The organism is Pseudomonas sp. NBRC 111130, from assembly GCF_001320485.1.
In the GTDB taxonomy this organism is placed as follows: Bacteria; Pseudomonadota; Gammaproteobacteria; order Pseudomonadales; family Pseudomonadaceae; genus Aquipseudomonas; species Aquipseudomonas vlassakiae.
Window position 1 is genome coordinate 1 of sequence record NZ_BCBG01000034.1, and the last position, 55,717, is coordinate 55,717.

The window sequence follows — 55,717 nt, forward strand, 5'->3', positions numbered from 1 at the left end:
CTGGATCATTTCCGGGCGCGCGCCAGGCATTAGTCGTCTCCCACATTTCGAGCTAGGAACACTAGAATAGAGCCGACGTACCTACTCAGAATCTCGAGATGCCCGATCCCGTCCAAACCCAAGCCCTAGAGCAGTTGCCATTGGATCAACTGGTCGCCTGTCACGAGTGCGACCTACTGATGCGCAAGCCGGTGCTGCAGCATGGCGAAAAAGCCCAATGCCCGCGTTGTGGCTACGAGCTGTACGCCCATAGGCACAATGTGGTCAACCGCAGCCTGGCCTTGGTGTTGACGGCCTTGCTGTTGTTCATACCGGCCAACTTCCTGCCAATCATGCAGTTGCACCTGCTCGGCCAGACTTCGGACGATACCGTCTGGAGTGGTGTGCTGGGCCTTTACAACTCAGAGATGCGCGGCGTTGCCGTGGTGGTGTTCCTTTGTAGCATGGCTATTCCGCTGCTCAAGCTGCTGTGCCAGCTGGCCGTGTTGTTGAGCATTCGCCTCAATGTGGGGCGTGATTACGGGCTGGTGTTCTACCGCTTTTATCACCACCTGCGTGACTGGGGCATGCTTGAGGTCTATTTCATGGGCGTGCTGGTGGCAATCGTCAAACTCGTGGATCTGGCCGAACTGACCATTGGCCTTGGTCTGTTCTGCTTCATCAGTCTGTTGCTGGTCCAGGTCTGGCTCGAAGTGGTGATGTCGCCACACCAGATCTGGAGTGCGTTGTCAGGGGAGGACCTCCATGCGGGCGATTGATGCAGGCATCCTGGTCTGCAATGAATGTCATGAGCTTAACCGTCGGGATGCCGAGAGCGATTCGCAAACCTGTACACGCTGCGGTGCTGTCGTGCACGCGCGGCGCCCCAACAGCATCATCCGTACCTGGGCCCTGCTGATCACTGCCTCGATTCTATATATCCCGGCCAACTTGTTGCCGATCATGACGGTCAGCACCTTGGGGCAGGGTAGCGGCGACACCATCATGTCTGGCGTCATCACCTTGCTCAAGCACGGCATGTTGCCAATCGCCGCCGTCGTGTTCATTGCCAGCATTCTGGTGCCTACCTTCAAGCTGGTGGGCATCGGCCTGTTGTTGTATTCGGTCCAGCGCCGCCAGCCGCTGTCGGCAAGGCAACGGATCCTCATGTACCGCTTCATCGAATTCATAGGGCGCTGGTCAATGCTGGACATCTTCGTCATTGCCATTCTGGTGGCAGTGGTGAATTTCGGTCGTATTGCCAGTGTCGAAGCCAACCTGGGCGCTGTCGCCTTCGCAACTGTGGTGATCCTCACGATGCTTGCTGCTTTAACTTTCGATCCCCGACTGATCTGGGATAACACGGAGTCGGATGACGACCATGAGTGACATGCCAACGGCTAAAACCCGCCCTGCCTCGAACTGGTCGGCCATCTGGATCCTGCCGCTGATCGCGCTGATGATTGGTGGCTGGCTGGCCTGGCAGGCCTACCGCGATGCTGGCGTTGAGATCGAGGTGCGTTTCGAGACTGGCGAAGGCATCGTCGCCAACAAGACCGAGGTGATCTACAAGGGCATGTCCGTCGGCAAGGTCACGAAACTTGTGCTGGATGCGAAGGGCGAGAACCAGGGGGTAATCGCCACCATCGAAATGAACAAGGCTGCCGAGCCGCACCTGACCAAGGGCACGCGGTTCTGGCTGGTCAAGCCAAGTGTCAGCCTGGCCGGTATCTCGGGCCTGGAAACGCTGGTATCCGGCAACTACATCGCTGTCAGCCCGGGGGAAGGCGAACGGACCAAGCGCTTTACCGCACTGAAGGTCGCGCCACCGCTGTCCGACAGCGAGCCAGGCCTGCACCTGACCCTCAAGGCCGAGCGCCTGGGTTCGCTCAATCGGGACAGCCCGGTGTTCTACAAGCAGATCCAGGTTGGCCGGGTGAAAAGCTACCGCCTGTCTGACGACCAGAGCACGGTCGAGGTCAAGGTCTTCATCGAGCCGGCCTATGCCAGCCTGGTGCGCAAGCACACGCGTTTCTGGAATGCCAGCGGCATCAGTATCGACGCTGATCTGTCGGGCGTGAAAGTGCGCAGTGAGTCGCTGTCGAGCATCGTTGCCGGCGGCATCGCCTTCGCCACGCCGGAATACCGCAAGGACAGCCCGCCGACTGACCCGAGCCTGCCATTCCGCTTGTATGAAGACTTCGACGCGGCCCAGGCGGGTATCCGCGTCAAGGTGAAGCTGAGCGACTATGAAGGCCTCCAGGCCGGACGTACGCCGGTCATGTACAAGGGTATCCAGGTCGGTTCGTTGAAAACCCTGAAGATGGAAGACAACCTGTCCAGCGCCACTGCCGAGCTGACGCTCGACCCGCTGACTGAGGACTATCTGGTCGAAGGTACGCAGTTCTGGGTGGTCAAGCCGTCCATTTCCCTGGCTGGCATCACCGGCCTGGAAGCGTTGGTCAAAGGTAACTACATCGCCATCCGCCCCGGCGAGAAGGGCGCCAAGCCGCAGCGCGAATTCGAGGCCAGGGCCAAGGCGCCGCCGCTGGACCTGAAGGCCCCAGGCCTGCACCTGGTGCTGTTCGCCGATACCCTGGGTTCGCTCGAGATCGGCAGCCCGGTGATGTATCGCCAAGTCAAGGTGGGCAGCGTGCAGAGCTACCAGTTTGCCCGCAACAGCAACCGTATCCTGATTGGTGTGCACATCGAGAAGGAGTACGAAAACCTGGTCAACGGCTCCTCGCGCTTCTGGAACGTCAGCGGTATCACCCTGACGGGCGGGCTGTCTGGCATCAAGATCAAGAGTGAGTCGTTGCAGACGCTCATGGCAGGTGGTATCGCCTTTGATACGCCAACCCCCAATGTTGCGCTTAAGCGCCGTATTCCGCGCTTCCGTCTGCTGGAGAGCCAGGAGGCGGTAAACCGCACCGGCACCCTGGTGACTATTCGCGTAGATCGGGCCGATGGCCTCAAGCCAGGTACGCCGATTCGCTTCCGTGGCCTGGATGTCGGCAGTGTCGAAAGCGTGGACCTGACCAAGGACTTGCAAGCTGTTGTACTGCGGGCGCGCATCACTGAAGCGGCGGATCGCATTGCCCGGGCAGGCACGCAGTTCTGGGTGGTCAAGCCGGAACTTGGGCTGGTGCGTACCGAGAACCTCGATACCTTGATTGGCGGCCAGTACATCGAAGTGCAGCCAGCGGTGAAGGACAAGGGGCCGCAGCGTGATTTCATGGCGCTGGCCGAGGCGCCTGAAGTTGCAGGGGAGGAAGTCGGCCTGCCGTTGACCTTGAGCGCGCCGCGCCGTGGTTCGATCAAGCCGGGCGTGCCGGTCACCTATCGCGAGGTGGCGGTGGGCAAGGTCACTGGTTTCGAGCTGGGCCAGACTGCGGACCGTGTGTTGATCCACATTCTGATCGAGCCGCGCTACGCCGCCCTGGTGCGCAGTGGTAGCCGGTTCTGGAACAGCAGTGGCTTCGGTTTTGACTGGGGCTTGTTCAAGGGTGCCACGGTGCGTACCGAGTCGCTGCAGACACTCATCGATGGCGGCATTGCCTTTGCCACGCCCGAGGGCGAGCAGATGGGTAACCCGGCCCGGCCGCAGCAGACCTTCGCCTTGTTCGACCAGCCAGAGGACGCCTGGCTGCAGTGGGCGCCGAAGATCCAGATCGCGAAGTAAGCTAGCGCCAGGGGAGCGGGCAAGCCCGCTCCCGCAATGGCTGGACATGGCCTGAATCGCACGCATAAAAAAACCGGCCCTGGGGCCGGTTTTTTCGACTAGAACGTCGCTTAGGCAGCTGCAGCTTCTTTCAGTGCCTTGATGTGGCCATTCAGACGGCCTTTGTGGCGAGCAGCTTTGTTCTTGTGGATGATGCCTTTATCGGCCATACGGTCGATTACAGGCACAGCCAGAACGTAAGCGGCTTGCGCTTTTTCGGCGTCTTTTGCGTCGATGGCTTTAACTACATTCTTGATGTAGGTGCGGACCATGGAACGCAGGCTGGCGTTGTGGCTGCGACGCTTCTCAGCCTGTTTTGCACGTTTCTTGGCGGAAGGTGTGTTGGCCACCGTCGAGCTCCTCGAAAGACTTTAGGTAAATAGCAAACAAAATAGGCCGCGAATCATGCCGATGAGTCGACCGGATGTCAAGGCCACCTGCAGGGTTCCGCCGAGTGGTGCAGCAACAGGCGGGAAATGTTCCTTTCTGCCGTGCTACCTGTAAACTCGGGAATTTTTGGCTCCCCTGCGAAGGCGCGGGAGTATCGCACATTCGGACGCTGTCTGGCAGCGCCCTCTGTCCCTGGCGTGAATCTTTTCGATGAATCTGCTCAAATCCCTCGCTGCAGTCAGCTCCATCACCATGATTTCGCGGGTGCTGGGCTTCGTGCGCGACACCATCCTGGCCCGTGTCTTCGGTGCCGGTATCGCCACCGACGCCTTCTTCATCGCCTTCAAGCTGCCTAACCTGCTAAGGCGGATTTTTGCCGAAGGGGCATTCTCCCAGGCGTTCGTGCCGATTCTGGCCGAATACAAGACCCAACAGGGTGAGGAGGCGACGCGGACCTTCATCGCCTACGTCAGCGGCCTGCTGACCCTGGTGCTGGCGCTGGTCACGGCGGTCGGCATCCTCGCTGCACCCTGGGTGGTCTGGGCTACGGCCCCGGGTTTCGTCGACAGCCCCGAGAAGTACGCGCTGACCACGGACCTGTTGCGGGTGACGTTCCCTTATATATTGCTGATCTCGCTGTCGTCGCTGGCAGGTGCGATCCTCAACACCTGGAACCGCTTTTCCGTTCCGGCGTTCACCCCGACCTTGCTGAACGTGGCGATGATCATCTTTGCCGTGTTGCTCACGCCTTACTTCAACCCGCCGATCATGGCCCTGGCCTGGGGCGTGCTGGCCGGAGGCCTGGCACAGTTGCTGTACCAGCTGCCGGCGCTGAAGAAGATCGGCATGCTCGTGCTGCCGCGCCTCAACCTGCGCGATGCTGGCGTGTGGCGCGTGCTCAAGCAGATGCTGCCGGCGATCCTCGGGGTCTCGGTGAGCCAGATCTCGCTGATCATCAACACGATCTTCGCTTCCTTCCTGGTGGCCGGCTCGGTGTCATGGATGTATTACGCCGACCGCCTCATGGAACTGCCTTCGGGCGTGCTGGGCGTGGCCTTGGGCACCATCCTGCTGCCGACCCTGGCCAAGACCTACGCCAACAAGGACCGCGAGGAGTATTCGCGGATCATGGACTGGGGCCTGCGCCTGTGCTTTCTTCTGGTGCTGCCGTGCACCCTGGCCCTGGCGATCCTGGCCGAACCGCTGACCGTGGCGCTGTTCCAGTATGGCAAGTTCACCGCCACCGACGCGGCCATGACCCAGCGCGCGCTGATCGCCTATTCGGTCGGCCTGTTGGCGATCATTCTGGTCAAGGTACTGGCACCGGGCTTCTATGCGCAGCAGAATATTCGTACGCCGGTGAAGATCGCCATCTTCACCCTGGTCTGCACCCAGCTGTTCAACCTGGCACTCATCGGCCCGCTGCAGCACGCCGGCCTGGCCCTGGCGATCAGCCTGGGCGCCTGCCTGAATGCGGGCCTGCTGTTCTGGAAGCTGCGCAGCCAGCAGTTGTTCCAGCCGCAACCGGGCTGGGCGCTGTTCCTGTTCAAGCTGGTGCTGGCAGTCACCCTCATGGCAGCGGTGTTGCTGCTGGGCATGCATTACCTGCCGGCCTGGGAACAGGGCAACATGCTCGAGCGGTTCCTGCGCCTGGGCGCGCTGATCGCGGCGGGTGTGCTGACCTATTTCGGTTGCCTGTACCTGTGTGGTTTCCGGCCTCGGCATTTTGCCCGCAAGGCCCTGCATTGAGGTAGATGGCGGGTCAGACGTCGGTTTTTCACATTCAACGCCACCCCTTGGCGCTGCTGCCTGTCACCAGCGCCCGGGTGTGGTTATAATCGGCCACTTTATGAGCAAGAAGCGCGTTATGCAGCTGGTTCGAGGTCTTCACAACCTGCGCCCCGAGCACCGGGGCTGTGTCGCCACCATTGGCAACTTCGACGGGGTTCACCGCGGCCACCAGGCGATCCTGGCGCGCCTGCGCGAGCGCGGCCAGGCGCTGGGCCTGCCGACTTGCGTGGTGATCTTCGAGCCGCAGCCGCGCGAGTACTTTGCCCCGGACACCGCACCCGCCCGCCTGGCGCGCCTGCGCGACAAGGTCGAGCTGCTGGCCGACGAAGGCATCGACCGGGTGCTGTGCCTGGCGTTCAACCAGCGTCTGAGCCAGCTCAGCGCCGATGCGTTCGTCAAGGCAATCCTGGTCGACGGCCTGGGTGTGCGCCACCTCGAAGTAGGCGACGACTTCCGTTTCGGCTGTGATCGTGCCGGTGATTTCGCCTTCCTGGTCGCTGCCGGCAAGCAGTACGGGTTTACCGTCGAAGCGGCCAACACAGTGATTCAGGACGGCCTCCGGGTCAGCAGCACCGAAGTGCGCAAGGCGCTTTCTGCGGGCAACTTCGAGCTGGCCGAGCACCTGCTGGGCCGACCATACCGTATCAGCGGCCGTGTGCTGCATGGCCAGAAGCTGGCTCGCCAGCTGGGCACGCCAACCGCCAACATCCAGCTCAAACGCCGCCGCGTGCCGCTGTCCGGGGTCTACCTGGCCAGTATCGAAATCGACGGCAAGGCCTGGCCAGGTGTAGGCAACATTGGCGTGCGCCCCACGGTGGCTGGTGACGGCCGCCCGCACCTCGAGATTCATCTACTGGATTATGCCGGCGATCTCTATGGCCGGCGCCTGACGGTGGAATTCCACCACAAGCTGCGCGAAGAGCAGCGATTCGCCTCCCTGGAGGCGCTGAAGTCGGCGATCGATGCGGATATCGCCGCCGCACGTGCACATTGGCACGCTCAACCGCTAACGAAGAGCCTGAAATGACCGACTACAAAGCCACGCTAAACCTTCCGGATACCGCCTTCCCCATGAAGGCCGGCCTGCCTCAGCGCGAACCGCAGATCCTGCAGCGCTGGGACAGCATTGGCCTGTACCAGAAGCTGCGCGAAATTGGCAAGGATCGTCCAAAGTTCGTCCTGCACGACGGCCCGCCCTATGCCAACGGCAAGATTCACATCGGTCATGCGCTGAACAAGATCCTCAAGGACATGATTGTCCGCTCCAAGACCCTGTCCGGCTTCGATGCGCCGTATGTGCCGGGTTGGGACTGCCATGGCCTGCCGATCGAACACAAGGTCGAGGTCACCCACGGCAAGCACCTGACTGCCGACCGTACCCGCGAGCTGTGCCGCGAGTACGCCGCCGAGCAGATCGAAGGGCAAAAGGCCGAGTTCATCCGCCTGGGCGTGCTGGGTGACTGGGACAACCCGTACAAGACCATGAACTTCGTCAACGAGGCCGGTGAAATCCGCGCCCTGGCTGAAATGGTCAAGCAAGGCTTCGTGTTCAAGGGCCTCAAGCCTGTGAACTGGTGCTTCGACTGCGGTTCGGCCCTGGCTGAAGCCGAAGTCGAATACGCCGACAAGAAGTCCCAGACCATCGACGTGGCCTTCCCGGTCGCCGACGAGGCCAAGCTGGCTGCCGCCTTCGGCCTGGCGTCGCTGGCCAAGCCAGCCGCCATCGTGATCTGGACCACCACCCCCTGGACCATCCCGGCCAACCAGGCGCTGAACATCCACCCGGAGTTCAAGTACGCCCTGGTCGACACCGGCGAGCGCCTGCTGGTGCTGGCCGAAGAGCTGGTCGAGTCGTGCCTCAAGCGCTACAACCTGGAAGGCTCGGTGATCGCCACCGCGCAGGGCTCGGCACTGGAACTGATCAACTTCCGCCACCCGTTCTATGACCGCCTGTCGCCAGTCTACCTGGCTGACTACGTCGAGCTGGGTGCCGGCACCGGCGTGGTTCACTCCTCGCCAGCCTACGGTGAAGACGACTTCGTCACTTGCAAGCGCTACGGCATGGTCAACGACGACATCCTCACTCCGGTGCAGAGCAATGGCGTGTACGTCGAATCGCTGCCGTTCTTTGGCGGCCAGTTCATCTGGAAGGCCAACCCGGCTATCGTCGACAAGCTGAGCGAAGTCGGTGCGCTGATGCACACCGAAACCATCAGCCACAGCTACATGCACTGCTGGCGCCACAAGACTCCGCTGATCTACCGCGCCACTGCGCAGTGGTTCGTCGGCATGGACAAGCAGCCGACCACTGGCGAGCCACTGCGCGAGCGTGCACTGAAAGCCATCGAAGACACCAGGTTCGTCCCGGCCTGGGGCCAGGCGCGCCTGCACTCGATGATCGCCAACCGCCCGGACTGGTGCATTTCGCGTCAGCGCAACTGGGGCGTACCGATCCCGTTCTTCCTGCACAAGCAGACCGGCGAGCTGCACCCACGCACCGTCGAGCTGATGGAAGCGGTAGCCAAGCGCGTCGAGCAAGAGGGCATCGAAGCCTGGTTCAAGCTCGATGCCGCCGAACTGCTGGGTGACGAAGCCGGCCAGTACGACAAGATCTCCGATACCCTGGACGTCTGGTTCGACTCCGGTACCACCCACTGGCACGTGCTGCGTGGTTCCCATGACATCGGCCACGCCACCGGCCCGCGCGCCGATCTGTACCTGGAAGGTTCCGACCAGCATCGCGGCTGGTTCCACTCGTCGTTGCTGACCGGTTGCGCCATCGACGGCCACGCGCCGTATCGCGAGCTGCTGACCCACGGTTTCACCGTGGACGAAAGCGGCCGCAAGATGTCCAAGTCGCTGGGCAACACCATCGAACCGGAGAAGGTCAACAACACCCTGGGTGCTGACATCCTGCGCCTGTGGGTTTCGGCGACCGACTACTCGGGCGAGATGGCGGTTTCCGAGCAGATCCTTCAGCGCAGCGCCGATGCCTACCGCCGTATCCGCAACACCGCGCGCTTCCTGCTCTCCAACCTGTCTGGCTTCGACCCGGCCCGTGACCTGCTGAAGCCGGAAGAAATGATCGCCCTGGACCGCTGGGCGGTGGACCGCACCCAGCTGCTGCAGCGCGAGCTGGAAGAGCACTACGGCGAATACCGCTTCTGGAACGTCTATTCGAAGATCCACAACTTCTGCGTACAGGAGCTGGGCGGCTTCTACCTCGACATCATCAAGGACCGCCAATACACCACCGGCGCCAACAGTGTCGCCCGCCGTTCCTGCCAGACCGCGCTGTTCCACATCAGCGAGGCACTGGTGCGCTGGATCGCGCCGATCCTGGCGTTCACCGCCGATGAAATCTGGCAGTACCTGCCGGGCGAGCGCAACGAGTCGGTGATGCTCAATGGCTGGTACCAGGGCCTGAGCGAGCTGCCGGTAGGCACCGAGCTGGACCGCGCTTACTGGGACCGAGTGATGGCTGTCAAGGCCGCGGTCAACAAGGAGCTGGAAAACCAGCGTACCGCCAAGGTCATCGGCGGCAACCTGCAGGCCGAAGTCACCCTGTTCGCCGAGGAAGGCCTGAGCGCCGACCTGAGCAAGCTGGGCGACGAACTGCGCTTCGTGCTGATCACTTCCGCCGCCAGCGTAGTGCCGTTCGCCCAGGCGCCGGCCGAAGCCGTGGCCACCGAAGTCGAAGGCCTCAAGCTGCAGGTGGTCAAGTCCGGTCACGTCAAGTGCGGCCGTTGCTGGCACTTCCGCGCCGACGTCGGCAGCCACCCGGAACACCCGGAAATCTGTGGCCGTTGCGTCGACAACCTGACCGGCTCGGGTGAGGTGCGCCACTATGCCTAACCCTGCAGCAGGGCGCTTCGGGCGCCTTGCATGGCTGTGGCTGAGCTTGCTGGTCCTGGTCCTCGACCAGGCCACAAAGCTGTACTTCAACAACGCCCTGACCATGTACCAGCAGATCGTCGTCATCCCGGACTACTTCAGCTGGACCCTGGCCTACAACACCGGTGCCGCCTTCAGCTTCCTCGCCGATGGCGCTGGCTGGCAGCGCTGGCTGTTCGCCCTGATCGCCGTGGTGGTCAGTGCGGTGCTGGTGGTATGGCTCAAGCGCCTGGGGCGCGGCGAGACCTGGCTGGCGGTGGCGCTGGCATTGGTGCTGGGCGGTGCGATCGGCAACCTGTACGACCGCATCGTGCTCGGCCATGTGGTCGACTTCATCCTGGTGCACTGGCAGAACCGCCATTACTTCCCGGCCTTCAACCTGGCCGATAGCGCCATCACCGTTGGTGCGGTGATGCTGGCGCTGGATATGTTCAAGAGCAAGAAGTCCGAGGATCCGGTCCATGACTGACACCCGTATCGGCCAGAACACCGAAGTCACCCTGCACTTCGCGCTGCACCTGGAAAACGGCGACACCGTCGACAGCACGTTCGATAAGGCGCCGGCCACCTTCAAGGTCGGCGACGGCAACCTGCTGCCGGGCTTCGAGAGCGCCCTGTTCGGCTTCAAGGCCGGCGACAAGCGCACGGTGGTGGTGGCCCCGGAGAACGCCTTCGGCCAGCCCAACCCGCAGAACGTGCAAGTCATGCAGCGGTCCCAGTTCGAGGGCATGGAGTTGTCCGAAGGGCTGCTGATCATCTTCAACGATGCCGCCAACACCGAGCTGCCGGGTGTGGTCAAAGCGTTCGATGACAATCAGGTGACCATCGACTTCAATCACCCACTGGCCGGCAAGACCTTGACCTTCGAGGTGGAGATCCTCGAGGTCAAGGCCCTGTAAGCCTGGAGCCGAGCATGCAAATCAAACTCGCCAACCCGCGCGGCTTCTGCGCGGGGGTCGACCGGGCGATCGAAATCGTCAACCGTGCGCTGGAAGTCTTCGGCCCGCCGATCTATGTGCGTCACGAAGTGGTGCATAACAAGTTCGTGGTAGAAGACCTGCGCAATCGTGGGGCCATCTTCGTTGAAGAGCTGGACCAGGTGCCGGATGACGTCATCGTCATCTTCAGCGCCCACGGCGTGTCCCAGGCCGTCCGCCAGGAAGCCGCCGGCCGTGGCCTGAAGGTGTTCGACGCGACCTGCCCGCTGGTTACCAAGGTGCACATCGAAGTGGCCAAGTACAGCCGCGATGGTCGTGAGTGCATTCTCATCGGCCACGAGGGGCACCCGGAAGTCGAAGGCACCATGGGGCAATACGATGCCAGCAACGGCGGCGCCATCTACCTCGTCGAAGACGAAGACGATGTTGCCCAGCTGCAGGTGAGAGACCCGGACCACCTGGCCTTCGTTACCCAGACCACGCTGTCGATGGACGACACCAGCCGCGTCATCGATGCCCTGCGAGCACGCTTCCCGAACATCGGCGGCCCGCGCAAGGACGACATCTGCTACGCCACGCAAAACCGCCAGGATGCCGTCAAGCAGCTGGCCAGCGAAAGTGATGTGCTGCTGGTGGTTGGCAGCCCCAACAGCTCCAACTCCAACCGCCTGCGCGAGCTGGCCGAGCGTATGGGCACCCCGGCATACCTGATTGATGGCGCTGAGGACATGCAGCGTGCCTGGTTTGAAAAGGCGCAACGGGTGGGCATCACTGCCGGTGCTTCGGCCCCCGAAGTGTTGGTGCAGGGCGTGATCGAACAGCTCAAGGCCTGGGGCGCTACCGGCGCCGAAGAGCTGGATGGGCGGCCGGAGAACATCACGTTCTCCATGCCCAAGGAGCTGCGTGTTCGCTCGCTGATCTGAGTCAGCGGCCTGCGCACAAGGGGTTTGCTACCTCGACTGTGCGCAGGTCGACTCTGCCTTCGCTGGATATCACTACCTGGTACTTGTTGCTCGCCGGGGAACTCTCACACACTTCCAGCGTGGCGCCCAATTGCCCCACTGGCATTCCCAGCGCACTGAATTTCACCTGTCCCTTGGTGTTTTCGATGATCCGCATCGAACGTGGCAGCCGGTGTTCGCGTAGCGTTTGTTGATTGTGCTCCAACTGCACAATCCAGCCTTTGCCCCAATCATTTTCCAACGATCGCACAATCACAGGCTGGCTTTGCAGCAAGGCGTGGCTGCGCGCGCTGCGCAGCGCCTGGGCCAGGTCTCGCGCTGCCGCAGCTCTGTGTAGGTCATTGCTCAGCCTGGCGTAGGCCGGCATGCCGAGTTGCGTCAGCAAGGCGGCCATGGCCAGTGCAAACATTGTTTGAATCAGTGTTACACCACGTTGCCTCACCGTGCATTCCTCCCTGGAAGTGCTTGGCTATAGCTTCACGGTCGTTGGACATGAGGTCCAGTCGAGCAAGTTCAAGGCAATTGCAGGAGAAGTCGCAGGAGGTGAAGGGATGCACAACAAACAGTGGGGAATGACGCTGATCGAGGTGTTGCTCGCGGTGCTTGTGGTGGCCGTTGGCATGTTCGCCGCGGCAGGTTTGCAACTGAAAGCATTGCAGGCTACGGACAGTGCTCGCCGTGATGCGCAGGCGGTGCTGGCGCAGTACAGCGAACAAGAGCGAAGCCCCCGATGAGGTGCCGGCAAAGCGGTTTCGGTTTGCTCGAAGTGACGCTGGCCCTGGCAATCGGGCTGATGGTGGTCGTGGCGGCCGGTCAGCTGTTGGTTTCCGCCCACCAGAGCTGGCGCCTGCAGGGGGCAGCGCTTCGCTTGCAGGATGATGCCCGCCTGGCGTTGCTGCGCATGGCTCAGGATATCCGCATGGCCGGAATGTTCGGCTGCTTGCGGCTAGAACCGGCCGATTTTCAGGACCCGGCTGCGCGGCAAGTCTTCAACCAACCCGTGGAAGTCGGCCCAGCCAGCCTTGGCTTGGTCGTCGCGGAACCCTCAGGGCATGCCGGCTTGCCGGACTGGACGATACTCACCGACTGTATCGAGAAGGTGAGCGTACACAGCAAGCGCCCCGAGAACCCATTGAAGCTCATGGCGATCCCGGTCAGTCACCATCGCTACCTGCTGGATGGCAGCACCTTGAAGCTAAAACGTCACAACAGAAATCCACAGCCCATGGTCGATCATGTGCGTGAGTGGCGGATAGAGCGAGTCGAGTCTTCGGAAGGGCAACGTATAGACATGCAACTGACGTTGTATGAGCCGACCTTGATGCTCGAGCAGCGCCATGAACTGAGCGTGGCACTGCGCAACCCGGTGCCCATGCCATGAACCGCCAACGTGGCATGGTGTTGCTGCTGGCGCTGGTGCTCAGCCTTCTTCTGGGCTTGCTCGCGGCTTCAGCCCTGCGCGATGCGCTGATCGAAACGCGCCTGACCGGTGCCATGCGCGACGGCCTGCTGGCATTCGCGCAGGCGCAAGCCATGTTGCAGGCCGGCGTTGAACAACTGCAGCAGGCGCAACCATTGTCATGCAAGGGCTGCCCGCCACCACCCCGTCCCCATGACCTGCACGGTCAGTGGCAGCGTGGCAAAGACGGCTATTTCCAGTTGCAGAACCTGGGGACAACAACCCGCGCCGCCCACATGCCCAACGGCGAACGGGTCACCTTGTACCGAGTAACAGCCGTCAGCCAGCAATTGGCAGCCCGTCAGGTGCTGGAAGCCGTCTACGCCATACCGATCGCTCAACCACAGGCCCCGCAGCGGATCCTCTGGCGGCAGAGACTGAGGCAAGACTGACATGCAGCAAGGTATGAGCCTGATCGAGTTGTTGATTGTCCTGGCCGTGACCGGCATTCTGGCAGCCATTGCCTACCCCAGTTACAGCGACCAGCTCAGGCGAGCCGCACGCAGCGAAGTGGTTGGCCTGCTGCATGACGCCGCCTTGCGCCTGGAGCGCCACCGCGTGCGCACCGGGCGGTACGCCGAGGGTGACCCGCAATTGCCCGCTGGCAACCGTCATTACCGCCTGCAGGCCCAGCGCGACAGCGACACCTTCACGCTGACCGCCCGCCGGCTGCCCGATGGCCCGATGGCCGATGATCGCTGTGGCGACTTCCAGCTCGACCAGGCCGGCGTGCAGAGCAATCCGGGTGCAGCGGTTAGCGGTGAACACTGCTGGGGAAGCTGAAGGTTGAATGGTGCCCAGGCATCGCGGAATTACTTCAGGTGTTGGATCTACAGATGAGCAAGCAAGTAGTGGTGGTCGGCGGCGGGGTGATCGGCCTGCTGACCGCGTTCAACCTGGCGGCGAAGGTAGGCCAGGTGGTGTTGTGTGATCAGGGCGAGGTGGGCCGCGAGTCGTCCTGGGCCGGCGGCGGTATCGTCTCGCCGTTGTACCCCTGGCGCTACAGCCCGGCGGTGACCGCCCTGGCGCATTGGTCGCAGGATTTCTATCCACAGTTGGGCGAACGCCTGTTCGCCAGCACCTGTCTCGACCCCGAGGTGCACACCACCGGGCTGTACTGGCTCGACCTGGACGACGAAGCCGAGGCGCTGGCATGGGCCGAGCGCGAACGGCGGCCACTTAGTGCTGTGGATATTTCCGCTGCCTATGATGCGGTGCCGGTGCTTGGCCCGGGCTTCAAGCACGCCATCTTCATGGCCGGTGTGGCCAACGTGCGCAATCCTCGTTTGGTGAAGTCGCTCAAGGCGGCATTACTGGCACTGCCTAACGTGACCCTGCGCGAGCACTGTCAGGTCAGCGGCTTCATTCATGAGAACGGACGCATGACTGGCGTACAGACCGCTGACGGTGTGCTCAGGGCAGATGAAGTGGTGCTTAGCGCAGGCGCCTGGAGCGGTGATCTTTTGGGCACGTTGGGGCTCAAGCTGCCGGTCGAGCCGGTGAAGGGCCAGATGATCCTGTTCAAGTGCGCCGAAGACTTCCTGCCGAGCATGGTGCTGGCCAAAGGGCGCTATGCGATCCCGCGTCGTGATGGGCACATCCTGGTGGGCAGTACGCTGGAACATGCCGGATACGACAAGACACCGACCGAGGACGCGCTGGCAAGCCTGAAGGCTTCGGCTATCGAACTGCTGCCAGCGCTCGAGGATGCCACGGTGGTGGGGCATTGGGCTGGACTACGGCCGGGGTCGCCGGAAGGCATTCCCTACATCGGCCCGGTGCCGGGGCATGACGGTCTGTGGCTGAACTGCGGGCATTACCGCAACGGGTTGGTGCTGGCGCCGGCTTCGTGTCAGTTGTTCACCGACCTGTTGACCGGGGCCGAGCCGATCATCGATCCGGCGCCGTATGCGCCAGAGGGGCGTTTGGGCTGAGATTGCCGGGCCCGCTTTGCGGGCCTTTCGCGACACAAGGCCGCTCCTACAGGGATTGCGGTCTCTGGTAGGAGCGGCCTTGTGTCGCGATAGGGCTGCAAAGCAGCCCCAATTTCACCAAGCTAACAGATCACCGCGATTGACCAGGCCCCTGCTGCAAGTGCGCCTGGCTGCAATACCAGTCATTCCCCTGCTGCAGCGCCCGATCGTCGGGCAGGTGCACGCCGCAGTGGGCGCAGCGCACCATCTTCAATGGTGCATCGAGCTTGGGCTCGGAGTGCGACTGCTGGCTGACTTTGAACTTGCGCCACAGCCAGAACGCGGCGGCGATCAGGGCGATCCAGAAGAGTAGGCGAACCATGGTGTCCAGCTTGTTGGTTGGAGAAGCCGACAGTCTAGGACGCGGGCATAAAAAAAGGGAGGCCTCGAGCCTCCCTTTCTCATGTCACGTGGATCAGTCGAACAGACCAAAGGTCATGTAGCTGAACCACGAGCGGTCTTTCTCGGCTTCCTTCGGGCCGGCTGGCACGATCGGGTCGCCGTTCTCGTCCTTTGGCAGCAGTTCTTGCGGCATCTCGTCGCGCGCGTCCTGGAACTGCTTGACCACGTCCTGGTTGGCGCGGGTTTCACCCGGCGGCAGCGGGGTGTCGGTCTCGATCAGGCCCAGGGTGGCCTTGGACAGCCAGCCGCGGCCGTCAGACTCGGTCTGCTTGGGCTGGAACTGGCCATCGACCAGGCTCGGATGGTCGGGGTAGTTGAGCTTGAGGGTTTCCAGGCTGGTGGCAGCCAGGTCGTCCAGGTGCATCTTCTGGTACGACTCGACCATGATCGCCAGGCCGTCGCCGACCGATGGCGTTTCCTGGAAGTTCTCGACCACGTAGCGGCCACGGTTGGCGGCGGCCACGTAAGCCTGGCGGCCCAGGTAGTAGTCGGCCACGTGGATTTCGTAGGAAGCCAGCAGGTTGCGCAGGTAGATCATGCGCTGCTTGGCGTCCGGCGAGTAGCGGCTGTTGGGGAAGCGGCTGGTCAGCTGGGCGAACTCGTTGTACGAGTCGCGGGCGGCACCCGGGTCACGCTTGGTCATGTCCAGAGGCAGGAAGCGCGCCAGCAGGCCGCGGTCCTGGTCGAACGAGGTCAGGCCCTTGAGGTAGTAGGCGTAGTCGACGTTCGGGTGCTGCGGGTGCAGGCGGATGAAGCGCTCGGCGGCCGATTTGGCAGCCTCAGGCTCGGAGTTCTTGTAGTTGGCGTAGATCAGCTCGAGCTGCGCCTGGTCGGCGTAGCGGCCGAACGGATAGCGCGACTCCAACGCCTTGAGCTTGTTCACGGCGCTGGTATAGCTGGAGTTGTCCAGGTCAGCCTGAGCCTGTTGATAGAGCTCGGCCTCACTGAGGTTCTCGTCAATGACTTCCTTATTGGAGGAACAGGCCGCGGTGAGCCCGAGGATGGCGATCAGCAGCAGGTGTTTCACTTGCATGGCGGCTTGCGTCCCTTTGACGGCCGCTGTCTTGGGCGGTGCCGTCCTGTTATGATGAGCGCCCCGGCCAACCCCGGGACAAAAGAAGCCGTATTTAACCACAAGCTCGCAGCCGAAACCAAAGGCTGTGCGCCCGCCGAATCGAGCATGTCCGAGATCATTCAACTTAGCGCAGAGGTCCCGTCCGAACTGGGCGGCCAACGCCTCGACCAGGTCGCCGCCCAATTGTTCGCCGAGTATTCGCGTTCGCGGCTTACTTCGTGGATCAAAGAAGGCCGCCTGACGGTCGATGGCGCCGTCGTGCGCCCTCGGGACCCGGTCCACGGTGGTTCGCAACTTATCCTGGAGGCCGAGCAAGAGGCCCAGGGTGAGTGGATCGCAGAAGATATCGAACTCGATATCGTCTACGAAGACGACCATATCATGGTGATCAACAAGCCTGCCGGGCTGGTCGTGCACCCGGCTGCCGGGCATGCCAGTGGTACCTTGCTCAACGCGCTGCTGCACCATGTGCCGGACATCGTCAACGTGCCGCGCGCCGGTATCGTTCACCGCCTGGATAAAGACACCACGGGTCTGATGGTGGTAGCCAAGACTTTGCAGGCGCAGACCAAGCTGGTCGAACAGATGCAAGCGCGTAAAGTCAGCCGCATCTACGAGTGCATCGTGATTGGTGTAGTGACCGCTGGCGGCAAGATCGATGCGCCCATCGGTCGCCACGGCGGCATGCGCCAGCGCATGGCGGTAACCGACGGCGGCAAGCCGGCGGTCAGCCACTATCGTGTGCTCAAGCGCTTCCGCTCGCACACCCACGTACGCGTGAAGCTGGAAACCGGCCGTACCCACCAGATTCGCGTGCACATGGCCCATGTCGGTTTTCCGCTGGTCGGTGACCAGACCTACGGCGGGCGCTTCCGCATTCCGCCAGCTGCCAGCCCAACCATGGTCGAGGCGGTGAAGACCTTCCCGCGTCAGGCCCTGCATGCGCGTTTCCTCGCGCTGGCCCACCCGATTACCGGTGAAATCATGAAGTGGGAGTCGCCGCTGCCAGACGACTTCGTCTGGTTGCTGTCGCTGCTCAACCAGGACCGCGAGAGCTTTATCGGATGAGCGGCCTGACGCAGTCGCTGTTGTTTCCCGACTGGCCAGCCCCGGCCTCGGTTCGTGCCTGCGTCACTACCCGCGAGGGCGGCATCAGCCTGCCGCCCTACGAATCCTTCAATCTCGGCGATCACGTGGGCGATGACCCGGTCGCGGTTGCCGAGAACCGTCGTCGCCTGAGTGACACTTTCGCTATCCAGCCAGCGTGGCTCAAGCAGGTGCATGGCCAAGGGGTGGCGGATGCCGATCCGGCCGTGGTGGCCGAAGCGGATGCCAGCTGGACTGACCAGCCAGGTATCGCCTGCACCGTGATGACGGCCGATTGCCTGCCGGCGCTGTTCTGTGATCGCGCCGGTACTCGCGTGGCGGCAGCCCATGCTGGCTGGCGCGGGTTGGCGGGCGGCGTGCTTGAGGCGACCCTCGATCGCCTGGCCGTGGCACCTGAAGAGGTGCTGGTGTGGCTTGGGCCGGCCATCGGCCCCAAGGCTTTCGAAGTGGGGCTGGAGGTGCGTGATGCATTTACCGCCGTGCATCCAGAAGCGGCCAGAGCCTTCGTCGATGGCGAACGGCCGGGCAAGTTGCTGGCCGACATCTATGAGCTGGCGCGCATTCGCCTGGCGGCGCGTGGGGTGACGGCTGTTTATGGCGGTGGCTACTGCACGGTCAGTGATGGGCGCTTCTTCTCCTACCGACGTACCCCGCAGGGCGGGCGCTTCGCCTCGCTGGTCTGGCTGGCTCCGCGCTAGCCTGTACTGGCCTCTTTGCGGGCAAGCCCGTTCCCACAGGGAACTCACCGGCCTTGAAAGCGGTGCTTTACTGGTGGGTGGGCGTGCCCGCGAATGCCCCAGCGCTAATCCATCAGTTTGACGCCGGTCAACCCCGCTAAGCTTGAATCCTCCAGAATCACCCTTATCTATTAAGGCATCTCAGGCAGGTTTCTTCATAAACAGGCGCTGTCCATCGCTCCGACCTGCCCTTTAAAGGAAGGTACCCCATGCGAATAGACCGTTTGACCAGCAAGCTCCAGCTTGCAATATCCGATGCCCAGTCCCTGGCCGTTGGCATGGACCACCCTGCCATCGAGCCCGTGCACCTGTTGCAGGCGCTGCTCGAGCAGCAGGGGGGCTCGATCAAGCCGCTGCTGATGCAGGTCGGCTTCGACATCAACCACCTGCGCCAGGCATTGGTGAAAGAACTCGACCAGTTGCCGAAAATCCAGAATCCTACTGGCGATGTGAACATGTCGCAGGACCTGGCGCGCCTGCTCAACCAGGCTGATCGCCTGGCCCAGCAGAAGGGCGACCAGTTCATTTCCAGCGAACTGGTACTGCTCGCCGCCATGGACGAGAACAGCAAGCTCGGCAAGCTGCTGCTCAGCCAAGGCGTGAGCAAGAAGGCTCTGGAAAACGCCATCAACAACCTTCGCGGCGGTGCGGCGGTGAATGACGCCAACGCCGAGGAGTCACGCCAGGCCCTGGACAAGTACACCGTCGACCTGACCAAGCGCGCCGAAGAAGGCAAGCTTGACCCGGTGATTGGCCGTGACGATGAAATTCGCCGCACCGTGCAGGTGCTGCAGCGGCGAACCAAGAACAACCCGGTGCTGATCGGTGAGCCTGGCGTGGGCAAGACCGCCATCGCCGAAGGCCTGGCCCAGCGCATCATCAATGGTGAAGTGCCCGATGGACTGAAAGGCAAACGCCTGCTGGCGCTGGACATGGGCGCGCTGATCGCCGGTGCCAAATACCGTGGTGAGTTCGAAGAGCGCCTCAAAGGCCTGCTCAACGAGCTGTCCAAGCAGGAAGGCCAGATCATCCTGTTCATCGACGAACTGCACACCATGGTCGGCGCCGGTAAAGGCGAGGGCGCCATGGACGCTGGCAACATGCTCAAGCCGGCCCTGGCCCGTGGCGAACTGCACTGCGTTGGCGCCACCACGCTCAACGAATATCGCCAGTTCATCGAGAAGGACGCGGCGCTGGAGCGGCGTTTCCAGAAGGTGCTGGTGGAAGAGCCGAGCGAGGAAGATACCATCGCCATCCTGCGTGGCCTGAAAGAGCGTTATGAAGTGCACCACAAGGTGGCCATCACCGATGGCGCGATCATCGCTGCGGCCAAGCTCAGCCACCGCTACATCACCGACCGCCAGCTGCCAGACAAGGCAATCGACCTGATCGACGAAGCGGCCAGCCGCATCCGTATGGAAATCGACTCCAAGCCGGAAGTGCTCGACCGCCTCGACCGTCGCCTGATCCAGCTGAAGGTGGAGTCCCAGGCGCTGAAGAAGGAAGAAGACGACGCGGCCAAGAAGCGCCTTGAGAAGCTGACCGAGGAAATCGAGCGGCTGGAGCGGGAGTATTCCGACCTGGAGGAGATCTGGGCGTCGGAGAAAGCCGAGGTTCAGGGCTCGGCGCAGATCCAGCAAAAGATCGAGCAGGCCCGTCAGGAACTGGAAACCGCCCGTCGTAAAGGCGACCTGAGCCGCATGGCCGAGCTGCAATACGGGGTGATCCCCGACCTGGAGCGCAGCCTGCAGATGGTCGACCAGCACGGCAAGACCGAGAACCAGTTGCTGCGCAACAAGGTCACCGAGGAAGAAATTGCCGAAGTGGTGTCCAAGTGGACCGGCATCCCGGTGGCGAAGATGCTCGAAGGCGAGCGCGAGAAGCTGCTGAAGATGGAAGAGCTGTTGCACCAGCGGGTGATCGGCCAGGGCGAGGCGGTGACCGCGGTTGCCAACGCCGTGCGCCGTTCGCGTGCCGGGCTGTCCGACCCGAACCGACCCAGTGGTTCGTTCATGTTCCTCGGCCCGACCGGTGTGGGCAAGACCGAACTGTGCAAGGCGCTGGCCGAGTTCCTGTTCGACACCGAAGAGGCCATGGTGCGCATCGACATGTCCGAGTTCATGGAGAAACACTCCGTGGCTCGCCTGATCGGCGCTCCGCCAGGCTATGTCGGTTATGAAGAGGGCGGTTACCTGACTGAGGCCGTGCGCCGCAAGCCGTATTCGGTGGTGCTGCTGGATGAGGTGGAAAAGGCGCACCCGGATGTGTTCAACGTGTTGCTGCAAGTGCTGGAAGACGGCCGCCTGACTGACAGCCATGGCCGCACGGTGGACTTCCGCAACACGGTGATCGTGATGACCTCCAACCTGGGCTCGGCACAGATTCAGGAGCTGGTGGGGGACCGTGAGGCGCAGCGTGCGGCGGTGATGGACGCGGTGGGTTCGCACTTCCGTCCGGAGTTCATCAACCGGATCGACGAAGTGGTGGTGTTCGAGCCACTGGGCCGCGAGCAGATCGCCGGTATCACCGAGATCCAGCTTGGCCGCCTGCGCAGCCGACTGCTCGAACGCGAGCTGTCGCTGAGCCTGAGCCCGGAGGCCCTGGACAAGCTGATCGCCGTGGGGTACGACCCAGTGTATGGCGCACGGCCGCTGAAGCGGGCAATCCAGCGCTGGATCGAAAACCCGTTGGCGCAGTTGATCCTGGCTGGCAAGTTCCTCCCGGGTACGGCGATTACCGCGAAGGTGGAAGGCGACGAAATCGTCTTTGCCTGATTGCTGTCTTGCACAAGCCCCGCTTCGGCGGGGCTTTTTTTGCCCATTTACCTGTGCCGGCCTCTTCGCGGGCTTGCCTGCACACACAGGTATTGCACAGGTCTCAGGGCTTGTGGTGACCCTGTGGGAGCGGGCGAGCCCGCGAAGGGGCCGACTCAGGCCCAGCAAATCCGGGGGTTTTCCAGTTTTCGGGGTAACCTGCTGAAATTTTTGAAATTTCTGCTTGCATCAAGAATCGAGTGCCCCTAATATACGCCGCGTTGTCAGGCACTAAGCGAATCACCAGCAACATCGGTGACCGCAAAACAACTTACAAATCAGTAAGTTGAATGAAAAAAAGTGGTTGACAAGCAAAACGAAGAATGTAGAATAGCCGACCTCAGCAGCGACAACGCGAAAGCGAAGTAGCTAAAGGGTTCGAAGCTAACACAGACTTCGAAGCTGTAAAGATGTACCGAAGTTCAGTTCCGCGATAGCTCAGTCGGTAGAGCAAATGACTGTTAATCATTGGGTCCCTGGTTCGAGTCCAGGTCGCGGAGCCAATCTCGGGGTGTAGCGCAGTCCGGTAGCGCGCCTGCTTTGGGAGCAGGATGTCAGGAGTTCGAATCCCCTCACCCCGACCATTTTCCGGGTCGTTAGCTCAGTTGGTAGAGCAGTTGGCTTTTAACCAATTGGTCGTAGGTTCGAATCCTACACGACCCACCATGTAAAAATGGGCATCTCGATTGAGGTGCCCTTTTTTTTAGCAAGACCTCGGGGTGTAGCGCAGTCCGGTAGCGCGCCTGCTTTGGGAGCAGGATGTCAGGAGTTCGAATCCCCTCACCCCGACCATTTTTGGGTCGTTAGCTCAGTTGGTAGAGCAGTTGGCTTTTAACCAATTGGTCGTAGGTTCGAATCCTACACGACCCACCATGCAAAAAGGGCATCTCGAATGAGATGCCCTTTTTCTTTGCCTCGAATTTATCCTGCCAGATCCTTGGGCCTGCTTCGCAGGCCTTTCGCGACACAAGGCCGCTCCTACAAGGGAACGCGGTTTTCTGTAGGAGCGGCCTTGTGTCGCGAAAGGGGCGCAAAGCGCCCCCAGCAATCTCAGTGCAGCTTCAATCGCGGCTCCGTGCCACGGCCAATCTTGCTGCCCAGCATCATCAACGCCGTGCGGAAGAATCCGTACAACGCCATCTGGTGCATGCGGTACAGCGACACGTAGAACATCCGCGCCAGCCAGCCCTCCAGCTTCACGCTGCCCATCAGGTTACCCATCAGGTTGCCCACCGCCGAGAAGCGCGACAGTGACACCAGCGAACCGTAGTCCTTGTACGCGTAGGTTGGCAGCGCCTTGTTCTCCAGCCGCGCCTTCAGGCTCTGCGCCAGCATCGAAGCCTGCTGATGCGCGGCCTGGGCCCGTGGTGGCACGTTGCGGTCGCTGCCCGGTTGCGGGCACGCGGCACAGTCACCGAAGGCGAAGATGTTGTCATCGCGGGTGGTCTGCAGGGTCGGGCGCACTACCAGCTGGTTGATGCGGTTGGTTTCCAGGCCATCGATGTCCTTGAGGAAACCCGGCGCACGGATACCTGCTGCCCACACCTTGAGGCTGGCCTGGATCACTTCACCGTCTTTGGTCTTCAGGCCATCCTCGGTCACTTCACTGACCGCCGCGTTAGTCATCACTTTCACCCCGAGTTTCTCCAGGGTCTTGTGCACCGGCACGCTGATACGCTCCGGCAGTGCAGGCAGCACGCGTGGGCCGGCCTCGATCAGGGTGATGTGCATGTCCTTGGGCTGAATGCGGTCCAGACCATAGGCCGCCAGTTCGTGGGCCGCGTGGTGCAGCTCTGCGGCCAGTTCCACACCGGTGGCACCAGCGCCGACGATGGCCACACTGATCTGCTCGCTGGCCACGTCACCGGCATGGGCACGCAGGTAGTGGTTCAGCAGCTGCTGATGGAAGCGCTCGGCCTGCTTGCGGGTGTCGAGGAACAGGCAGTGCTGCGCCGCGCCCAGGGTGCCGAAGTCATTGGTATTCGAACCCACGGCGATGACCAAGGTGTCGTAGCCCAGGATGCGCGCAGGCAGCAACTCGCGGCCCTCGTCATCGAGGGTGGCGGCGAGTTGAATCTGCTTGCCTTCCCGGTCCAGGCCACTCATGCGGCCCAGCTGGAAGTTGAAGTGGTTCCACTTGGCCTGGGCCACGTAGTTCAGTTCATCTTCCGAGGAGTTCAGCGAGCCGGCGGCCACTTCGTGCAGCAGGGGTTTCCAGATGTGCGTAAGGTTGGCGTCGACCAGGGTGATCTCGGCCTGTTTGCGCTTGCCCAGGCTTTTACCCAGGCGGGTCGCCAGTTCCAGGCCGCCGGCGCCGCCGCCGACAATCACGATGCGATGAGTCATGGAAATATCTCATAAGGTTTACGGAATTCGTGGCCACAAGGGCCGGCCGCAGACTGCGTGAGGGGAGGGCGAGCGCAAGGCAGCTCATAGCACCAGTCCACTCAGCAGGCGGCTGACAAGACCCAACCCGATGGTCACGGCCAATACCAGCACAAGGAGCAGCCAGGGCCGGAAAGGCCGGCGCTCGACTTGATGCTGGGGGGCTTGCAGATACTCATCGACACGACGCTGATCTTCCGGGTTCAGGCGGCTGGTCATGGTGGGCCTCGTCAGATAGACGTTTGTGACTGCACGAACGCCACAGCGTTCATGCAAGCGCGTCAAACAAATGATAATGCTTTCTATCCCTGGCGCCGAGTTTACGCCATCGCAAAGACTCTCGGCAGTGGATCAAAGACTGATGCCCACGTCGAAGACGATGCTGCGCCCCAGGTTGCCACGCAGAAAGTCCGGCGCGTCGGGGTGGGCGAACAGCACGCGGGCGAATGTCGGCCCGACCAGCGACAGCGAGCGCCAGCCCTGGCGCAAGTATTCGGTGGGCGGTGGGAAATGGGTATTGAGGTCGAGCACTTCGCGCTTGAGGCTGGCAAAGGCAATGATGTCCAGCTCGCTCAAGTCCAGCCCGCGCTCACGGTAGTTGTGCGCTTTCTTGCGCAGGGTCGGCGCCAGGCGCCCGAGCAGCTCGGCGGCGGCGATGCGCCGGGGGCGGGCTTCGCGGCGCACCAGCTGGGCCAGGGAAAAGGCACTGCGCCGGCGTTGCAGCTCCTCTCGCCACTCGTCGTTGAGGCGGCGGCCTTCATCAAGCACGAAGAACACCTCGAATGCGGCATCGCGGAACAGCACATCCGGTGGCTCCTGGCCGGCCGGGGTGAAGTCCTCGCTGCGGTAGGGGATGTTCAGCCCTTGCAACAGGCGCTGGCACACCCACCGCTCCCGCTCCCACTTGCGGGCGTTGGAGAGAAAGGCATTGGCTTGTTCGGCCTGGATGGTAAGCAGGCGCAGGTAATCTGAGTCATCCATGGGAACAAGCTTAGCCGCTAATCGATGACGGTAAGATGCTGTTTGTGCGTAGGAAACGGGGCAGGGTGTAGACTCAGCTTGTCCACATGGCCGAAAGGGATATGTTCCAGGTGATCAGCGCGCAGGTTTTATCCACAACCAGCCTTGCCGTGGGTTGGCTTGGTTACGTGCCCTTGCTGATCTGGGCTGCCAGCCGTACACGCTGGGTGGAACTGGTGACCGACCGGCGCCGTCAGCACCTTTTGTTTGGCACGGTGTTCTGCCTGTTCGCGCTGTGGCTGGTCCGGCGCGATTTCGACACGGGTGTGTCTTACCACTTCATCGGCATGACGGCGGTGACCTTGCTGCTGGACTGGCCACTGGCCGTTCTGGGCGGTTTCCTCGCCCAGTTGGGGTTGCTGGCGCTGGGGCGGCAAGACTTTGCGGCGCTTGGGGTCAACGGTTTGCTGCTGGTGGGCTTGCCGGTGCTGATCACCGAAGTGTGCGCCATCCTGGTCGAGCGGGCGCAGCCGCGAAACCTGTTCGTTTATATCTTCTGTTCGGGGTTCTTTCCCGCTGCGCTGACCGTGCTGATTTGCGTGCCGGTGGCGTTGGCGGTGTTATGGCTGGATGGTCGCTTTGCGATGCCGGAGTGGCTCAGCGATTTTATCGGCTACCTGTGGTTGATGATGTTCCCGGAGGCGTTCATCAACGGCATGGTGATCAGTGCGCTGGTGGTGTTCTGCCCGGAATGGCTGGAGACATTCAACCGCACCCGGTATCTGCAGGCGCCGTGGAAGGATGATGAGCGCTGATTTATGTATTGGCTGGACTGGCCTCTTCGCGGGTAAACCCGCTCCCACAGGGGGTATCACGGCTTGCAGATCTGTGACGGACCTGGGAGAGCGGGTTCAAACGCGAAGAGGCCGGCACAGGCAGCCTGGGCTTCAGTTCAATGCCGCGGCTCCAGCTCCCCCGAGAACAGCTCATCCTCTGCATCCGGCGCTACCGGAATCTTGTGCTCCTCGGCCGCCCAGGCGCCCAGATCGATCAGCTTGCAGCGGTCGGAACAGAACGGCCGGTATGCATTCTTCTCGTTCCATTCCACAGGTGCGCCACAGGTCGGGCAATCGACGGTCAATGGCTGGCTCATGGCTGGCCTCCTCGTAAAGTCAGGTAAAAATGGTGCAGGCGGTCAATCTGCTCGTGCAGTGCGGCGAGATTGCCATCATTGACCACCACATCGTCGGCATGGCCCAGGCGCTCCTCACGGGCCAGCTGGGCCTTGAGAATGGCCTGTACCTGCTCAGGGCTGGTGTTGTCACGCGCCAGGGTGCGCGCCACCTGCAGCTCCTGCGGCACATCGATCACCAGCACGCGCTGGACCTTCTGGTGCTGGCCCGACTCGATCAGCAACGGCGACACGTACACCGCATAGGGCGACTCGGCCTTCGCCAGGTAACTGAAGATCTCCTGGCCGATCAGCGGGTGCAGCAGTTGTTCCAGCCACTTGCGCTGGGCCGGGTCGGCGAAGATCAGCTGGCGCAACGCTGCGCGGTCCAGCTGGCCATCGTCCAGCAGCACACCGGTGCCGAAGCGCTCGACGATGCTGGCCAGTGCCGGGCGACCGGGTTCGACCACCCAGCGCGCCGCCTGGTCGGCGTCGACCAGGTGCACGCCAAGTTCGACGAAGCGCTCGGCGGCGGCACTCTTGCCGCTGCCGATGCCGCCGGTCAGCCCGAGAATCCAGGGGGTGAAGGCCTTGGTGGTCATCACATTCCAAACAGTTGCAGGTAGAAGGCGTACATTTCATCACCCCAGAGCACAGCAATCCACCCCGCAATGGCCAGATAAGGGCCAAATGGTATGGCCGTGCCGACGGATTGTCTGCGCACGCGTAGCAGGCACAGGCCCGCCACCACGCCGATTACCGATGACAGCAGCAAGGTCAACGGCAATACCTGCCAGCCGCCCCAGGCACCGATCAGCGCCAGCAGCTTGAAGTCGCCATAGCCCATGCCTTCCTTGCCGGTGATCAGCTTGAACACCCAGTACACCAGCCACAGGCTCAGGTACCCGGCCACCGCGCCCCACAGCGCATCGGGCAGTGGCACCACGGTATCGAAGGCATTGACGATCAAGCCCAGCCACAGCGTCGGCAGCACGATGACATCGGGCAGAATCTGCTGGTCATGGTCGATCAGGCTCAGTGCCAGCAGGCTCCAGGTCAACGGCAGCAGGGTCAGCGCCTGGACACCAGCGCCGGAGTGCCAGGCCACCACCACCGATAACAGCGCACACGCCAACTCGACCAATGGATAACGCGCACCGATCGGCTGCTTGCAGGCCGAGCAGCGTCCGCGCAATGCCAGGTAGCTCAGAACGGGAATGTTCTCCCAGGCGCGGATCGCGTGGTGGCAATGCGGGCAGTGGGAGGCGGGGAGGGACAGATTGAAGCGCTCGTGCTCGGTGGTCGGCAGGCCCAGCACTTCCTGTGCCTCGCGTTGCCACTGGCGCTCGAGCATGATTGGCAGGCGATGCACCACCACGTTGAGGAAGCTGCCCACCAGCAGGCCGAGCACAGCCGCCAGGGTGATGAAGTAGGCCGGCTGCTCGGCCAGCAAAGTCCATGAAGTCATGTTCAGATCAAGCTACCCAACTGGAAGATCGGCAGGTACATCGCCACCACCAGGCCACCGACCAGCAAGCCCAGGATCAGCACGATGGCCGGCTCCAGCAGGCTGGTCAACTGGTCCAGCGTCTGGCTGACCTGTTCCTCGTAATGGCTGGCGGACTTATCCAGCATCTGGTCCAGCGTGCCGCTGGATTCACCGATGGCGGTGAGTTGTACCAACAATGGCGGAAACAGCGGTTCATTACCCATTGCCTGATTCAGTGCCTGCCCGTTGGCCATGCCCTGGCGCACGCGCTGCACCGCCTGCTCGTGCAGGGTATCGCCGCAGGCCTTGGCCACGGTGACCAGCGCATCCAGCAACGGCACCCCCGCAGCATAGGACGTGGCCAGGGTGCGAGCGAAGCGCGCCAGGGCCGCCTGGCTCAACAGCCTGCCGAACACAGGCAGGCGCAAAGCTTGTGCAGTTATCCACAAGCGGGCTGGCGCATGCTTCTGATACAGCCGGGTCACGGCGAATCCCAGGCCAAGCGTGGTTATCAACAGCAGCGGCGCATAGCGCCCCAGCCCTGTGGACAAGTCGATCACCCACTGGGTGAAGGCCGGCAGCGCGGCATCGAAACCGGCAAACAGGCTCTCGAAACGAGGAATCACCTCCAGCAGCAACACCGCCGAAACCCCCAGCCCGGTCAGCAACAGCAGCAACGGATAGAGCATCGCCTTGCGCACTCGCTTACGCAGCACCTGGCGTTGCTCCAGCATCCCCGCCAGTTGTTCCAGCTGCCGATCAAGCGTACCGGACTGCTCGCCCACACGAATCAGGTTGCAGTACAACCCATCGAACCATGCCGGATGGCGCTGCAGCGCATCCGCCAGCCCCAGGCCCGAGGCCACATCCCGTTTCAATTTATCCAGTAACGCTGCCTGGCCCGCACTGCAGCCGCTGCGCCCCATTACCTCGAAGGCCTGCAACAGTGGAACCCCAGCCTTGAGCAAGGTCGCCAGCTGCCGACTGAACCCCGCCGGGTCGGTCTTTTCGCGCGCCTTCGGCAAACGCCATTCCAACCCGCCAGCCTGCCGCAGGCTGACCACGCGGATGCCCTGGCGCTGCAAGCCGGCCCGCGCATAGGCCGGGCTGCGCCCGCTGACCTGGCCGCTGACCGCGGCGCCATTGGCATCCGTGCCGCGCCAGGTGTAGAGGTGTGTAGATGGGTTCATTGCAGAGGTCCTTTTCGGCTCGTGCGACAAGCCTGGAAACAGCTTGGCGCGTCCATGAGCGGGCGTGCGTCCGTGATGCTCACTAGAGTAGTTCAGCGAAGATGACGCCCTGGCAGGCAGGGGTGACAAAAGGTGTCTGTTCAGGCCTACTGCGCCGCTGCCAGCTGGGGGCGAACCTGACCTCCACGAATACCCGTATGAAAAAGGAAACCGTTCATGAAAGGGCAACGCGGTATCACCCTGATCGAACTGATGATCGTTGTCGCGATCATCGGCATTCTGGCGACCATTGCCATCCCGATGTACACCAACCACCAGTCCCGCACGAAGGCTGCGGCCGGGTTGCTGGAGATCAGCGCGCTGAAGACGGCGATGGAGCTGCGCTTGAATGAAGGCAAGGATGTGGCGAGTGTGGCCGAGTTGGGTGGGCAGCCGGCTACGGCGAACTGTGCAATTGCGGTCAGCAGCAAGGCGGCTGACGGGATTGGCACGATTGCATGCACCCTGGTTGATGCGCCGACCAATGTGGTTGGCAAGAGCCTTGCCCTGACGCGTTCGCCAACTGGCTGGACCTGCACGACCGATATCGAGGAAGACCTCGCGCCGAAGGGCTGCAAAGCGCTCTGAGGAAAGGGGAATAAGGCCGGGGAAACAGGGGTTTACGCGGCAGGTGCGGCAGTGGTACGTTGCGCTACATGCCGGTGTAGCTCAGTCGGTAGAGCAGCGCACTCGTAACGCGAAGGTCGCAGGTTCGATTCCTGTCTCCGGCACCACATCCAGCTCCACTGCATTCCGCTGAATGCTTTGGAAGCTCTCTAAACCGGCCTTTTGGCCGGTTTTTCGTTTCCACGACCCTCCGTCGGGAACCAACAAAATCCCCAATAACCGGGGGTATTTTTGGGGTACAGCGCCTTTCCTGAATGGAGAACGTACCCCTATGCCACGCCTAGCCATTCCGCTCAGCGACCTCAAATGCCGCACGGCTAAACCGCGTGATCGCGCCTACAAACTGTTCGACGGCGGGGGCATGTACCTGTACGTCACGCCCTGTGGCTCGAAGACTTGGCGGCTGCGGTATTTCAAACCCAACGGCAAGGAAGGCACGCTGATCATCGGCAAGTACCCCATCGTTTCGTTGGCTGTCGCGAGGACCAAGCGCGATGAGGCCAAGGCCCTGTTGCTCGACAACCTTGATCCGATGGAAGAAAAGCAGAAGGCCAAGATTGCTGCCCAGCGGGCGAGTCTTCTCTTTGAAACTGTTGCCTTGGAGTGGCATGTCGAAATGTCCCGGCGCTGGACTGAGGGGCACGCCAAAACGGTGCTGAGCAGGTTGCGTACCCATGTGTTTCCACTGATTGGCCAGCGGCCAATTGCTGAGCTCGACACCCACGATCTCCTTGAGGTCACCCAGCGAGTCAAGGATCGCGGCACCATGGATGTTGCGCTGCGTGTGCAGAACTATCTATCCACGATCATGCGGGGTGCGAAGCGGGCGCGGCAGATCACTCAAAACCCGGCGCTCGATCTGGCCGGCTCGATTCAAGCGCCGCGCACCGTGCACCGTCCTGCACTCTCGCTGAACCGCCTTCCTGAACTGTTAGATCGAATCGACAACTACACCGGTCGCGAACTGACCCGGCTCGCAGTGCTGCTAACGTTGCATGTATTCGTGCGCTCCAGCGAACTGCGCTTTGCTAGGTGGGATGAATTCGACCTGCAACGTGCGATGTGGGAGATCCCCGATACCCGCAAGCCGATTGAAGGCGTCCGCTATTCCACACGCGGGACCAAGATGAGTGGGGACATTCAGATAGTGCCGTTGTCGCCTCAAGTCATCGAGATCCTTGAACGGCTGCGCGGCTTGAATCGCTTCTCTGAACTAGTGTTGCCCGGTGATCACAGGTACTGGAAGCCCTTGTCGGAGAACACGGTTAACCAGGTGCTGCGCAATATGGGGTACGACACCACCAAGGACGTGTGCGGGCATGGATTCAGGACCATGGCTTGTAGCGCCTTGCTGGAATCGGGTCTGTGGACGGACGCGGCGATTGAGCGGCAGATGAGCCATCAGGAGCGTAACCGCGTGCGGGCTGCATATATCCACAAGGCCCAATTTCTGGAGCAGCGTCGGTTGATCATGGCGTGGTGGAGTAATTACATCGATGCCAACAGATCGGGCCATGTCACTCCGCATGAGTTTGCCCATCCGGTAGGCGACAACGTCACAGCTTTGCCAAATGGCCATGGCGCATTCAATCGCGGGTGAGCCTGCAAGATTGGTGCTGGCTGCTCTTTCACGCGGGTCCATCCAAACAGGGCTGCAAAGCCGCCCTGTTTGGATGGACCTCACTTTGAAGAGCTAAAAGCCAAGACGTTGTCCGGGATTTACCACTCAATTCCACCGGTGGATAACCGCTTTCAACCTCCTCAATAGCGCTGAATTTCGATCCTTGACCGGGTTTATCCACAGGCGTAGAACTGGCCGTGCAAGCGCTGTCGATGACAGCACCCCAGGTGGCCCGAACCTTTAAGGTCACGCCGCTCCTGCGGTGGTTCTCCCCTCAAATGGCGATTCGCGTCCGGCAGCTCGCCCGGTCACCTCCCCGGTGATGGATGCCTACTTCAGATCATGGCCCTCGTGCGCCAGACAACACCTCGTACTTCGCTGCCCTGCAGCAACCTATCCGCTTGGCCGAATCTTGCGCCAACCTGTGCCCGTCTCTTTCTCTGGAAAGAGACGGGCACTTCTACCACTGCTGCAGCCCTGATCGCACAAGGCTTCGCGGCAATCTCCCTCGTGACAATCGGCGTGACAAACGCCGATGTCACCAGCAACAGCGCTGTAGATGATGGTGCCGCAGACCAAGGAATGGACTGCACCTGACTGACAGTTAGGCATGCCCCGGTCATCGCATTGCTGCGTTCACCCGGCTCAGGATCTCGCGGCACTGGTCTCTTCAGCCAATGCAGCCTCCACCCGCCCACCGGTAACGGTGCTCAGGAGGTCAGATCATGAGATGCCCTTGCTCCCGGACGTAAGGAGCCGCCAGTCCCGCGTAGTGGACATTCCCCACAGGTCGCAGGGGCCTTGATCCCTGATAACACTCAACATTCTTGGCGGGATGACGTGGGGCGAGGATCGGAGAACAGGCGATGAGGTGATCGACATGGCATTAGTAGGTAGGCGGGATGGCCGCAATTTCGACTATGGCAGACAATTGAGCTATGCAGGCCCGCAGGCGTTGAAAGACATGTTCGGCGGCGGCCATTACGGCACGGTGAAGGCACACTGTGATCGGTGGCAGGCATTCGTGAAGTGGTGCCGCTCCGAACACGGGCCTGGCATCAATGATTCGCGGCAGATTGATCGAGAGATCTTGGAAGATTACGCAGCGTACCTGCGCGACCGGGTTATGTGCGGTGACCTTGCTGTCAGCACCGCGCAAAACCGGCTGTCCAGCGTTAACAGGACCATGGCAGCGCTTCGCGGTGATCAATGTGTGAAATTGCCCAGCCCGAGCAAGGCGGTGGGTATGCAGCGCAGCGGGGGTCGACAGTTCGTGCCTCTGGGCCAAGAGCGCGCAAAGGTTAAACAGATCGTCGATGCACTTTTTCGCCAACATCATCTACGGGCCGCCGCAATTGTTCTGTTGGCCCTAGCCACCGGCATGCGCTTGCGCGGGGCCATCTTGGCTGACCTGCCAAGGCTGAGTCGTGAGGCTAACGACCTAGGCAGGATCAACATTCAGGACGGCACCAAAGGTGGCCGCGCCGGTGCCTCAGCGCCACGTTGGATTGCGGTGGACGACCATGTTCGAAGTGCCCTTGGGTTTGCACGGCAGGTTTCGCCTGCAGGTAGCCGTAAACTAATTGCGCCACACGAAAGCTATCTGAATGTTCTGCAAGAAATCATTCGCCCTGCGCGGGCCATTCTGCATGTCCACAACCTCAGAGGCTTCGATGAGCTCCGTGCGGCGTACGCATGTGAGCGCTATGAGCAGATCACCCTGCAACGGGCGCCTATCAACGGCGGCCAATGTTGCCAGGTAGATAGAAACCTTGATCGTGAAGCTCGGAGGCAGATCAGCTGTGAGCTAGGGCACGGTCGGATCGACGTGGTCGCGGCGTACATTGGAGGGCGAACATGAGCAAGCCATTCGATATGGAATTGTTTTTGGCAGCGGTTCTGACGGGGTCGTTCGCAACTCGGCAACGCCATTTGCGTCAGGCGAAGACCATACAGGCTGAAATCGCAGAGCGCTGGCAGCGAGAGACGCCTTGGGCTTGGCAGAGAAAGCATGTGTCTTGGTTTCTAGAGCATCGCCTAGATCGACACAGCAGGATGACGCGGTACTACTATTTTCTGACCGTGCGGTTACTAGTTCGTCGTTTTCAAAAAACGTGGGTGTTCAACCTATGAGCGAGGATTTGATTTCGATAGGCAGGGCTCACAGTAATCGACCCATAGCTGCCGGCCAGCAAGGATCAATGACGTCGGTACGTAGACAGTGTGACAGTTAATTAAAAACTGGCGTTCGAGCTTGTCCATTCCGCGTATGCTATCAAGTGTGGGGCTGTTTTCGACCGTACAGAGCAGCTGAGTTTCTAAACGTCGATACGAGTCTTGGATGAAAAACCTAACGGTGCGATCAATAAGATTAGCTTGCTGGACTAGCGAAAGCTAGACTTTTGCTCGCCTGCGAGTTAAATAATTAGCGCCAGATCTGGCCTCCGTCGCTAACTAGAGGTAACGTGCCCGCGCGGATGATTCGATATGCCAAAAGTCATCGATCTGGATGACGTAAACGGCCTCTGCTTAACGCAAGGATGGGAGGGTTTCATGTCAAGTTATTGGGCTGAGCGGCAGCGAAATACGAATAAGCTAGCGAGAAAGATAGCGGGAAAATTATTTGAACAGCAGGATGTTACACCGAGGCAAATCTATGGTTTATCTATGCTGGCATGGATTACGAATAGCTTTGATGGGGATAACGCAGGATATATTTCAAGCACCAAAATACCTGCGCTAGGCCATGTGTTGCATTCGAATTTTTCAGGAATGAACCTATCTGAGGTGGCGAATATTGCCTCTTCTGAGGCTAGCGATGCTTCGCTGGAAGCACTGATACTAGGCCACACGGGATTTACCAACTTCTATAAGGCTTTTCGCAATAGCGTTCTCATATGGATTGAAGAACACATGGAAGTGCTACTGCCGCTCTATAAGGATGTCTACGAAGCCACAGAGGACAGGGAAAGGTTGGCTGTAGTACAAAGGATTTCCAATCTGCCAGGAATTCCTAAAGCCAATAATCCTACGCAGTTGATGAGGCCGGAGTATTTTTTGACACCATCATTTTTCATGCTGGATGTCGATATTAAATTTCCGCTAATCAACGGAAATCCAGGAGTTAGAAACCTCCTGAGAAGGCTCAATGTGGTGCATTTAGACCTTGTCTCACAATATCGTGCCATGACTGCACTCTATGGTACTGGTGGGATTGTAGATGCTGCTGATCTTGATCAGTTAGGGCCGAGTTTGTCTGATTTTATATCGACGCCAGGGCAGGGCGCGAAAAAAAAGCTGCTTGAAGAGAAAGATGAAAGCTCATCATCTGACCTGCCACTTAAAGACGAGAATGACGTAGAGTCAATTAGAAAGTCAGGGACAGTTGTTCAGAGGCGAATCCACAATAGGCTGACTAATAGCCTGCGTAGGTCACTTGCATCGTTCACTCTTTTAGAGGGGAGAGATGATTCTTGTATGTTTGATGTGTTGGTCTGTCGATATGATGAGGAAGGCAACGATCTGCTCATAGAAGTGAAAAGCTCAATTGAAATACCTAGCGTCAGAATGGCTGTCGGCCAACTTTTTCACTACTGGCATGTGCTACATGGGGATTCAGACCCGCATTTGGCAGTGCTTCTCCCTGAAAGACCGCCATTAAGTGTCGAGTATTTTCTGAGTTGGATGAGCGTCGGGTTGCTTTGGTATGAAGGCGACACTCTATTTACTGCTGATGAATGGCTGCAGTGCATAGCTCATGAAGCGAGCTAGCCGTACGAGATGAAGCGGTTGGTATTCGCCCGTCTCCAATATATCTGAGCCCATTGCTAGGGATCATATCGGGCGCGGGTTTGCATTTGAAAAGTAAAGGCGGCTGTGGCTGCCGAGCAGCAATGAGTCAATGCCGCCGATCTTAGACATGCGTGCATTGGAAATGTATCCGGGCGCGGCATAGCCGCCACGCATGTATCTGGTTCAGTAGCAGAGATTGAAAATGAACTGTGGCAATTGGAGCAAGTCCGTAAAACGGATTAGTTTTGTACATGAGTTTTGATCAGTTCGGTGTCGCCTTATCGGTTTCTGTGATCATGGGACTTGACGGTCTAACGAATTGTGTACAAATTTCGTAATTTTAAAGCTATTAGGTTGATGATATGACAAAGAGCGAGACTTTATTTCATTACACTGATGTTTCTGCACTCTCTTCGATCTTGAGAAATAAAGTCCTTTGGCTTACTAACCTTGGTTATCTTAACGATTCTCAAGAGTTTCATGATGGTGTTGCAGTTGTTTCTAGAGTTATTGAGTGTTTGGTTGCTCGGGAGGGACGTGGTTTTGAACAGCGAGGTGGCGGCTTAGCATTTGCCCAAGGTGTTCTGCAGTGCTACAAAGACTTGGGAGTTTGGAGCTCATTATATAGTTGCTCTTTCAGTGGGGCTGGGAACTTGTTAAGTCAGTGGAGAGCGTATGGTAACTATGCTATAGAGTTTTGTAGGGAAGGGCTTGAGTCTGCGCTTAGTCTTCATGACTGTGTTTATGATGCTGCTGCTAAAGAATCACTGGCGGAGCGTGTTCTTAAGCCTTTTATTGAGGAGGCAGAGGACTATATGAAAACGGATTTCGCAGAAGATATGCCGGGCCTTGCATGTCTGACCGAAAAAATTTCAACTTTCAAAAATGAGCATTTCGCTGCTGAGCATGAGGTGCGGATAATTGGGAAAAGTGACTATCACATGAGTGGAGTTAAGTTTCGTCCAAGGGGGGATTTGCTAATTCCATATCAGGAGATTAGCTTTCCAGTTGAGAGTATTGTGGCAATTCATATCGGTCCTATCGCCAACCAAGATTTAGCCGAAAACTCATTATCCATGCTGCTGAGAACCTGTGGATTAACTCGAGTGCGAATAGTAAAATCTGATATTCCATTCCGGGCCTAATGTAGGCTTTTACCAGGTCTTGAGTTGAGCTGCTTTAAATTCTTAATAAAATTGGTAGAGGTTGCGGGCTTCCTCAGTCCCGATTGCTTTGAACTAAAGCATGGCCCTAGGTTCATCGTCGAAGCTATCAGCCAGTTCCTTATAGGCCTTGTACTTTATCTGGCTGCCAGTGGCTGCCGATACGACCCGGAAGTAGTGATGGGGATCTCCTTATGTATATGTCGATCTCCATCTACTCGCTGCTGTCCCTAGTGAGCACATGTGCGGCAGGCGACGCTTATCCAAGCTGAAATTGCAGAGCGCTGGCAGCGAGAGACACCTTGGGCCTGGCAGAGAAAGCATGTGGTTTGGTTTCTTGAGCATCGCTTGGATCGACGTAGCGAGGTGACGCGATATTACTATTTTCTGACCGCGCGGCTGCTCGCTCGTCGTTTACAAAAAACATGGATGTTCGACCTCTGAGCGAGAATCTGATTTTGATAGGCACGACTCATAGCAATCGATCCCAAGCTGCCCTTGGCGGTGGGCAGCTAACGGCCAAAAACAGAAAATGGACAGGCTGCTGATCTGTCAGTAAAACACTCAAATTCATGTCGCACTTTTGGGTCGAGACTTAAGTCTAACAGTATTAGGTGCATTGTAAAACTACTTCTGTTGGAATTTGTGTTCTGATTTGAAGTGGTTGATTGTGGTAGTGATAAAAATTATAAGTGATAGTCCGTCAGAGTTCTGGTCAACGATTTTTCTTGGGATTAATTTTATATGCGAGTTGTGTCTTTTTTTTCTTTTTAGGTGCGATAGTTTAACGCTTTCGTAGATTTTTGGTGAAAGGTCTATTTTTGAGTTTTCTAGCATGTTAATTAGGGTGCCTCTAACTGCTTCGAGGTTTTCAATGTCATCCGGTAGTATATGTGATATGTATGCACTTAGAATGAGCGACTCAATTACTGCCTTCTCGCGAGCTAATTTCTGGTGCTTGCTTTGGGCAAAGGAAATGAATTTTTCAAAGTAACTAGATCTGAGGTTTTCTTTTGAGAAGTTAAAGGATTTATTGATTTGAGTAGGTGCGGGTTCATAGGGGGGGAGTTGTTTTTCCCACTTGTTTTTACCATTCTGCAATAATTTTTGATTGTTGGTGGGCTTGATAAACTCCTTGGCTGCATTGGAAAGTATTTGCAAGAGAAGATAATCTTTATTGCTTCTGCAGCCTCGGAATTCAGGTGAGTCTAAATGGCTGAACTCACTGGCGGACTTGTAGAAAAATGGATAGGAAATAAATTGCCTAGTGTTTTCCTTTAGATATTTATCCATATTGATTTTGTTATGTTGGATTAGTTGATTTTTATGGTCTCGGATTGCATAAATTGCCTCGTCCCCGATCGTATACTCGGTGTTGCAAGAGGCTTGATAGACGTCAATATTAATGTTTTCGATTTTTTCAAAATCACTGATCTGCTCTTGCTCATCAATGATCTGGAGATAGAGGGATTCGCCTTGCTTGAATACTGGGGTCGAGAAAGATGGCGAATTTTCTGTAGGCGTGGAGAAGCCAAGTAGAATAAAGATCTTGCTCACTGGATTACACCCTTGTTTAGGTAGAAATCTCTTACTTTAGCGATAACTAATGGTGTTAGTTGGCTGGGTGCAACCCTTGTGGTTGTGTAAGTGATAGCTTCTATTTCATTGTCGTACAAAAAAGATGCAAGTACTTCATCTGCAGCAATTGAGTCTGGTATGACAATTGCGCGTAAGGATTTTCCATCTATTTGTGTTGGGGCGCTTGATTGGATTTCGATGGTGTAGCAGCGATCGTCGAATTGCTCGCCATTCGGAGTATTTATAAGGGAGTAAATGCTCTCAAGTTCATAGGCGCAGGGCTGTATTTCATTTCGCTGAATTGTTGTTTTGCCATCAAAATAATTGCTATTTGAGTTGTAAAAGAACTTTACAAATTTCTGGATGAATTCGTAGTTTGTCTCGAATTGATAGTCTTCTTTTTTTGCTTTTTTATGTATATGTTTTTCATATAGTCCCGCTGCATAAGCGCCGCTATCGAACGGAAAAATACGGGTAAGGACATTCACTTCAGTGGGGTCAATAATAAAGCATGCAGGGTAAACGCTAGAAGTGTTAAATGCCAAGCCTTTGTCGCCAAGGCGATAAGATGGTCTGCCGTAGAAATAGTAAACAAGATTTTCGTTGAATACAGGGCAGGGACTTGGCTCTAAAAGTTTTGAATTGACTATGTTTCTAAGCGTGAAGCAGTCACAGGTGTGAACCAATGGCATTACGGGGGGAGCTTCATCGACCGACGCGATCATCATTTTGAAGTACTTATCATTCACGTTGTTAGAGCTTTCTGACGCTGAAAGCTCGGTGTCGGTGTTAAGCATCGTTTCATCCTGATTCATACGCTTTATGTATTGCTCCGCATATCCTAGCCAAAAATGATGTTTCTTTGCCATTATTTTTGATGCGGGGGTCTAAGTTTTTCAACCGCCAGTTTATGGCTGGTTGTTTTTTAACCAAATACTCACATGCCCTACGCCTTCAGCGCTATTCATAAAGCATTGTTGACCCAGTTCTCTGTGCGTCCGCTCAGTCGGATGAGCTGCGGGGTGCTGTCAGCCCAGCCTGGCACGAAAATTGTCCGCTACCACGGTGTCCCGCTCAAATCTCCCTCTTTTGCATACGCCTTTTCGCAATAACTATCTTGACCTATTTTTAAAGGCTGGCGCGATCCCTGTAGGAGCGAGGCCGCCCGTAAGGCTATTTCAAGTCATATGCAGCAGGATAGATCTGCTTCTGCCTGAGCGAGCTGCTGAGCGGCATTTTTAACGATAGGCATATGGTGTCGAATTGCATTCTCTTGCCGCGTCGGGAACTGTTGAAGTTCCGTCAGGCCTTTACGCAGTTGCTCTTCGATCTCCCGGGTACGATTCTGAATATTTCGCCTAACATTGTTGATGTCGTTCTGAGTGACTGCCTGTGTGGGGTTGAACTTGAAGCCCCGTTCAAGCCCCTTTCTCCAATCTACTAGTGTGCGTGTAAGTACCTCGCCAAAACCTTTTATCCGACGAACACGGTTCCACTCTACGTCAGCCGCGGTTTCTATACCGAAGCTACTGAGGGCTGCCCGCTTGGCTGGGCCTATGCCGGATAGATTCGCCCGATCAATGAAAAAGGCCTCTAAGTAACGTTGCCGCTGCCGCCTCTCCATGTTCTGACTTAAAGCTTTGATGTCATTTTGCTCACGCGTTGGGAGAGAGTCGAACTCAGTTTTGAGTTTCGCTAGTGCGTCTCGTTTCTGGTGGAAGTGGTGAGGATCCGTCTCCCGCTTAATCGACTCGACTGCATTGTTCCACTGCTTCAGGGCAGTGTTACGAGCGTCTGAACGAGTCTTGCGTTCGTTTTTGAGCTCGGCTGCTCCGTAATTCCAAAGACCAAGAATGAGCAGTCCAGCGATGATGATGTATGGCAGCGGTGGTCCTTGGAGGGCTTTGAAGCTAACAAATGCCGTAGCGACGATGCCAAGTATTCCGAACTTGCGGAGCGGGCTGCTAATAATTCCTGCTGGAAGTGGCCTGCCTTTTACGCTCCCCTTGAACTGATTAGCGTTAGGTATGGCAACGTCCGCCGGTGATGAGATCTTGGATATGGCGAGCCAAATGTCTGCAACTTTGACCGGCGCATGGCCTGACGCTGAAGCGGTGAAAACTGATGCCGAAAGGAAATACACCACACCCGATGCCTCTAGTGCGCACCAAGGGCAAGCATTCAGATGGTTTGAAAAGACGTGCATACTGTTCGAGCATTTCCGCAGAGAATTGCGAAGTTTGTCAAGCTCGTCAAGCCATTGTCTTGCCGTCGGACGCCTCCCGCTCCTGCCTTCTTCGGTGAAGGCGGACTCAAACATGCTTGATAGGGCAGGGGGAACTAAAGACAACGGTAAGGAGTTTGGTGGTGCTGTCAGGTGTCGCTGACTTGCTGTCTTGGAGTAGGCAAAGCGCAGATGCTTGATGTTGTCCTCTAGTGAGTCCCCCACATTGTCCTTCTGCGGCACACCTGCATAGGGATGTCTTCCACCAAATAGTAGGTGAAAGATTAGGAGCGCGAGGCCGAAGGCGTCGTGGTTCGTGGTTCGAGTGAGACCATTGAACGACATTCCTTGTAGCTCAGGGGGGGTAAAGTGGGAGACTCCGACTTCACAAAGGTGCACGAGACTTCCCTGAGTTAGCTGGTATGAGTCGGTGTCGATCAGGGTTACAGCGGCGTTTTGGCCAACATACGCATTCCCGTGATTTACATCCCCCAAAATTGTTCCATGCTGATGTAACGTGGTGAAGGCGGCTGCTGTATTCCTGGCCACAAAAAGTAGGAAGTCCCAGGCACGTTGGGGATACTCCTGCTTGCGATGGGCAGGGCTATAGACGGATTGAATTGGCGTCATACCGTCTACCTTAGCCATCACGAAGCCCACTACCGACCCGCCGACTTTGGCGTGAAGGGTGTCCTGTGGCCACGCGGTGTACTTGAGCAGTTGTTCATCCCGCTGATGGGCCATATGACGGAGCTTGGATTGCTTCGCACTGTCTTGCGGTTTGTGGTAGACCTTCGCTACCAGATGTTTCACACCCTCAATGGTATAGACGGACCCTTCGCCACCTTTACCTATCTCTTTCAGGAGCTTCAGCCGCTGTCCGGCCGCGTTGTAGAGCAACATGGACATCAGCGCCCCCTTAACCCCTGAGAACGGCTAGGGCGATAGACTTATCATCGTCGGTCCGTTCATTTACTTTTTCGCTTCCCAGAAAAGCGGCGAGTGCGCTAGACATTTGCTTTCGCGCATCTGGCTTCAATGTCCCAAGGACGTTAAAGAACGGCTGGAAGAAAGGCTCATGGGGGCTTCCGGTAGGTAGGTCAATCGCCAGATGCTGAAGCCCGTCTGAAAATGCTGCTGCGCGCAGTATGATGCTTTGGAATTGCTTGGTGACCAGTGTATCCAGCGCATCCGGATCGGTGACAAAGTGCGTCATATTGGCGTATTCGCCAGACATGGGCTGAAAAGCTAGTTCCAGTCCGTTGCCTACATCGAAGACGATACCACCGTCCCCGATCTGCAGGACTAGAGTGCCTAGTTCAGAAGACACCAGGCCGAGGAAGGTACAGGCATAATCACGGGCGGCGTGGCCCGAACCTTCGGCTCGGCTGTAGATGACCTCGCGGATCTGCTTCACAAGTTCGACAGCTAGCGAGTCGTCAAGTGCAAACTCGGGTTGCTGCATGAGGGTGCTTATAACCTCGTTAGCAGTATCAACAGCCAGCTGAGCACCGACATCGGCAAAACTCGCACTGCCTGCGCCATCGGCCACGAACATCGATAGCCACGGGCGAACGCCTTGAAGAGTAATGGCCGCGCTACATCTGTCCTCGCAGACACCGTTGCGCTCAAGGTGAGAGGTGCCGACGACAGCGGCGCTGGCATGCTCCCAGGTTAAACCTCTGCCCATCCGGTGGGTGCCTCCAGCTTCACTGCTGTCCCTGGGGTAGACTGTGACACGCTCTTCATCGATGCCGACAGCCACTGGAAAAGCTCGCGAAACTTCAGCCCTTGGAGTTTCAATGGCTCGCGAACGCTCAGTTGTGAGAGCACATCAAAGTTTGCACCTTCAACACCTACGGCGAAGAATGCGAACTTCTTGGCAGCCTCACCCTCTCTAATCGCGGCGGCAGCAGCTCGCCACTCATCTGTGGGACCACCATCAGTGATGAGGAAAATCCACGGTCTGAAAAGCGAAACCCCTGCGGCTCGTATTTGCGCTTTACGGCTCTCGAGCATGTCCAAGCCAATGGTAATGGCTTGACCCATTGGGGTGTCGCCTTGCTCCACTAGGTTCGGAGGGTAAAAACCATCGACAGTGGTGAATGGCGTCTCCACTTTTGCTGGTCCGAACGTGACAATGCCAACCTCCACGCGTTGCATTGCGAGCGAATCGGCAGCGAGCTCGTCCTTGAGTTGCTGTAGACCAGCGTTCAGTTCAGTGAGCGGACGGCCGCGCATGCTTACCGACACGTCCAGAAGGAGAAGGCAGGGGACCCTTGGCTCAGGGTTGTCGGCGAATGAAACGTCGTTGAACAGTATTTGGTCTGTCATGTGAGCTCTCTATTGAAGGGGGAACTCACGCATACGACCCGTGAAATCCCTTTCCGGCTAAGCAAGTGGGTTCTAGTCTTTCAGTAATAAGAGATAAGGGCAATATGCTAGCTCAGCAGCGGATTACGTGGTGTTTTTTGCCGTTCCCCACCTAGCATTTGAAGCGGGTGGTCGTAGGCCTCAATGGAGCCAAAAATTCCCAATTCGATTCCAGTGACAGCCATAACTAGCTGATTTGTTTATAGATACCCTATGAGGCACATCAAAAAATCCACCAAATTCCAGCCCCGCGAAAACCGGGCGCTCACGGCCAACAACCGTCCGTCTGTCTCCGCACCACATATGAAGGCTTGCAGCGATGCAGGCCTTTTTTGTGCTTTGAAAAAGTCAGGCACTCTCCGGATAGTGAATAAATTTGCCGAACATGGGTGGTTTGTTCTTTCAGGGCAAATCTTTGAGAATGCTCAGCGAGGACTGCAAACGCGCATTTTTTGGGCATGGCTTGCCAGTAATTGGCCCCCCCGAATCTGGCAGCAGTGAAGCGCAGAAGGTGGACGACAATCCGCCCTGAATCGACGGAACCCCTCATATCGGTCAGCTTTCTCCCTACAAGACGTGTGGCACCGTACAGCCCGCACGTGCTTGCGAAAGGGGGAACATAGGGATAAATTGCCCCAGTCGCCGAAGCATCGGCGATGCGACCTTGGCCGGTCGGAATCGAAAGGCGCAGCAGCGCCCAGTCTTCATCGCAGGCGCTTTTTTTGTGCCCGCGATGTCGTGTTATGGCGGTGGTGCGCGGGACACCTTCGGGTGTGCCGGGCTCCTTTCGTCCCGGTCGGCCAACCCGCGTACTGCTGCCACCCAAACTTGCTTGGCCGCGAGCGGTGGCAGTTCCACAACGAAAGGAACTCATGCATGACCACCAGCAATCTGTTCAGGATCCTCGCATCCGTTCTCCGCCGCCGCCCCGCGCCGGCCCCCAATCCTCACCGCTTCTACCCGATCTGCAATCTGGCTCGCCCCACCTCCCAACCCAGGCAGGTGCCCCATGACTGACCAGGAGCGCTTATCGACCATCCAAAGCTACGCCTGGACCCTCGAACTGCTCGGCGAAGCCTTGGTCCAGCACGATGAAGTGCTGGAGTGCGAACACAACCCTCACCTGAGCTTTCGTAACACAGCAGGTATCCACCAGGCGATCCGGATCATCAGCCGGCTGGCCAGTGAACAGTGCTCAAAGATGATCGACCCCGGCAACCTGAATGATCCAGCCGCCTGATCAAGGCACCGCTGCTGCCAGCCAAGCGCTGGCGCAGCCTCGCCAAGCCCTCGACCCGGCAACCACGCCAGCCCCACAAGATCAGGTATGAGATGATTCCCTCCGGTGTGGCAGGAGGCGGTCGATGGCAGACCACGTTGATTACAAACGCAACAGGGATATTCCCGGGCTGGTGCTGAGCGAGGCGCGTTTCTCGAGCTTTCGTTTCGGGCGTCACTACCATCTGGATTTCCACGTCGGCTTGGTCACCGACGGCGTGCAGCGCCAGGTACTCAACGGTGAAACGGCGTTGCTGTCGCCGGGCACCATCCAGTTGATGCCACCCGGCGAAATCCACGATGGCATCAGTGCAGGCGACGACGCTTACACGCTCAAGACCTTTCGCGTATCCGCTGACCTGTTGCGCAGCGTGACCGAAGAGCTGACGGGCCGTGACCAGTTTTCCGCCCTGGGTGGCGCGCTGTTGCAGGATGCCAGCCTCGCCATCCAGCTTTCCCGGCTGCACGACGCGCTCGCAGCAGGGCTGCCTACCGACCCGCTGTTCGTCGATGCTCAATGGCTCATGCTGCTCGGGCGGCTGTTCGCCCAAGCGCGGATGGTCAAGCCGCAGTTCGTAAAGGGCACGCTTTCGAACGTGCAGTTGCGGTGTGTGCGGGACTACTGCAACGAACACCTCGCCGACAAGATAACGCTCGAAGCACTGGCTGCGTTGTGCGACCTGGAGCGTTTTCAGTTCCTCAAGTTGTTCAAGCAAACAGTCGGCATGACGCCACATGCCTGGCTGGTACGTTTGCGCCTGGAGCGCGCCTGTGTGCTGCTGAGCCATACCCAGTGGGAATTGACCAGGGTCGCGCAAGAGGTGGGTTTCTACGATCAGAGCCACTTCAATCGGGCCTTCAGGCAAGCCTTTGGCGTTGCACCGTCTCGTTACTGATCGCTGTTGCCCCATCAATTTTTTACAAGTGCGCGAAGTCCTCGCCCCTTAGCCTTGAGTCTTGAGCGGGCGCTGCCCCGGAAAGAAACAAGGATTTCGATCGATGACGCAACGGGCTTACTACACCAGCGATGAACTGACCTTGAGCACGCACGTGGTGCGTTGCACGCCGATGGAGGATGGGCGGTTCCGGGTCGACTTGGCCGAGACCCTCTTTCACCCCCAGGGCGGCGGGCAGCTGGCGGATCAGGGAACCATCGCGGGTATCCGGGTAGAGGAAGTGCTCAATATCGACGGCGATGTGGCGCATGTCCTCGGGCAACCCGTGCCCGTTGGCAGCGTCAGGATTGCCATCTCGCCAGAAGTGCGTGCGTTGCATGCTCGCCTGCATTCGGCCGGCCACCTGATTGCCGGTATCGGGCAGAACTTGGGTTGGCTTCCCAGCAAAGGCCACCACTGGCCTGGGGAGTGCCGAGTGGTTTTCGAGCGCCAGGGCGGTTGCGAACCGCTGACGGTCGAAGGCATCGAGGCAGAGGTAAACGCGCTGATCGAGCGTGACGTGCCGCGTGAGTTGATCGATCAGGACGGTGTCCGCTCAGTGCGCTTCGGCACCTTGCCGATGCACGGTTGCGGCGGCACGCATGTCACCTCAACGCGCATGATCGGGCCGATCAAGGTGCTCAAGCTCAAAGAGAAGAAAGGCCTGCTGTCGGTGCATTACGACGTAGCTCTATAGACAACGAAGTAACTGGAGACATCACGTGGACTACGTTCCCCAGCTTTTGACCATTGGCGCCGTCATGCTCCTGGCTTGCGTAAGCCCAGGCCCCGATTTCATCGCCGTCACTTCCAACGCCTTGGTGAGCCGCAGCCGAGGAATGGGTGTGGCAGTGGGCGCCAGCGCAGGCATCGCCATCTGGGCGGTGCTGGCGATTGTCGGACTGGGTGTCTTGCTGAGCACAGTGGCGTGGTTGTATGACGCGATTCGGGTAGTGGGCGCGGGGTATCTGATCTATATGGGCATCAAAATGCTGCTTGGCGCTCGGCGGCCTTATGCAGCCCTCGAAATCAGCACGACGCAAAACACCACCACAGCAGCCCCCCGCGTCGGCTTGCTGGTGTCCGTCACAAACCCCAAGGCCGCGGCGTTCTTCGGCAGCTTTTTCATCTCCGTGCTGCCGACACATGCCCCAGGCTGGGTGATGGCTGCTGCCGTGGTGGTGGTCACGCTTGTTGCGTTTGCCTGGTTTTCCACGCTGGCATTGATGTTTTCCACGGCTCGGGTGCGGGCGTTTTACACAAAGGTGCGTCGGCCGATCGATGCCGCAATGGGCGCGGTACTGGTGGGGCTTGGCTTGCGGCTGGCGCTGGTTCGATAACGCCAGGCCGAGTTACCTGTTTCAGCTCCACAGCTTCGCGCTTTGCGGCACCCCGCCATAGCCATAAGCCGTAGCGCGCACGTCTATGATGTGTACGTTCGAATGAGGGTGCACATTACCGATGCGTCCCGAAAGCAAATCATACGTCTCACGCTGATACCGCCGTTTCTGCTCCACTGTCGTCGTCTCGTCGGTGATCGTGACCTCCAGGCGAAAGCTATTGCGCCCCAAGCTCTCAAGCGATTCATTCTCGATAAACCACAAGCCAGGGTCGACGAACCGAACGATCACCATGGTTTGTGATGGCTGCTTGTCCAGAACGCGTGCGGTCAGTTCAGTCAGCTCGTGGCTGAGGTCGGACGCCAACGCAGCATTCGGCGCGCCGGACAGGGTCAGGGTGATACCAGGCATTTGAGTCATCCTCGTCAGTGAATGTGCCTGTAACTTAGCCTTTGAACATGTTCCTAAAAAGCGGGAAAATCAGTGCTCATCTTCCTGTTTACCCGGAACCTGCATGTACCACTTCGACATTGCGCAGCTCCACGTCTACTTGGCAGTTTGTGAGGCAGGCAGTATCTCGGCAGCCGCTCCGAGCTTGTTTCGCTCGACCTCCGCCATCAGCGAACAGCTGCGTAAGCTGGAAGATGCCATCGGTGTGGAGTTGCTCATTCGCGGCAAGCAAGGCGTTCGCCCAACAGCTGCTGGTGAACGACTTTTGCGCCACGCCAGGCAGATCATCACCCTGGGCGAGCGGGCGCTGTCCGACGTTCGAGGCGAACAGTTCGAAGGGGAGATACGGTTAGCGATCACTGATTACTTTCGCCCCGACGACATTGCTGGGCTGCTGAAAAAACTTCGTGAATGGCATCCACGGCTTCGACTTCATGTGGTGATGAAAAAGAGCCTGGAAATTGATCGGGCAAATGACCACCTGGACATTGGCTTGGCCATGCGTTTCAACGAGCGCGTGTCTTCATCCACCATGTTTGAAGTAAGGCAGGAGCCACTGCAATGGGTAGCCGCTGCCGGTTGGGTTCCAGAGCCTGGGCAGCCGCTGCCATTGCTCGCGATCAGCGGGTGCGGATTGTCGGAGTACAGCTGCCAGGTGCTGGAGCGCGCCCATGTCGAATACGAGATCGTTTACTCGACTTCAGGGGTGGCGGGGTTGCAATCGGCATTGAAGGCAGGGCTTGGAATTGCATGCCTTAACGCGAGTGCTGTCCCCCATGGCGTGGAGCCTTACAGGACTGGCTTGCCGACATTGGCGCAAGCCAGGTTCTCGCTGCTTCCACCGCGTAAGGGGGAGTCTGCGCTAGTGGAAAATGTGCGGCGATTGTTGCAGGGTTATCTCGCATAAGGTTTGGGACGAGGCATTGATCGTTTCATTCAGGCTAATAGACACCCATTTGGCCTTGCCCCGTGAATATTCAGATTGGCTTCTCAGACTAGAGAACCGCTATGACTGATGAAAAAAACGATGATCGCCCTGTTTATCAAGCAGCCTGCCATTGCGGAACAGTGAGATTTTCACTGCGCTTGACCGACGGGCTGCGTACAGCGCGTAGGTGCAACTGCTCGCTCTGCCGCATGCGTGGCGCCGTGGCGGTATCAGCCAACCTGAACGACATCACCGTCACCCAAGGCGAAGAAGCGCTGACCCTTTATCAATTCAACACACGTGAAGCCAAGCACTACTTCTGCTCGAAGTGTGGGATCTATACCTTCCACCAGCGTCGCTCTGTGCCGGACCAGTACGGGGTCAACGTGGCTTGTATTGAGGGGATGAGCCCATTCGACTTCCCGCAAGTGCCTGTCAGTGAAGGACGGAATCATCCTAAAGACCGCGTGGGTGGAGCAGCAGGGGTTGCAGGATGGCTGCGGTATGAAAGCAACCTTGAGTGACTGCACAGCTGGCGTGGGAGGTCGTCTTCCAACATAGATGAATTCTCTTGCAAGTCTGCGCGGGTGCTTGGGTTGTTGGGGCCGCTTTGCGGCCCATCGCCGCGGTTCATCGCCACGACAAGCGCGGCCCCCACAGGGGCGGGTGGCTCGACTTCAATCTTTCATCATGCCCAGTTCGGCATCATCGAGCAGTGCCTTGGCGTTGTCCCGCGACTCATGTCGCTGGAGGCAAACCAGCTTGAGCAGTAAGCCGATGTCTTGACCTTTCATGAGAACCTCTATCTAGCCGTCCCGTGTCCCGGGACATGGGACAACTCGATCACGGAATTATGATGTTCGCGAGAGGCGGTAGGCTTTTCGTACGCCAGCCATTTTCGAAAGGCCGTTAACCGGGCGCAGCTGCTAACGTCAAAAGCCTCAACAACCAAAGATGAGGTTCAAGATGGTTTCTCACAGGGATGTAATCGCCAGCAATCGTGATGCCTGGAATGCATCTGCAGATTTCCATCGGCAAAGCGCGTCCTGGCCCCCACTGATCGATGCTGTGGCTCACAAAGACTTTTCCTGCCTGGATTCAACCCTGACCGACCAGTTGAAACAGGTAGGCATAACGGGAAAGGCCGTTATCCAGCTGGGCTGCAACAATGGCCGCGAAGCGATATCGCTGTTTGCCCTTGGTGCATCGGAAGTGGTGGGCGTCGATCAGTCTTCGGAGTTTCTGAAGCAAGCGCACGAGCTGGCCGAAAGGTCCCCCTATTCGCCCGTCTTCATCGAGTCAGACATCCACGAACTACCGGCAAGCCTCGACCAGCGCTTCGATATCGCCTTGATCACCATCGGTGTCCTGAACTGGATGCCCAACCTCGCGCTGTTCTTCACCCACGTCGCCAGAACGCTGAAACCGGGCGGCACCCTGGTGATCTACGAAACACACCCTTTCCTGGAAATGCTCGACCCCGAAGCCAGCGACCCTTGGCGCATCAGCACGTCCTATTTCCTGGCCGAACCGCTGGTCGAAACGGGCGCCATTGTTTACGAAGGCAAGGGCGAGCCAAACGAGTTGCAGTCCTACTGGCAGCTCCACCCGCTAAGCGAGGTGCTCATGAGCGTTGCTGGCGCAGGCTTGAGCCTTCGTGCGTTCGACGAATACCCGCATTCCAATCGGGAGGAGGTGTACGACGTCTATGAGCAGGGCGCGGCACAGATACCCATGTGCTACACCCTGGTCGCAGAAAAACGCTGAGGCAGTTGATGAACTGGGCCGGTTTTCCCGGCTCAGTTCACCGTAATCGCCGCATTCAGCATCAACACCACGATCAAGCCGACCACCGCCACGATGGACTGCACCACCGAGATGGTCTTGGTGGCCTCACCCATGGTCATGCCAAACGACTCCTTCACCATCCAGAAGCCCGCATGGTTGGCGTAGTTGAAGAACAGCGAACCGCAGCCGATCGACAGGGCCAGCAATGGCAGGTTCAGGCTCGGATCAGCACCTGCCAGCGGCGCCAGCAAGCCGGCAGCGCCCACGATACCGACCGTGGCGGAGCCGGTAGACACCGACAACAGCATCGCGATCAGCCACCCCAGGATCAACGGCGGGAAGGCAGATTGCTGGGTCAGGTGCACGATGGCATCGCCGACCTTGGCGCTGGTCAGCATCTCCTGGAAGGCCCCGCCCCCGGCAATGATCATGATGATCGAGGCAATCGGCTTGAGGCTTTTGCCCAGCGCATCGCGCAGCTGTTCGGCATCGCCGCCACGCGCCAGCACCAGGCTCGCGCCGGCGAACAGCACGCCCAGCAGCATGGCGATCAGCGGGTTGCCCAGGAAGCTGGCCAGTTCCAGCAGCGCATTGCCTTTGGGCAGCAGCATTTCTGCCACGGCATGCACCAGCATCAGGATCGCCGGCAGCAACGCCGCCAGCATGCCGACCACAACGCCGGGGCGGGGTTGGCCGTCGGCTTTTTCAGCCAGTGTGAACTGGTCCAGCAATGCCTGATCGGGCCGGGTGCTCATGCGCGGCGCAATGAACAGGCCATACAGTGGGCCGCCCAGGATCATGGCCGGGATCGCGGCCAGGAAGCCATAGAGCATGGTCGGCCCGACCGAGGTCTTGAGCACGGCGATGGCAGTCAAGGGGCCTGGGTGCGGCGGCACCATGCCGTGCATGGCGGCCAGCGCGGCAATCACCGGCACACCGACATATACATACGCCGAACCTTTGAAGCGGGCCTGGCCTTCCAGCTTGCGCGCCACGCTGAAGATCAACGGGAGCATGATCACCAGACCCACTTCGAAGAACATCGGGATGCCGATGACAAAGGCTACCAGCATCATCGCCCAAGGAATCATCCGGTCCGAGGTGCGCTTGAGGATGACGTCGGCGACCTGCTCAGTGACGCCAGCGTCAGCCAGAATCTTGCCGAGCATCGCGCCCAGCGCGATCACCACCCCCACCGCACCCAGAGTCTTGCCAGCGCCAGTGAGCAGGTGGGAGACGATGCTGCCGGGCTCCATGCGGGTGGCAAAGCCGACGCCAATGGACACCACCAGCAAGGCCAGCAGCGGGTGCATCTTGAGGCGCGAGACGATAAGCGCAACCAGCACCAGGACACTGACCAACGCGGTCAGCAACAGCTGTATATCTAAGGGAGTCATTCAGGGAATCTCGGTTGGGCTGGCGCACTAGCGGCGCTCAGGCATTGCAGGCTTGCCAGCGGGTTCTGCGGGCGGTAGCGAGCCGTTATCGGTCGCGGGCAGATGGCCGACTGGATGCGCAGACTTCGAACTTCGGAGGAATGGGGTTGGCGCACGGCGGTGTGGCGCCGGGCAAACGCGTAGGGCTGGGCAGTGCGGTCATGGAGCGATTCACCTTGTTATTTGGTCATCTATATGAATCATTACAAAGTATTTCCGGGACCGTGGGAGGCTGTCAATAGCAGGCGGTCGCGTCCCATGGTCTTTTCGCCTTGGCAGGCAATACTTCTCTGTATACGCAGGCGCGCTCCGGGTGGTGCGCGCCGCTGGGAGGTGTCAGGTGAACAAGTTATCAATCGTGGGCGCGGGGATCGTGGGTGAGGCGGCGGCGCAGATCATCGCCCGGGAAGAGTATTGCCGTGAACTGATGTTGCTCGACGTGCAGGGTGAGCTGGCCCAGGGCAAGGCGCTGGACATCTGGCAGGCAGCCGTTGAGTCAGGTTCCGATACCAAGGTGCAGGGTGGCGCCAAGGCCGAAATGCTGCAGGACTCGGACCTGGTGGTGATTACCGCAGGCGTGCCGCGCAAGCCTGGCCAGTCGCGGCAGGACGTGCTGAGCATCAACCTGCCGATCCTCGACGGCATCATGCACGACATCAATCGCTATGCGCCGGCAGCGACGGTGCTGGTGGTGTCGAACCCGGTCGATGTGCTGACCTATCGCGCCTGGTCGCTCAGCAAGCTCGGGCGTGGCAGGGTGTTCGGCCAGGCGGGGGTGCTGGATACCGCGCGCATGAAGTGCTTCATTGCCGAGCAAACGGGGTTTTCCGCCCGGGACATCACGGCGCTGGTGCTGGGCGGGCATGGCGACAGCATGGTGCCGCTGATGCGCTACTGCCAGATTGGCTCGGTGCCGCTGTCGCACTTCCTGTCCGAGGAGCAGATCGAGCGGATCGTCGAACGCACACGCAAGGGTGGTGGCGAGATCCTGGGCCTGAAGAAGGTCGGCAGCGCCTGTGATGCGCCGGGTGTGGCCATTGCGCAGATGGTGGATGCGATCGCCAATGGGCGTAACCGCATTTTGCCGGCAGTTGCGATTCTTGAAGGGGAATACGGGCGCACCGACATCGCCATGGGCGTTCCTTGCGTGCTGGCTGGTAAGGGGATTGCCCGGGTGATCGAGCTGCCGCTGGATACGCAGGAGCAGGCGATGTTTGATCACTCGGCGGATCAGGTGGCACGGGATATTGCGGAGATGAAGGCGATATAGGCAGCAGGGATACCAAGTGCCTGTGCATCACGTACTGTAGGGCCCTTTCACGCGGATGCGTAGGCACTTTCGCTCTCCGTATTTCCTTTTTTCTTACCTACAGCTTCAGCGGTAGAACGAATGCAATATCGCGTGTCAACCTAAATTTGACCGCTACCCTTGACTTGTGCAAAATCGCCCCTCACTTTTGACCAACAACCCCAACCTTTCTCAGGAGGCCGAATGGAGTACCGTACTGCAAACGACGTCCTGCAAGCGCATTGGGACGGGCGACTGCCGGTCAACCCTCAATCGATAGCTGAGGCGATGGGCATCGAGGTCAAGTCGTTGACCCCGTTCGATCAGGAGAACTGGCTCCCTAACGAGAGCGGCCATTATTCCTATCGTGACGGGAAGCCGCTGATCACTTACAACTCCACGGATGCGCCTGTTCGTCAGCGGTTCACGATCGCTCATGAAATAGGCCATCACGTGCACGGTGATCTGGACGCTCCACGTGATACCACGGAACAATTCAGTGCGAGAACGAGGGACCCTAAAGAGGTCGCGGCCAATCGGTTCGCTGCTGCGTTGCTGATGCCTGCAGCCTTGGTCAAACACCTGGTGCTTGAGCAGAGGATTACTGACCTTGCCCGCCTGGCCAGGGCTTTTGGTGTCTCGACCGCTGCGATGGAGTTCCGGCTTAAGGCAATCGGGTTCCTATGACAGGCACGAGTGATGACCTGTCTCAGGGAGAGGCGGATAACGTAGGTCTGGTCAGTGACTACCTTAAACGAGAGTCTTGGCGTTTTCGCTGGGAGAAGCGCCTGACCAATGTCACTGTGGCGCTGGTCATCACTTTCTACATTGCGCTGCTTGGCTTCGTGTTTCTTGGGAATATTCGGCTGACGGTAGGCACGTGGTATTTCTTCACCTCCGTGAAGCCTCACTCCACGGGTGATATCCCGATCATCGTGGCACTTTCCACCGTGCCGACCTTGTTGCTGATTGCCTTGCTGCGCTATTTCCATCATCGGCCAAAGCCTGAGCAAGATGATGCACAGGCGCCTCTACCGATTAGCGTTGAAGCGGCCAAAGAGATTATCAAGGCGACTACCGATGCTATGAAGGCACCGTAGCCGATCATTGAAACAGCGTTTGTCGAGGGCTGCTTTGCAGCCCTTCGCGAGCAAGCTGGCTCCCACAAGACGTGTCAGCGCCGTACAAGCAGCGGAATCAGCCTGATGTAAACCAGCTCGCTCACCAATTCCAACAGCGTCTGGGTGATCACCGCCGCCGCCGCCAACCCGCACAGGTCCTCTGGCAACGCCAGCGCCAACGGCAACACCACCAGCGAGTTCCGCGTCGCGGCGCTGAAGGTGAGCGAGCGTGCCTCGGCCACCGGCAGGCGCAACAACCGCGCCGAAACGAGCCCGAGCAGCGGTGCCAGCAGCATGAAGCCGACGTACACCGGAATCACCGGCAGCAACCGATCGAAGTCCCGAAGCACCACGGCAATCTGCGACCCGATCACCGCCACCAATACCAACGCCATCGCTGGCACCGGTATCCACGCCCAGGCGTCGTTCCACGCCGATACAGCGCGGGAGCGGCGGGCGCCGGCGCTGGTGAACACGGCGAGGATCATCGGCAGCATGATCAGCAGCACGAAGGCTTCCACGAACGGGGCAATACTGATTGCTACCTCGCTGTTGTCGCCGAGGATCAGCGCCAGGTACACCGGCAGCAGTACCAATTGCACCAGCAGCAGCACGGGCGTGGCGGCGAGGGTCAGGCGCGAGTCGCCTTTGCCGATGTGGGTAAACACCACCACATAGTCGATGCAGGGTGTGAGCAGTACCAGTAGCGCGCCGATGAGGATCGCCGGATGATCGGCAACGCCGCGGGTGAGGGCCCACACCAGCAAAGGTACCAGGATGAAATTGGCGAGCAGCAGGGCGGCCATGAAGCGGCGGTTGCCCAGGCCTTGGCGCAGGTCGAGGAAAGGGATTTGCAGGAACATCGCGTACATCAGGATGGCGATGGCGGGCGTGACCAGGGCTTCAAGGTGCCGTGCGGTGTCGCTGGCCAGCAGGCCGAAGGCCAGGGCGGCGAGCACGGCGGCGAAGTAGATCGGGATCTGCTGGGTTTCGAGTTGCTCTCTGGTCAAAGCCGGGCCTGTGTCTGGTTGCGCTTGGGTGGCACAGGTTAATACGTGACGGCGGGGGCTGCATGAGCTGAATGAGCCTGAAGGGGCTCAGGTTCACTCGCCCCCACAGGGATTGTCCCAGTCCTGAAGACGTGAGCGGGGCAGATCAGGTCGGCTTGAGCCAGTCGACACCGCGCTCCTGAGTGATCAGGCTCAAGGTCCCTTGCTGCGCCGCCGGGTAGCAGGCCAGAAACCCGCCTACCGGGTACAGACTGTGCAATTCCAGCGGGTGTCCTTGCGTGCTTGCCAGCTGGACTTCCCTGCGGCCCACTTCAAGCGGTGTCAGGTCGAACGCCGCACCCGTCTGTGCATCGGTCAGCGTCCACAGGCTTGGGTCTTTTGCCTTGATCGGCTGTACGTTGACCAGGCCATCGGCGGTGGTGAACACACCTTCGCCGGAGTGGGGGCCGTTGCGCAGGTAGAGGCGATAACCCGCTTCGCTATGGCGGAAGTACAGCAGCAACGCAGCTGGCTGGGCGGCTGGTTCGAAGGTGATCAGCCCGGTCTCCCGGCCGTGATGCCAATCCGTGTCGGTGCCGTTCAACATGCCGAGGGTCGTGGCGCCTTCAACGACGTAACCCGGCGCCTGATGCGGGCTCACCAGCGTCACGGGCCCGGTGGTCATGTCGCCCAGTACATTGATGGGGGCTTCAGCGAACTGCAACGTTGCGGTGAAGGACAGTGCTGCGTGGTCTGCCATGGGTGGCCTCCCGTCAGTTTCAAAGGAGGCGGCAGGTTAGGCAGCCTGGTTCGTTCAACCTATCCGGAAGCTGTTCCCGGGCCGGATCGCAGGCATGAAAAAGCCCGGCACCGGGCCGGGCTTCTTCACATCAGGCTTGCGCCAATCAGTTGCCGTAAACCGGCAGCTTCTTGCAGATGGCCTTGACCTTCTCGCGTACGGCGTCGATCACCGCTTCGTTGTTCAGGTCAGCGAGGATGTCGCAGATCCAGCCGGCCAGTTCGCGGCACTCGGTTTCCTTGAAACCACGGGTGGTGACGGCTGGGGTGCCGAAACGCAGGCCCGAGGTGACGAACGGGGAACGTGGGTCGTTCGGTACCGAGTTCTTGTTGACGGTGATGAAGGCTTTGCCCAGGGCAGCGTCAGCATCTTTACCGGAGATCTCCTGCTTGATCAGCGACAGCAGGAACAGGTGGTTCTGGGTGCCGCCGGAAACGACGTCGAAACCACGCTCGATGAACACTTCGGCCATGGCTTGGGCGTTCTTCACGACCTGCTGCTGGTAAGCCTTGAACTCAGGCTGCAGCGCTTCCTTGAAGCAGATGGCCTTGGCCGCGATCACGTGCTCCAGCGGGCCGCCCTGGGCACCTGGGAAGACGGCGGAGTTCAGCTTCTTCTCGATGTCGGCGTTGGCGCGGGCCAGGATCAGGCCGCCACGTGGACCGCGCAGGGTCTTGTGGGTGGTGGTGGTGACCACGTCGGCAAACGGCACAGGGTTCGGGTACACGCCAGCGGCAACCAGGCCGGCAACGTGGGCCATGTCGACGAACAGGTAGGCACCGACCTTGTCGGCGATGGCGCGGAAGCGGGCGAAGTCCAGGACCTGCGAGTACGCCGAGAAGCCGGCAACGATCATCTTCGGCTTGTGCTCGACAGCCAGGCGCTCGACTTCGTCGTAGTCGATCAGGCCGTTGCTGTCGATGCCGTACTGGATGGCGTTGTACAGCTTGCCCGACGAGCTTACCGAAGCACCGTGGGTCAGGTGGCCACCGTGGGCCAGGCTCATGCCCAGAATGGTGTCACCGGCCGACAGCAGGGCCAGGTAGACCGCCGCGTTGGCTTGCGAGCCAGCGTGCGGCTGGACGTTGGCGTAGTCGGCGCCGAACAGCTCCTTGGCACGGTCGATGGCCAGTTGCTCGACCACGTCGACGTACTCGCAGCCGCCGTAGTAGCGCTTGCCTGGGTAGCCTTCGGCGTACTTGTTGGTCAGGACCGAGCCCTGAGCTTCCATGACTGCCGGGCTGGTGTAGTTTTCCGAAGCGATCAGCTCGATATGCTCTTCCTGGCGCAGGGCTTCTTGCTGCATGGCTTCGAAGAGCTCGGCGTCGTACTTGGCAATGGTCAAATCACGGCTGAACATGGCGGTCCTCAAGGATCGGGGTAATTTGGGGGGGCATTCTAACCGATTGATCCGCGCCTGGCATATGAACCGGCATCAAGTCGCGGACCAATGGGCTTCATGTTGCATCCCGCGCCGTGTCTGGGCTGGAGTTGACTTTCAGGTCCGTTTTT

55 protein-coding genes, 6 tRNA genes and 1 pseudogene are annotated in these 55,717 nt (G+C 59.1%); 41 read left to right on the forward strand and 21 right to left on the reverse strand.

Going from position 1 to position 55,717, the window contains the following annotated elements:
• Positions 1-98 precede the first annotated feature (98 nt).
• The 3 genes from APH33_RS16060 to APH33_RS16070 are packed head-to-tail and all read left to right on the forward strand — an operon-like array spanning position 99 to position 3,661.
• The gene (locus APH33_RS16060; protein WP_054886095.1) at positions 99-758 is read left to right on the forward strand and encodes a paraquat-inducible protein A; all 660 of its coding nucleotides are present in this window, start codon (positions 99-101) and stop codon (positions 756-758) included.
• Positions 745-1,368: a paraquat-inducible protein A gene (locus APH33_RS16065; RefSeq protein WP_054886096.1), complete on the forward strand. Its 624-nt coding sequence runs from the start codon at positions 745-747 to the stop codon at positions 1,366-1,368. The genes APH33_RS16060 and APH33_RS16065 overlap by 14 nt, the downstream gene beginning before the upstream one ends.
• Positions 1,361-3,661 (forward strand): PqiB family protein, encoded by a 2,301-nt coding sequence (locus tag APH33_RS16070; RefSeq protein WP_054886097.1) that lies wholly within the window; start codon positions 1,361-1,363, stop codon positions 3,659-3,661. Before APH33_RS16065 ends, APH33_RS16070 begins: the two co-directional genes overlap by 8 nt.
• 110 nt (positions 3,662-3,771) lie before the next feature.
• Here APH33_RS16070 and rpsT read toward each other — a convergent pair whose 3' ends face one another.
• Complete coding sequence (rpsT, locus tag APH33_RS16075; protein WP_003247625.1) at positions 3,772-4,050, reverse strand: 30S ribosomal protein S20; 279 nt, start codon at positions 4,048-4,050, stop codon at positions 3,772-3,774.
• A gap of 250 nt (positions 4,051-4,300) precedes the next feature.
• On the opposite strand from rpsT, the gene murJ reads away from it, so the two are divergent.
• From murJ to ispH, 6 genes are all read left to right on the forward strand, one after another.
• A complete protein-coding gene (murJ, locus tag APH33_RS16080; protein ID WP_054886098.1) occupies positions 4,301-5,839 on the forward strand; it encodes a murein biosynthesis integral membrane protein MurJ in 1,539 nt (512 codons plus the stop codon).
• Between the two features lie 118 nt (positions 5,840-5,957).
• Positions 5,958-6,908 carry a bifunctional riboflavin kinase/FAD synthetase gene (gene ribF, locus APH33_RS16085; RefSeq protein ID WP_054886099.1) on the forward strand — a complete coding sequence of 317 codons (951 nt, stop codon included), beginning with the start codon at positions 5,958-5,960 and terminating at the stop codon, positions 6,906-6,908.
• Positions 6,905-9,736, forward strand: a complete 2,832-nt coding sequence (gene ileS, locus APH33_RS16090) for an isoleucine--tRNA ligase (protein ID WP_054886100.1) — start codon at positions 6,905-6,907, stop codon at positions 9,734-9,736. The genes ribF and ileS overlap by 4 nt, the downstream gene beginning before the upstream one ends.
• The gene (gene lspA / locus APH33_RS16095; protein WP_054886101.1) at positions 9,729-10,244 is read left to right on the forward strand and encodes a signal peptidase II; all 516 of its coding nucleotides are present in this window, start codon (positions 9,729-9,731) and stop codon (positions 10,242-10,244) included. Before ileS ends, lspA begins: the two co-directional genes overlap by 8 nt.
• Entirely contained in the window at positions 10,237-10,674 is a 438-nt protein-coding gene (gene fkpB, locus APH33_RS16100) for an FKBP-type peptidyl-prolyl cis-trans isomerase (RefSeq protein WP_054886102.1), read from the forward strand. Before lspA ends, fkpB begins: the two co-directional genes overlap by 8 nt.
• Positions 10,675-10,688: 14 nt before the next feature.
• Positions 10,689-11,636: a 4-hydroxy-3-methylbut-2-enyl diphosphate reductase gene (gene ispH / locus APH33_RS16105; RefSeq protein WP_054886103.1), complete on the forward strand. Its 948-nt coding sequence runs from the start codon at positions 10,689-10,691 to the stop codon at positions 11,634-11,636.
• A gap of 1 nt (position 11,637) precedes the next feature.
• On the opposite strand, the gene APH33_RS16110 is transcribed toward ispH, so the two are convergent.
• Positions 11,638-12,117, reverse strand: a complete 480-nt coding sequence (locus tag APH33_RS16110; RefSeq protein WP_054886104.1) for a GspH/FimT family protein — start codon at positions 12,115-12,117, stop codon at positions 11,638-11,640.
• 109 nt (positions 12,118-12,226) lie between these two features.
• Here APH33_RS16110 and APH33_RS16115 point away from each other — a divergent pair, with 109 nt between their 5' ends.
• The 5 genes from APH33_RS16115 to thiO are packed head-to-tail and all read left to right on the forward strand — an operon-like array spanning position 12,227 to position 15,068.
• Positions 12,227-12,409: a prepilin-type N-terminal cleavage/methylation domain-containing protein gene (locus APH33_RS16115; protein WP_054886105.1), complete on the forward strand. Its 183-nt coding sequence runs from the start codon at positions 12,227-12,229 to the stop codon at positions 12,407-12,409.
• Positions 12,406-13,056, forward strand: a complete 651-nt coding sequence (locus APH33_RS16120) for a PilW family protein (protein ID WP_054886106.1) — start codon at positions 12,406-12,408, stop codon at positions 13,054-13,056. The genes APH33_RS16115 and APH33_RS16120 overlap by 4 nt, the downstream gene beginning before the upstream one ends.
• A complete protein-coding gene (locus APH33_RS16125; protein ID WP_054886107.1) occupies positions 13,053-13,526 on the forward strand; it encodes a hypothetical protein in 474 nt (157 codons plus the stop codon). Before APH33_RS16120 ends, APH33_RS16125 begins: the two co-directional genes overlap by 4 nt.
• A 1-nt stretch (position 13,527) precedes the next feature.
• Entirely contained in the window at positions 13,528-13,917 is a 390-nt protein-coding gene (locus APH33_RS16130) for a type IV pilin protein (RefSeq protein WP_054886108.1), read from the forward strand.
• Positions 13,918-13,970: 53 nt separating this feature from the next.
• Positions 13,971-15,068: a glycine oxidase ThiO gene (gene thiO / locus APH33_RS16135; RefSeq protein ID WP_054886109.1), complete on the forward strand. Its 1,098-nt coding sequence runs from the start codon at positions 13,971-13,973 to the stop codon at positions 15,066-15,068.
• Positions 15,069-15,198: 130 nt separating this feature from the next.
• Here the strand turns inward: thiO and APH33_RS16140 are convergent, their stop codons facing one another.
• Together APH33_RS16140 and APH33_RS16145 are read right to left on the reverse strand one after the other, a co-directional pair.
• On the reverse strand, positions 15,199-15,429 hold the full coding sequence (locus APH33_RS16140; RefSeq protein WP_054886110.1) for a PP0621 family protein: 231 nt from the start codon (positions 15,427-15,429) through the stop codon (positions 15,199-15,201).
• 93 nt (positions 15,430-15,522) lie between these two features.
• Positions 15,523-16,542, reverse strand: coding sequence for an outer membrane protein assembly factor BamD (locus tag APH33_RS16145; protein ID WP_054886111.1), 1,020 nt, complete (start codon positions 16,540-16,542; stop codon positions 15,523-15,525).
• Between the two features lie 147 nt (positions 16,543-16,689).
• On the opposite strand from APH33_RS16145, the gene rluD reads away from it, so the two are divergent.
• From rluD to APH33_RS16185, 8 genes are all read left to right on the forward strand, one after another.
• Positions 16,690-17,652 carry a 23S rRNA pseudouridine(1911/1915/1917) synthase RluD gene (rluD, locus tag APH33_RS16150; protein ID WP_027918228.1) on the forward strand — a complete coding sequence of 321 codons (963 nt, stop codon included), beginning with the start codon at positions 16,690-16,692 and terminating at the stop codon, positions 17,650-17,652.
• Positions 17,649-18,389, forward strand: a complete 741-nt coding sequence (gene pgeF / locus APH33_RS16155; protein ID WP_054886112.1) for a peptidoglycan editing factor PgeF — start codon at positions 17,649-17,651, stop codon at positions 18,387-18,389. Before rluD ends, pgeF begins: the two co-directional genes overlap by 4 nt.
• Before the next feature lie 248 nt (positions 18,390-18,637).
• Positions 18,638-21,202: an ATP-dependent chaperone ClpB gene (gene clpB / locus APH33_RS16160; RefSeq protein WP_054886113.1), complete on the forward strand. Its 2,565-nt coding sequence runs from the start codon at positions 18,638-18,640 to the stop codon at positions 21,200-21,202.
• 466 nt (positions 21,203-21,668) lie between these two features.
• Positions 21,669-21,744, forward strand: a tRNA-Asn gene (locus APH33_RS16165).
• Between the two features lie 4 nt (positions 21,745-21,748).
• Positions 21,749-21,825, forward strand: a tRNA-Pro gene (locus tag APH33_RS16170).
• Between the two features lie 6 nt (positions 21,826-21,831).
• Positions 21,832-21,907: transfer RNA gene (locus APH33_RS16175), tRNA-Lys, on the forward strand.
• 49 nt (positions 21,908-21,956) lie between these two features.
• A tRNA-Pro gene (locus APH33_RS16180) sits at positions 21,957-22,033 on the forward strand.
• Positions 22,034-22,038: 5 nt separating this feature from the next.
• Positions 22,039-22,114, forward strand: a tRNA-Lys gene (locus tag APH33_RS16185).
• Between the two features lie 177 nt (positions 22,115-22,291).
• Here APH33_RS16185 and APH33_RS16190 read toward each other — a convergent pair.
• The 3 genes from APH33_RS16190 to APH33_RS16200 all read right to left on the reverse strand — a co-directional run bounded on the left by APH33_RS16190 (position 22,292) and on the right by APH33_RS16200 (position 24,607).
• Entirely contained in the window at positions 22,292-23,587 is a 1,296-nt protein-coding gene (locus tag APH33_RS16190) for an NAD(P)/FAD-dependent oxidoreductase (protein ID WP_054886114.1), read from the reverse strand.
• 84 nt (positions 23,588-23,671) lie between these two features.
• Positions 23,672-23,845 (reverse strand): DUF3094 domain-containing protein, encoded by a 174-nt coding sequence (locus APH33_RS16195; protein ID WP_054886115.1) that lies wholly within the window; start codon positions 23,843-23,845, stop codon positions 23,672-23,674.
• A gap of 132 nt (positions 23,846-23,977) precedes the next feature.
• On the reverse strand, positions 23,978-24,607 hold the full coding sequence (locus tag APH33_RS16200; RefSeq protein ID WP_027918232.1) for a DUF1780 domain-containing protein: 630 nt from the start codon (positions 24,605-24,607) through the stop codon (positions 23,978-23,980).
• An 86-nt stretch (positions 24,608-24,693) separates the two neighbouring features.
• Between APH33_RS16200 and APH33_RS16205 the strand changes: the two genes are divergently transcribed.
• Positions 24,694-25,401: an energy-coupling factor ABC transporter permease gene (locus tag APH33_RS16205; RefSeq protein ID WP_054886116.1), complete on the forward strand. Its 708-nt coding sequence runs from the start codon at positions 24,694-24,696 to the stop codon at positions 25,399-25,401.
• 137 nt (positions 25,402-25,538) lie between these two features.
• Here the strand turns inward: APH33_RS16205 and yacG are convergent, their stop codons facing one another.
• From yacG to APH33_RS16225, 4 genes are read right to left on the reverse strand one after another with little or no spacing between them, the layout of a single operon-like run.
• Positions 25,539-25,739: a DNA gyrase inhibitor YacG gene (gene yacG, locus APH33_RS16210; RefSeq protein ID WP_054886117.1), complete on the reverse strand. Its 201-nt coding sequence runs from the start codon at positions 25,737-25,739 to the stop codon at positions 25,539-25,541.
• Complete coding sequence (gene coaE, locus APH33_RS16215) at positions 25,736-26,359, reverse strand: dephospho-CoA kinase (RefSeq protein WP_054886118.1); 624 nt, start codon at positions 26,357-26,359, stop codon at positions 25,736-25,738. Before coaE ends, yacG begins: the two co-directional genes overlap by 4 nt.
• Positions 26,359-27,225: an A24 family peptidase gene (locus APH33_RS16220; RefSeq protein ID WP_054886119.1), complete on the reverse strand. Its 867-nt coding sequence runs from the start codon at positions 27,223-27,225 to the stop codon at positions 26,359-26,361. Before APH33_RS16220 ends, coaE begins: the two co-directional genes overlap by 1 nt.
• 2 nt (positions 27,226-27,227) lie before the next feature.
• Positions 27,228-28,436 carry a type II secretion system F family protein gene (locus APH33_RS16225; RefSeq protein WP_054886120.1) on the reverse strand — a complete coding sequence of 403 codons (1,209 nt, stop codon included), beginning with the start codon at positions 28,434-28,436 and terminating at the stop codon, positions 27,228-27,230.
• Positions 28,437-28,652: 216 nt separating this feature from the next.
• Here APH33_RS16225 and APH33_RS16230 point away from each other — a divergent pair, with 216 nt between their 5' ends.
• The 8 genes and pseudogenes from APH33_RS16230 to APH33_RS27695 all read left to right on the forward strand — a co-directional run.
• Complete coding sequence (locus tag APH33_RS16230; protein ID WP_054886121.1) at positions 28,653-29,063, forward strand: pilin; 411 nt, start codon at positions 28,653-28,655, stop codon at positions 29,061-29,063.
• A gap of 70 nt (positions 29,064-29,133) precedes the next feature.
• Positions 29,134-29,209: transfer RNA gene (locus APH33_RS16235), tRNA-Thr, on the forward strand.
• Positions 29,210-29,373: 164 nt separating this feature from the next.
• The gene (locus APH33_RS16240) at positions 29,374-30,702 is read left to right on the forward strand and encodes an integrase arm-type DNA-binding domain-containing protein (protein ID WP_054886122.1); all 1,329 of its coding nucleotides are present in this window, start codon (positions 29,374-29,376) and stop codon (positions 30,700-30,702) included.
• 901 nt (positions 30,703-31,603) lie between these two features.
• Positions 31,604-32,584, forward strand: coding sequence for an integrase domain-containing protein (locus APH33_RS16245; RefSeq protein ID WP_054886144.1), 981 nt, complete (start codon positions 31,604-31,606; stop codon positions 32,582-32,584).
• Positions 32,581-32,856, forward strand: coding sequence for a hypothetical protein (locus APH33_RS16250; protein ID WP_054886123.1), 276 nt, complete (start codon positions 32,581-32,583; stop codon positions 32,854-32,856). Before APH33_RS16245 ends, APH33_RS16250 begins: the two co-directional genes overlap by 4 nt.
• A gap of 354 nt (positions 32,857-33,210) precedes the next feature.
• Entirely contained in the window at positions 33,211-34,494 is a 1,284-nt protein-coding gene (locus tag APH33_RS27215; RefSeq protein WP_156351956.1) for a hypothetical protein, read from the forward strand.
• A 383-nt stretch (positions 34,495-34,877) separates the two neighbouring features.
• Positions 34,878-35,660: a DUF2971 domain-containing protein gene (locus APH33_RS27220; RefSeq protein WP_156351959.1), complete on the forward strand. Its 783-nt coding sequence runs from the start codon at positions 34,878-34,880 to the stop codon at positions 35,658-35,660.
• A gap of 258 nt (positions 35,661-35,918) precedes the next feature.
• A pseudogene (locus tag APH33_RS27695) lies at positions 35,919-36,122 on the forward strand (hypothetical protein); the annotation flags it as partial.
• A 183-nt stretch (positions 36,123-36,305) separates the two neighbouring features.
• On the opposite strand, the gene APH33_RS16255 reads toward APH33_RS27695, so the two are convergent.
• From APH33_RS16255 to APH33_RS16270, 5 genes are all read right to left on the reverse strand, one after another.
• A complete protein-coding gene (locus APH33_RS16255) occupies positions 36,306-37,235 on the reverse strand; it encodes a hypothetical protein (RefSeq protein WP_054886124.1) in 930 nt (309 codons plus the stop codon).
• The gene (locus tag APH33_RS27225) at positions 37,232-38,053 is read right to left on the reverse strand and encodes a hypothetical protein (protein ID WP_156351962.1); all 822 of its coding nucleotides are present in this window, start codon (positions 38,051-38,053) and stop codon (positions 37,232-37,234) included. Before APH33_RS27225 ends, APH33_RS16255 begins: the two co-directional genes overlap by 4 nt.
• A gap of 386 nt (positions 38,054-38,439) precedes the next feature.
• Entirely contained in the window at positions 38,440-40,389 is a 1,950-nt protein-coding gene (locus tag APH33_RS16260) for a hypothetical protein (RefSeq protein ID WP_054886125.1), read from the reverse strand.
• Positions 40,390-40,399: 10 nt separating this feature from the next.
• Positions 40,400-41,170: a PP2C family serine/threonine-protein phosphatase gene (locus APH33_RS16265; RefSeq protein WP_054886126.1), complete on the reverse strand. Its 771-nt coding sequence runs from the start codon at positions 41,168-41,170 to the stop codon at positions 40,400-40,402.
• Positions 41,155-41,814 (reverse strand): VWA domain-containing protein, encoded by a 660-nt coding sequence (locus tag APH33_RS16270; RefSeq protein WP_054886127.1) that lies wholly within the window; start codon positions 41,812-41,814, stop codon positions 41,155-41,157. Before APH33_RS16270 ends, APH33_RS16265 begins: the two co-directional genes overlap by 16 nt.
• Positions 41,815-42,862: 1,048 nt before the next feature.
• Here APH33_RS16270 and APH33_RS16275 point away from each other — a divergent pair.
• The 4 genes from APH33_RS16275 to APH33_RS16290 all read left to right on the forward strand — a co-directional run bounded on the left by APH33_RS16275 (position 42,863) and on the right by APH33_RS16290 (position 45,406).
• A complete protein-coding gene (locus APH33_RS16275; RefSeq protein WP_054886128.1) occupies positions 42,863-43,093 on the forward strand; it encodes a hypothetical protein in 231 nt (76 codons plus the stop codon).
• A gap of 124 nt (positions 43,094-43,217) precedes the next feature.
• Complete coding sequence (locus APH33_RS16280) at positions 43,218-44,027, forward strand: AraC family transcriptional regulator (RefSeq protein WP_054886129.1); 810 nt, start codon at positions 43,218-43,220, stop codon at positions 44,025-44,027.
• A 103-nt stretch (positions 44,028-44,130) separates the two neighbouring features.
• Positions 44,131-44,763 carry a hypothetical protein gene (locus APH33_RS16285; protein WP_054886130.1) on the forward strand — a complete coding sequence of 211 codons (633 nt, stop codon included), beginning with the start codon at positions 44,131-44,133 and terminating at the stop codon, positions 44,761-44,763.
• A gap of 25 nt (positions 44,764-44,788) precedes the next feature.
• Positions 44,789-45,406, forward strand: a complete 618-nt coding sequence (locus APH33_RS16290; RefSeq protein ID WP_054886131.1) for a LysE family translocator — start codon at positions 44,789-44,791, stop codon at positions 45,404-45,406.
• A gap of 21 nt (positions 45,407-45,427) precedes the next feature.
• Here the strand turns inward: APH33_RS16290 and APH33_RS16295 are convergent, their stop codons facing one another.
• Positions 45,428-45,817 carry a tautomerase family protein gene (locus APH33_RS16295; RefSeq protein WP_054886132.1) on the reverse strand — a complete coding sequence of 130 codons (390 nt, stop codon included), beginning with the start codon at positions 45,815-45,817 and terminating at the stop codon, positions 45,428-45,430.
• Between the two features lie 103 nt (positions 45,818-45,920).
• On the opposite strand from APH33_RS16295, the gene APH33_RS16300 reads away from it, so the two are divergent.
• From APH33_RS16300 to APH33_RS16305, 3 genes are all read left to right on the forward strand, one after another.
• Positions 45,921-46,763: a LysR family transcriptional regulator gene (locus APH33_RS16300; RefSeq protein ID WP_054886133.1), complete on the forward strand. Its 843-nt coding sequence runs from the start codon at positions 45,921-45,923 to the stop codon at positions 46,761-46,763.
• Between the two features lie 101 nt (positions 46,764-46,864).
• On the forward strand, positions 46,865-47,308 hold the full coding sequence (locus APH33_RS26720) for a GFA family protein (protein ID WP_082433622.1): 444 nt from the start codon (positions 46,865-46,867) through the stop codon (positions 47,306-47,308).
• 430 nt (positions 47,309-47,738) lie between these two features.
• Positions 47,739-48,551, forward strand: coding sequence for a bifunctional 2-polyprenyl-6-hydroxyphenol methylase/3-demethylubiquinol 3-O-methyltransferase UbiG (locus APH33_RS16305; protein ID WP_256218663.1), 813 nt, complete (start codon positions 47,739-47,741; stop codon positions 48,549-48,551).
• A 32-nt stretch (positions 48,552-48,583) separates the two neighbouring features.
• Here the strand turns inward: APH33_RS16305 and APH33_RS16310 are convergent, their stop codons facing one another.
• Complete coding sequence (locus APH33_RS16310) at positions 48,584-49,969, reverse strand: GntP family permease (protein ID WP_054886135.1); 1,386 nt, start codon at positions 49,967-49,969, stop codon at positions 48,584-48,586.
• A gap of 379 nt (positions 49,970-50,348) precedes the next feature.
• On the opposite strand from APH33_RS16310, the gene APH33_RS16315 reads away from it, so the two are divergent.
• From APH33_RS16315 to APH33_RS16325, 3 genes are all read left to right on the forward strand, one after another.
• Entirely contained in the window at positions 50,349-51,278 is a 930-nt protein-coding gene (locus APH33_RS16315) for a malate dehydrogenase (RefSeq protein ID WP_054886136.1), read from the forward strand.
• A gap of 222 nt (positions 51,279-51,500) precedes the next feature.
• Positions 51,501-51,983: an ImmA/IrrE family metallo-endopeptidase gene (locus APH33_RS16320; RefSeq protein ID WP_054886137.1), complete on the forward strand. Its 483-nt coding sequence runs from the start codon at positions 51,501-51,503 to the stop codon at positions 51,981-51,983.
• Positions 51,980-52,396 carry a hypothetical protein gene (locus APH33_RS16325; protein WP_054886138.1) on the forward strand — a complete coding sequence of 139 codons (417 nt, stop codon included), beginning with the start codon at positions 51,980-51,982 and terminating at the stop codon, positions 52,394-52,396. Before APH33_RS16320 ends, APH33_RS16325 begins: the two co-directional genes overlap by 4 nt.
• Before the next feature lie 74 nt (positions 52,397-52,470).
• Here APH33_RS16325 and APH33_RS16330 read toward each other — a convergent pair whose 3' ends face one another.
• From APH33_RS16330 to glyA, 3 genes are all read right to left on the reverse strand, one after another.
• Positions 52,471-53,427: an arsenic resistance protein gene (locus tag APH33_RS16330; protein ID WP_054886139.1), complete on the reverse strand. Its 957-nt coding sequence runs from the start codon at positions 53,425-53,427 to the stop codon at positions 52,471-52,473.
• A gap of 145 nt (positions 53,428-53,572) precedes the next feature.
• Positions 53,573-54,166, reverse strand: coding sequence for a hypothetical protein (locus APH33_RS16335; protein WP_054886140.1), 594 nt, complete (start codon positions 54,164-54,166; stop codon positions 53,573-53,575).
• A 145-nt stretch (positions 54,167-54,311) separates the two neighbouring features.
• Positions 54,312-55,565, reverse strand: coding sequence for a serine hydroxymethyltransferase (gene glyA, locus APH33_RS16340; RefSeq protein ID WP_054886141.1), 1,254 nt, complete (start codon positions 55,563-55,565; stop codon positions 54,312-54,314).
• Positions 55,566-55,717: the final 152 nt, after the last annotated feature.

Coding starts and splice junctions, on each gene's coding strand:
- APH33_RS16130 (WP_054886108.1), top strand. CDS start 13,528: ATGCAGCAAGGTATGAGCCTGATCGAGTTGTTGATTGTCCTGGCCGTG.
- APH33_RS16190 (WP_054886114.1), bottom strand. CDS start 23,587: ATGACTCATCGCATCGTGATTGTCGGCGGCGGCGCCGGCGGCCTGGAA.
- glyA (WP_054886141.1), bottom strand. CDS start 55,565: ATGTTCAGCCGTGATTTGACCATTGCCAAGTACGACGCCGAGCTCTTC.
- APH33_RS16295 (WP_054886132.1), bottom strand. CDS start 45,817: ATGCCTGGTATCACCCTGACCCTGTCCGGCGCGCCGAATGCTGCGTTG.
- APH33_RS16280 (WP_054886129.1), top strand. CDS start 43,218: ATGGCAGACCACGTTGATTACAAACGCAACAGGGATATTCCCGGGCTG.
- APH33_RS16225 (WP_054886120.1), bottom strand. CDS start 28,436: ATGAACCCATCTACACACCTCTACACCTGGCGCGGCACGGATGCCAAT.
- APH33_RS16335 (WP_054886140.1), bottom strand. CDS start 54,166: ATGGCAGACCACGCAGCACTGTCCTTCACCGCAACGTTGCAGTTCGCT.
- APH33_RS16240 (WP_054886122.1), top strand. CDS start 29,374: ATGCCACGCCTAGCCATTCCGCTCAGCGACCTCAAATGCCGCACGGCT.
- APH33_RS16250 (WP_054886123.1), top strand. CDS start 32,581: ATGAGCAAGCCATTCGATATGGAATTGTTTTTGGCAGCGGTTCTGACG.
- APH33_RS16140 (WP_054886110.1), bottom strand. CDS start 15,429: ATGGTTCGCCTACTCTTCTGGATCGCCCTGATCGCCGCCGCGTTCTGG.
- APH33_RS16220 (WP_054886119.1), bottom strand. CDS start 27,225: ATGACTTCATGGACTTTGCTGGCCGAGCAGCCGGCCTACTTCATCACC.
- thiO (WP_054886109.1), top strand. CDS start 13,971: ATGAGCAAGCAAGTAGTGGTGGTCGGCGGCGGGGTGATCGGCCTGCTG.
- APH33_RS16300 (WP_054886133.1), top strand. CDS start 45,921: ATGTACCACTTCGACATTGCGCAGCTCCACGTCTACTTGGCAGTTTGT.
- APH33_RS16305 (WP_256218663.1), top strand. CDS start 47,739: ATGAGGTTCAAGATGGTTTCTCACAGGGATGTAATCGCCAGCAATCGT.
- APH33_RS16230 (WP_054886121.1), top strand. CDS start 28,653: ATGAAAGGGCAACGCGGTATCACCCTGATCGAACTGATGATCGTTGTC.
- APH33_RS16245 (WP_054886144.1), top strand. CDS start 31,604: ATGGCATTAGTAGGTAGGCGGGATGGCCGCAATTTCGACTATGGCAGA.
- APH33_RS16275 (WP_054886128.1), top strand. CDS start 42,863: ATGACTGACCAGGAGCGCTTATCGACCATCCAAAGCTACGCCTGGACC.
- clpB (WP_054886113.1), top strand. CDS start 18,638: ATGCGAATAGACCGTTTGACCAGCAAGCTCCAGCTTGCAATATCCGAT.
- fkpB (WP_054886102.1), top strand. CDS start 10,237: ATGACTGACACCCGTATCGGCCAGAACACCGAAGTCACCCTGCACTTC.
- APH33_RS27225 (WP_156351962.1), bottom strand. CDS start 38,053: ATGCTTAACACCGACACCGAGCTTTCAGCGTCAGAAAGCTCTAACAAC.
- APH33_RS16320 (WP_054886137.1), top strand. CDS start 51,501: ATGGAGTACCGTACTGCAAACGACGTCCTGCAAGCGCATTGGGACGGG.
- coaE (WP_054886118.1), bottom strand. CDS start 26,359: ATGACCACCAAGGCCTTCACCCCCTGGATTCTCGGGCTGACCGGCGGC.
- APH33_RS16115 (WP_054886105.1), top strand. CDS start 12,227: ATGCACAACAAACAGTGGGGAATGACGCTGATCGAGGTGTTGCTCGCG.
- APH33_RS16260 (WP_054886125.1), bottom strand. CDS start 40,389: ATGTCCATGTTGCTCTACAACGCGGCCGGACAGCGGCTGAAGCTCCTG.
- APH33_RS16120 (WP_054886106.1), top strand. CDS start 12,406: ATGAGGTGCCGGCAAAGCGGTTTCGGTTTGCTCGAAGTGACGCTGGCC.
- APH33_RS16265 (WP_054886126.1), bottom strand. CDS start 41,170: ATGGGCAGAGGTTTAACCTGGGAGCATGCCAGCGCCGCTGTCGTCGGC.
- APH33_RS16070 (WP_054886097.1), top strand. CDS start 1,361: ATGAGTGACATGCCAACGGCTAAAACCCGCCCTGCCTCGAACTGGTCG.
- APH33_RS16270 (WP_054886127.1), bottom strand. CDS start 41,814: ATGACAGACCAAATACTGTTCAACGACGTTTCATTCGCCGACAACCCT.
- APH33_RS16195 (WP_054886115.1), bottom strand. CDS start 23,845: ATGACCAGCCGCCTGAACCCGGAAGATCAGCGTCGTGTCGATGAGTAT.
- APH33_RS16145 (WP_054886111.1), bottom strand. CDS start 16,542: ATGCAAGTGAAACACCTGCTGCTGATCGCCATCCTCGGGCTCACCGCG.
- APH33_RS16200 (WP_027918232.1), bottom strand. CDS start 24,607: ATGGATGACTCAGATTACCTGCGCCTGCTTACCATCCAGGCCGAACAA.
- APH33_RS26720 (WP_082433622.1), top strand. CDS start 46,865: ATGACTGATGAAAAAAACGATGATCGCCCTGTTTATCAAGCAGCCTGC.
- ribF (WP_054886099.1), top strand. CDS start 5,958: ATGCAGCTGGTTCGAGGTCTTCACAACCTGCGCCCCGAGCACCGGGGC.
- murJ (WP_054886098.1), top strand. CDS start 4,301: ATGAATCTGCTCAAATCCCTCGCTGCAGTCAGCTCCATCACCATGATT.
- rluD (WP_027918228.1), top strand. CDS start 16,690: ATGTCCGAGATCATTCAACTTAGCGCAGAGGTCCCGTCCGAACTGGGC.
- ileS (WP_054886100.1), top strand. CDS start 6,905: ATGACCGACTACAAAGCCACGCTAAACCTTCCGGATACCGCCTTCCCC.
- yacG (WP_054886117.1), bottom strand. CDS start 25,739: ATGAGCCAGCCATTGACCGTCGATTGCCCGACCTGTGGCGCACCTGTG.
- APH33_RS16310 (WP_054886135.1), bottom strand. CDS start 49,969: ATGACTCCCTTAGATATACAGCTGTTGCTGACCGCGTTGGTCAGTGTC.
- APH33_RS16285 (WP_054886130.1), top strand. CDS start 44,131: ATGACGCAACGGGCTTACTACACCAGCGATGAACTGACCTTGAGCACG.
- pgeF (WP_054886112.1), top strand. CDS start 17,649: ATGAGCGGCCTGACGCAGTCGCTGTTGTTTCCCGACTGGCCAGCCCCG.
- ispH (WP_054886103.1), top strand. CDS start 10,689: ATGCAAATCAAACTCGCCAACCCGCGCGGCTTCTGCGCGGGGGTCGAC.
- APH33_RS16325 (WP_054886138.1), top strand. CDS start 51,980: ATGACAGGCACGAGTGATGACCTGTCTCAGGGAGAGGCGGATAACGTA.
- APH33_RS16125 (WP_054886107.1), top strand. CDS start 13,053: ATGAACCGCCAACGTGGCATGGTGTTGCTGCTGGCGCTGGTGCTCAGC.
- APH33_RS27215 (WP_156351956.1), top strand. CDS start 33,211: ATGCCAAAAGTCATCGATCTGGATGACGTAAACGGCCTCTGCTTAACG.
- APH33_RS16060 (WP_054886095.1), top strand. CDS start 99: ATGCCCGATCCCGTCCAAACCCAAGCCCTAGAGCAGTTGCCATTGGAT.
- APH33_RS27220 (WP_156351959.1), top strand. CDS start 34,878: ATGACAAAGAGCGAGACTTTATTTCATTACACTGATGTTTCTGCACTC.
- APH33_RS16205 (WP_054886116.1), top strand. CDS start 24,694: ATGGCCGAAAGGGATATGTTCCAGGTGATCAGCGCGCAGGTTTTATCC.
- lspA (WP_054886101.1), top strand. CDS start 9,729: ATGCCTAACCCTGCAGCAGGGCGCTTCGGGCGCCTTGCATGGCTGTGG.
- APH33_RS16065 (WP_054886096.1), top strand. CDS start 745: ATGCGGGCGATTGATGCAGGCATCCTGGTCTGCAATGAATGTCATGAG.